This is a genomic window from Proteus sp. G2673 (assembly GCF_009915125.1).
GTDB classification, from domain to species: Bacteria; Pseudomonadota; Gammaproteobacteria; order Enterobacterales; family Enterobacteriaceae; genus Proteus; species Proteus penneri.
This window is the reverse complement of the sequence record NZ_JAABLT010000018.1, coordinates 57672-115342: the sequence shown is the minus strand read 5'-3', so window position 1 is coordinate 115342 and position 57671 is coordinate 57672. Positions and strand designations below refer to the sequence as shown.

At 38.9% G+C, this 57671-nt stretch carries 51 protein-coding genes and 3 tRNA genes (1 of these 54 only partly in view); 19 read left to right on the top strand and 35 right to left on the bottom strand.

Features of this window, described 5'->3' with window-relative positions:
- The first annotated feature begins 81 nt into the window (after positions 1 to 81).
- Positions 82 to 348, top strand: a complete 267-nt coding sequence (locus tag GWI59_RS09100; protein WP_006535711.1) for a helix-turn-helix domain-containing protein — start codon at positions 82 to 84, stop codon at positions 346 to 348.
- A 104-nt stretch (positions 349 to 452) separates the two neighbouring features.
- Here the strand turns inward: GWI59_RS09100 and mdh are convergent, their stop codons facing one another.
- On the bottom strand, positions 453 to 1391 hold the full coding sequence (gene mdh / locus GWI59_RS09095; protein WP_072064560.1) for a malate dehydrogenase: 939 nt from the start codon (positions 1389 to 1391) through the stop codon (positions 453 to 455).
- 446 nt (positions 1392 to 1837) lie between these two features.
- On the opposite strand from mdh, the gene argR reads away from it, so the two are divergent.
- A complete protein-coding gene (gene argR, locus GWI59_RS09090; RefSeq protein ID WP_006535714.1) occupies positions 1838 to 2308 on the top strand; it encodes a transcriptional regulator ArgR in 471 nt (156 codons plus the stop codon).
- 57 nt (positions 2309 to 2365) lie between these two features.
- Here argR and mpl read toward each other — a convergent pair whose 3' ends face one another.
- Positions 2366 to 3745, bottom strand: a complete 1380-nt coding sequence (gene mpl / locus GWI59_RS09085; protein WP_072064561.1) for a UDP-N-acetylmuramate:L-alanyl-gamma-D-glutamyl-meso-diaminopimelate ligase — start codon at positions 3743 to 3745, stop codon at positions 2366 to 2368.
- Between the two features lie 164 nt (positions 3746 to 3909).
- On the opposite strand from mpl, the gene fbp reads away from it, so the two are divergent.
- Complete coding sequence (fbp, locus tag GWI59_RS09080) at positions 3910 to 4917, top strand: class 1 fructose-bisphosphatase (protein WP_006535716.1); 1008 nt, start codon at positions 3910 to 3912, stop codon at positions 4915 to 4917.
- A gap of 211 nt (positions 4918 to 5128) precedes the next feature.
- A complete protein-coding gene (gene ppa / locus GWI59_RS09075; protein WP_006535717.1) occupies positions 5129 to 5656 on the top strand; it encodes an inorganic diphosphatase in 528 nt (175 codons plus the stop codon).
- Between the two features lie 93 nt (positions 5657 to 5749).
- On the opposite strand, the gene GWI59_RS09070 is transcribed toward ppa, so the two are convergent.
- The 6 genes from GWI59_RS09070 to tamA all read right to left on the bottom strand — a co-directional run bounded on the left by GWI59_RS09070 (position 5750) and on the right by tamA (position 14815).
- Positions 5750 to 6928, bottom strand: a complete 1179-nt coding sequence (locus GWI59_RS09070) for an MFS transporter (protein ID WP_161706676.1) — start codon at positions 6926 to 6928, stop codon at positions 5750 to 5752.
- Positions 6929 to 6936: 8 nt separating this feature from the next.
- The gene (locus tag GWI59_RS09065) at positions 6937 to 8229 is read right to left on the bottom strand and encodes a dTDP-4-dehydrorhamnose 3,5-epimerase family protein (RefSeq protein WP_161669365.1); all 1293 of its coding nucleotides are present in this window, start codon (positions 8227 to 8229) and stop codon (positions 6937 to 6939) included.
- 48 nt (positions 8230 to 8277) lie between these two features.
- Positions 8278 to 8541, bottom strand: a complete 264-nt coding sequence (locus GWI59_RS09060; protein WP_109399665.1) for an XRE family transcriptional regulator — start codon at positions 8539 to 8541, stop codon at positions 8278 to 8280.
- A gap of 357 nt (positions 8542 to 8898) precedes the next feature.
- Entirely contained in the window at positions 8899 to 9246 is a 348-nt protein-coding gene (locus tag GWI59_RS09055; protein ID WP_072064565.1) for a gamma-glutamylcyclotransferase family protein, read from the bottom strand.
- Positions 9247 to 9251: 5 nt separating this feature from the next.
- Positions 9252 to 13076 carry an autotransporter assembly complex protein TamB gene (gene tamB / locus GWI59_RS09050; RefSeq protein WP_202608834.1) on the bottom strand — a complete coding sequence of 1275 codons (3825 nt, stop codon included), beginning with the start codon at positions 13074 to 13076 and terminating at the stop codon, positions 9252 to 9254.
- Positions 13073 to 14815: an autotransporter assembly complex protein TamA gene (tamA, locus tag GWI59_RS09045; protein ID WP_109399666.1), complete on the bottom strand. Its 1743-nt coding sequence runs from the start codon at positions 14813 to 14815 to the stop codon at positions 13073 to 13075. Before tamA ends, tamB begins: the two co-directional genes overlap by 4 nt.
- Positions 14816 to 14953: 138 nt before the next feature.
- Between tamA and msrA the strand changes: the two genes are divergently transcribed.
- A complete protein-coding gene (gene msrA, locus GWI59_RS09040) occupies positions 14954 to 15580 on the top strand; it encodes a peptide-methionine (S)-S-oxide reductase MsrA (RefSeq protein WP_202608833.1) in 627 nt (208 codons plus the stop codon).
- A gap of 150 nt (positions 15581 to 15730) precedes the next feature.
- Complete coding sequence (locus GWI59_RS09035; protein ID WP_072064569.1) at positions 15731 to 17116, top strand: hemolysin family protein; 1386 nt, start codon at positions 15731 to 15733, stop codon at positions 17114 to 17116.
- Positions 17117 to 17195: 79 nt separating this feature from the next.
- Here GWI59_RS09035 and GWI59_RS09030 read toward each other — a convergent pair whose 3' ends face one another.
- Entirely contained in the window at positions 17196 to 17402 is a 207-nt protein-coding gene (locus GWI59_RS09030; RefSeq protein WP_006535730.1) for a DUF1107 domain-containing protein, read from the bottom strand.
- A 282-nt stretch (positions 17403 to 17684) separates the two neighbouring features.
- Here GWI59_RS09030 and GWI59_RS09025 point away from each other — a divergent pair, with 282 nt between their 5' ends.
- Complete coding sequence (locus GWI59_RS09025; protein WP_161669366.1) at positions 17685 to 18245, top strand: YtfJ family protein; 561 nt, start codon at positions 17685 to 17687, stop codon at positions 18243 to 18245.
- A 53-nt stretch (positions 18246 to 18298) separates the two neighbouring features.
- Here GWI59_RS09025 and cysQ read toward each other — a convergent pair whose 3' ends face one another.
- On the bottom strand, positions 18299 to 19039 hold the full coding sequence (cysQ, locus tag GWI59_RS09020) for a 3'(2'),5'-bisphosphate nucleotidase CysQ (protein ID WP_006535732.1): 741 nt from the start codon (positions 19037 to 19039) through the stop codon (positions 18299 to 18301).
- A 142-nt stretch (positions 19040 to 19181) separates the two neighbouring features.
- The gene (locus GWI59_RS09015; protein ID WP_006535733.1) at positions 19182 to 19802 is read right to left on the bottom strand and encodes a peptidylprolyl isomerase; all 621 of its coding nucleotides are present in this window, start codon (positions 19800 to 19802) and stop codon (positions 19182 to 19184) included.
- 274 nt (positions 19803 to 20076) lie between these two features.
- On the opposite strand from GWI59_RS09015, the gene GWI59_RS09010 reads away from it, so the two are divergent.
- Entirely contained in the window at positions 20077 to 21525 is a 1449-nt protein-coding gene (locus GWI59_RS09010; protein WP_161670986.1) for an NAD-dependent succinate-semialdehyde dehydrogenase, read from the top strand.
- Between the two features lie 138 nt (positions 21526 to 21663).
- On the opposite strand, the gene zinT is transcribed toward GWI59_RS09010, so the two are convergent.
- The 3 genes from zinT to GWI59_RS08995 are packed head-to-tail and all read right to left on the bottom strand — an operon-like array spanning position 21664 to position 22700.
- Complete coding sequence (zinT, locus tag GWI59_RS09005) at positions 21664 to 22311, bottom strand: metal-binding protein ZinT (protein ID WP_072064573.1); 648 nt, start codon at positions 22309 to 22311, stop codon at positions 21664 to 21666.
- A gap of 4 nt (positions 22312 to 22315) precedes the next feature.
- On the bottom strand, positions 22316 to 22441 hold the full coding sequence (gene ykgO / locus GWI59_RS09000; protein WP_006535739.1) for a type B 50S ribosomal protein L36: 126 nt from the start codon (positions 22439 to 22441) through the stop codon (positions 22316 to 22318).
- A gap of 10 nt (positions 22442 to 22451) precedes the next feature.
- Entirely contained in the window at positions 22452 to 22700 is a 249-nt protein-coding gene (locus tag GWI59_RS08995; protein ID WP_072064574.1) for a type B 50S ribosomal protein L31, read from the bottom strand.
- A 235-nt stretch (positions 22701 to 22935) separates the two neighbouring features.
- Between GWI59_RS08995 and GWI59_RS08990 the strand changes: the two genes are divergently transcribed.
- Both GWI59_RS08990 and GWI59_RS08985 read left to right on the top strand, forming a co-directional pair.
- The gene (locus GWI59_RS08990) at positions 22936 to 24630 is read left to right on the top strand and encodes a hypothetical protein (RefSeq protein WP_161724504.1); all 1695 of its coding nucleotides are present in this window, start codon (positions 22936 to 22938) and stop codon (positions 24628 to 24630) included.
- Positions 24631 to 24683: 53 nt separating this feature from the next.
- Positions 24684 to 25346, top strand: coding sequence for a LysM-like peptidoglycan-binding domain-containing protein (locus GWI59_RS08985; RefSeq protein WP_161724502.1), 663 nt, complete (start codon positions 24684 to 24686; stop codon positions 25344 to 25346).
- Between the two features lie 82 nt (positions 25347 to 25428).
- Here the strand turns inward: GWI59_RS08985 and rplI are convergent, their stop codons facing one another.
- The 17 genes from rplI to tsaE all read right to left on the bottom strand — a co-directional run bounded on the left by rplI (position 25429) and on the right by tsaE (position 41920).
- Positions 25429 to 25878, bottom strand: coding sequence for a 50S ribosomal protein L9 (gene rplI, locus GWI59_RS08980; protein WP_023583606.1), 450 nt, complete (start codon positions 25876 to 25878; stop codon positions 25429 to 25431).
- Between the two features lie 40 nt (positions 25879 to 25918).
- Complete coding sequence (rpsR, locus tag GWI59_RS08975; protein ID WP_000135199.1) at positions 25919 to 26146, bottom strand: 30S ribosomal protein S18; 228 nt, start codon at positions 26144 to 26146, stop codon at positions 25919 to 25921.
- 4 nt (positions 26147 to 26150) lie between these two features.
- On the bottom strand, positions 26151 to 26471 hold the full coding sequence (priB, locus tag GWI59_RS08970) for a primosomal replication protein N (RefSeq protein ID WP_006535746.1): 321 nt from the start codon (positions 26469 to 26471) through the stop codon (positions 26151 to 26153).
- An 8-nt stretch (positions 26472 to 26479) separates the two neighbouring features.
- Complete coding sequence (gene rpsF / locus GWI59_RS08965) at positions 26480 to 26878, bottom strand: 30S ribosomal protein S6 (protein WP_006535747.1); 399 nt, start codon at positions 26876 to 26878, stop codon at positions 26480 to 26482.
- 162 nt (positions 26879 to 27040) lie between these two features.
- Complete coding sequence (rlmB, locus tag GWI59_RS08960; RefSeq protein ID WP_006535748.1) at positions 27041 to 27784, bottom strand: 23S rRNA (guanosine(2251)-2'-O)-methyltransferase RlmB; 744 nt, start codon at positions 27782 to 27784, stop codon at positions 27041 to 27043.
- An 89-nt stretch (positions 27785 to 27873) separates the two neighbouring features.
- A complete protein-coding gene (gene rnr, locus GWI59_RS08955) occupies positions 27874 to 30363 on the bottom strand; it encodes a ribonuclease R (RefSeq protein WP_115065035.1) in 2490 nt (829 codons plus the stop codon).
- Between the two features lie 39 nt (positions 30364 to 30402).
- On the bottom strand, positions 30403 to 30831 hold the full coding sequence (gene nsrR / locus GWI59_RS08950) for a nitric oxide-sensing transcriptional repressor NsrR (RefSeq protein WP_036914714.1): 429 nt from the start codon (positions 30829 to 30831) through the stop codon (positions 30403 to 30405).
- 427 nt (positions 30832 to 31258) lie between these two features.
- Positions 31259 to 32557 (bottom strand): adenylosuccinate synthase, encoded by a 1299-nt coding sequence (locus tag GWI59_RS08945; RefSeq protein WP_006535751.1) that lies wholly within the window; start codon positions 32555 to 32557, stop codon positions 31259 to 31261.
- 102 nt (positions 32558 to 32659) lie between these two features.
- Positions 32660 to 32830: a hypothetical protein gene (locus GWI59_RS17410; protein ID WP_164525857.1), complete on the bottom strand. Its 171-nt coding sequence runs from the start codon at positions 32828 to 32830 to the stop codon at positions 32660 to 32662.
- Between the two features lie 185 nt (positions 32831 to 33015).
- A complete protein-coding gene (gene hflC / locus GWI59_RS08940; protein WP_006535753.1) occupies positions 33016 to 34020 on the bottom strand; it encodes a protease modulator HflC in 1005 nt (334 codons plus the stop codon).
- 2 nt (positions 34021 to 34022) lie between these two features.
- Positions 34023 to 35300, bottom strand: a complete 1278-nt coding sequence (hflK, locus tag GWI59_RS08935) for an FtsH protease activity modulator HflK (protein ID WP_072064579.1) — start codon at positions 35298 to 35300, stop codon at positions 34023 to 34025.
- A gap of 92 nt (positions 35301 to 35392) precedes the next feature.
- Complete coding sequence (gene hflX / locus GWI59_RS08930; protein ID WP_072064580.1) at positions 35393 to 36676, bottom strand: ribosome rescue GTPase HflX; 1284 nt, start codon at positions 36674 to 36676, stop codon at positions 35393 to 35395.
- A 94-nt stretch (positions 36677 to 36770) separates the two neighbouring features.
- Positions 36771 to 37058: an RNA chaperone Hfq gene (gene hfq / locus GWI59_RS08925; protein ID WP_006535760.1), complete on the bottom strand. Its 288-nt coding sequence runs from the start codon at positions 37056 to 37058 to the stop codon at positions 36771 to 36773.
- A 109-nt stretch (positions 37059 to 37167) separates the two neighbouring features.
- Entirely contained in the window at positions 37168 to 38109 is a 942-nt protein-coding gene (miaA, locus tag GWI59_RS08920; RefSeq protein ID WP_072064581.1) for a tRNA (adenosine(37)-N6)-dimethylallyltransferase MiaA, read from the bottom strand.
- Positions 38078 to 40090, bottom strand: coding sequence for a DNA mismatch repair endonuclease MutL (mutL, locus tag GWI59_RS08915; RefSeq protein WP_161670983.1), 2013 nt, complete (start codon positions 40088 to 40090; stop codon positions 38078 to 38080). The genes miaA and mutL overlap by 32 nt, the downstream gene beginning before the upstream one ends.
- Before the next feature lie 23 nt (positions 40091 to 40113).
- On the bottom strand, positions 40114 to 41439 hold the full coding sequence (locus GWI59_RS08910) for an N-acetylmuramoyl-L-alanine amidase (protein ID WP_072064582.1): 1326 nt from the start codon (positions 41437 to 41439) through the stop codon (positions 40114 to 40116).
- A 13-nt stretch (positions 41440 to 41452) separates the two neighbouring features.
- Positions 41453 to 41920 carry a tRNA (adenosine(37)-N6)-threonylcarbamoyltransferase complex ATPase subunit type 1 TsaE gene (gene tsaE / locus GWI59_RS08905; protein ID WP_072064583.1) on the bottom strand — a complete coding sequence of 156 codons (468 nt, stop codon included), beginning with the start codon at positions 41918 to 41920 and terminating at the stop codon, positions 41453 to 41455.
- A gap of 228 nt (positions 41921 to 42148) precedes the next feature.
- Here tsaE and queG point away from each other — a divergent pair, with 228 nt between their 5' ends.
- Positions 42149 to 43303: a tRNA epoxyqueuosine(34) reductase QueG gene (queG, locus tag GWI59_RS08900; RefSeq protein WP_109847962.1), complete on the top strand. Its 1155-nt coding sequence runs from the start codon at positions 42149 to 42151 to the stop codon at positions 43301 to 43303.
- 716 nt (positions 43304 to 44019) lie between these two features.
- Here the strand turns inward: queG and GWI59_RS08895 are convergent.
- The 4 genes from GWI59_RS08895 to orn all read right to left on the bottom strand — a co-directional run bounded on the left by GWI59_RS08895 (position 44020) and on the right by orn (position 45030).
- Positions 44020 to 44095: transfer RNA gene (locus GWI59_RS08895), tRNA-Gly, on the bottom strand.
- A gap of 35 nt (positions 44096 to 44130) precedes the next feature.
- Positions 44131 to 44206, bottom strand: a tRNA-Gly gene (locus tag GWI59_RS08890).
- Between the two features lie 36 nt (positions 44207 to 44242).
- A tRNA-Gly gene (locus GWI59_RS08885) sits at positions 44243 to 44318 on the bottom strand.
- A gap of 166 nt (positions 44319 to 44484) precedes the next feature.
- Positions 44485 to 45030, bottom strand: coding sequence for an oligoribonuclease (gene orn / locus GWI59_RS08880; protein WP_006535770.1), 546 nt, complete (start codon positions 45028 to 45030; stop codon positions 44485 to 44487).
- A gap of 115 nt (positions 45031 to 45145) precedes the next feature.
- Here orn and rsgA point away from each other — a divergent pair, with 115 nt between their 5' ends.
- The 8 genes from rsgA to GWI59_RS08840 form a co-directional block, all read left to right on the top strand.
- On the top strand, positions 45146 to 46204 hold the full coding sequence (rsgA, locus tag GWI59_RS08875; protein ID WP_072064585.1) for a small ribosomal subunit biogenesis GTPase RsgA: 1059 nt from the start codon (positions 45146 to 45148) through the stop codon (positions 46202 to 46204).
- A gap of 87 nt (positions 46205 to 46291) precedes the next feature.
- Entirely contained in the window at positions 46292 to 47188 is an 897-nt protein-coding gene (gene asd, locus GWI59_RS08870) for an archaetidylserine decarboxylase (RefSeq protein WP_072064586.1), read from the top strand.
- Between the two features lie 22 nt (positions 47189 to 47210).
- Positions 47211 to 50546: a miniconductance mechanosensitive channel MscM gene (mscM, locus tag GWI59_RS08865; RefSeq protein WP_072064587.1), complete on the top strand. Its 3336-nt coding sequence runs from the start codon at positions 47211 to 47213 to the stop codon at positions 50544 to 50546.
- A gap of 1315 nt (positions 50547 to 51861) precedes the next feature.
- Entirely contained in the window at positions 51862 to 52737 is an 876-nt protein-coding gene (locus tag GWI59_RS08860) for a LysR family transcriptional regulator (protein ID WP_161724498.1), read from the top strand.
- A 204-nt stretch (positions 52738 to 52941) separates the two neighbouring features.
- Positions 52942 to 53463: a fimbrial protein gene (locus GWI59_RS08855; RefSeq protein ID WP_161724495.1), complete on the top strand. Its 522-nt coding sequence runs from the start codon at positions 52942 to 52944 to the stop codon at positions 53461 to 53463.
- 58 nt (positions 53464 to 53521) lie between these two features.
- Positions 53522 to 54181, top strand: a complete 660-nt coding sequence (locus GWI59_RS08850) for a fimbrial biogenesis chaperone (RefSeq protein WP_109399680.1) — start codon at positions 53522 to 53524, stop codon at positions 54179 to 54181.
- A 12-nt stretch (positions 54182 to 54193) separates the two neighbouring features.
- Positions 54194 to 56719 (top strand): fimbria/pilus outer membrane usher protein, encoded by a 2526-nt coding sequence (locus GWI59_RS08845; RefSeq protein WP_161724492.1) that lies wholly within the window; start codon positions 54194 to 54196, stop codon positions 56717 to 56719.
- 9 nt (positions 56720 to 56728) lie between these two features.
- On the top strand, positions 56729 to 57671 hold the 5' portion of the coding sequence (locus tag GWI59_RS08840) for a fimbrial protein (RefSeq protein ID WP_161706900.1). Its footprint extends 80 nt past the window's final position; 943 of the gene's 1023 nt are visible here — the first part of the coding sequence; its start codon is at positions 56729 to 56731; its stop codon lies off the right edge, out of view.

The window sequence follows — 57671 nt, the reverse complement described above, 5'->3', positions numbered from 1 at the left end:
TTAAATGCTTTAGGACATTTCTAATAAACTGTTATTTATACCACTAACACAGCAATCAATTTTATAGAAAAAGGATTAAAAATGATTTCAAGGAAATCTGATTGGCATCCTGCCGATATTATTGCCGCACTTAGAAAACGAGGAACAACACTTGCTGCCATCTCTCGCAAAGCTGGGTTAAGCTCTTCAACTCTCGCTAATGCACTGTCACGACCTTGGCCTAAAGGAGAGAAAATCATTGCAGATTATCTTGGTGTAGCTCCTAGTGAAATTTGGCCTAGCCGTTATTTCCATCCCGAAACAGGAGAATTACTTGAACGAAAGATTCGTATCAAAACTAATAATTAACTAATAATTACAGGCATTATAATTAATAAAAAAAACCGCTGATATAGTATCAGCGGTTTTTATTTAAATTTGCATTATTTTTATAGCAAAAAATAAGTATTTCTTTATTTATTAATAAATTCTTCACCAAGAATTATATCTTTTTTCAATACATCTAACATACCATTTAGAGATTGCTTTTCAAAATCACTCAATTTGCCAATAGATAAATATTCCTCTACACCGTTTTTACCTAAAAGAATAGGTTGTGCAAAGAAACGGGCATATTCTCCGTCGCCTTCTGTATAAGTACATTCAATAATATTTTTCTCGCCATTTAAAGCGCGAATTAATGAAAGACCAAAACGTGCGGCTGCTTGCCCCATAGATAATGTTGCAGATCCGCCACCCGCTTTTGCCTCAACAACCTCAGTACCTGCGTTTTGAATACGTTTAGTCAACGCTGCAACTTCATCATCGCTAAATGAAACGCCGTCAACTTGAGAAAGTAGAGGAAGAATAGTCACACCAGAGTGTCCACCAATCACAGGAACGTTGGTTTTTTGTGGATCTTTACCTTTTAGTTCTGCAACAAAGGTATTGGCGCGAATAATGTCGAGTGTAGTGATACCGAAAAGACGTTTCTTATCGTAAACGCCTGCTTTCTTAAGCACTTCTGCTGCGATAGCAACGGTTGTATTCACTGGGTTAGTAATGATACCAATAAGTGCTTTCGGGCAATTTTCTGCAACCTTTTCAATTAGGTTACGCACAATACCAGCGTTAACATTGAAAAGATCTGAACGATCCATGCCTGGTTTACGAGCAACGCCCGCAGAAATCAGAACAACATCAGCGCCTTTTAGCGCAGGGGAAGGATCTTCACCCGCAAAACCTTTTACAGTAACTTGAGTCGGGATATGGCTTAAGTCAGCTGCAACACCCGGTGTGACGGGAGCGATATCATATAAAGAGAGTTCACTACCAGCTGGAAGCTGATTTTTAAGAAGAAGCGCCAGTGCCTGACCAATACCGCCTGCTGCACCGAGAACTGCTACTTTCATTCTGATACTCCTTAGTTTACGAGATAGTGGAACGCCTTCGAGATACTCACTATTACGCAATTCACCTTTAAAAAACAATTATTTAACAGCAATATTGCATAATAAGGCATTTTCAGTGAAAAATAATACTTTGGTTATTCTAAACAAATTGCTTATCTGTTAATGAGATAGCGGACACTCTTTTGATAAATAATTTCAATAAATATGATAAAGTGTTAAGTACACCATCATCCTTATGATAATCATTTAAGCTTATCATTTAATTAACAAATATTTTACTTCACTTAAATTATCACATTCACACGCTGTAAATAAAATTTTTTTGCAATACATTCTAATTTACAATTTTGAGGAGGCCATCACTCACCTTCTTTCGTCTTATGTTGCATAAAAATTCACTTCTCTGCATAATACACAGGTTATTGATAACTCACTAAAGGTGAACTATGCGCGTTCCTTCTAAGCAAGAAGACTTGGTTAAAGCGTTTAAAGCCCTGCTGAAAGAAGAAAAATTCAGTTCACAAGGCGAGATTGTGACAGCATTACAAGAGGCTGGATTTGATAATATTAATCAGTCCAAAATCTCTCGCATGCTAACAAAATTTGGTGCAGTAAGAACCCGTAATGCCAAAATGGAAATGGTGTATTGCCTTCCTACTGAGCTTGGTGTACCAACAGCAAGTAGCCCATTAAAAAATCTGGTACTCGATATCGATCATAACCATTCTGTTGTAGTAATAAGAACGAGTCCGGGTGCGGCACAACTTATTGCACGTTTACTAGATTCATTAGGTAAAGCAGAAGGGATCCTTGGCAGTATTGCGGGTGATGACACTATTTTTTCAACACCAGCACCAGGATTTTCCACAGAAGAATTACGAGACGCTATTCTGAATCTGTTTGATCAGGAATTATAATTCGTCTCTATACCGCTTCAAAAAGTAAGCCACTGAATTTTCAGTGGCTTCTTATTTCTAATACGGATTATCAAGATCTTTAGGCTGTGCTAATTTTGCAAGTAGTTTTTCATGAATACCACCAAAGCCGCCATTACTCATAATCAAAATATGATCGCCCGCTTGTGCTTCTTTCGCAATCATATCCACTAATGTATCAAGATCGGTACTCCAACGAGCTGGCTGTACGCAATGCTCTGCAATATCACTCACTAACCATTGAATATTCGGTGGCTGGAATAAAAAGACTTCGTCAGCACGACCTAATGCTGGAGCGATATCATCCTTACTAATGCCCATTTTCATGGTATTTGAACGAGGCTCTAACACCGCAATAATACGAGCCGTTCCACCGACTTTACTACGTAACGCTTCAAGTGTTGCCAAAATCGCTGTGGGATGATGTGCAAAATCATCATAAACACTGACTTGGTTAACCTCACCACGTAGCTCTAAGCGACGACGCGCATTAATAAACTTATTCAATGCTTCACAAGCATCAGCAGGTAAAACACCAACGTGGTGCGCTGCAACAATCGCCATTAAGCCATTTTGCATGTTGTGTTCACCCGAAAGCCCCCAACACACCTCTCCGACTCGCTCATCTTTGTGAAATACTTCAAAATGACTACTGTCATTACTGAGTTTTTTGGCTTGCCAATCCCCAGTTTCTCCCGTGAACTCTTGTTCACTCCAACATCCCATGCCAATAGTCTGTTTTAAATTCATATCATTGTCAGGCATGATGATTTTCCCTGAGCCAGGGACAATACGAACTAAATGATGGAATTGTTTTTGAATTGCAGCTAAATCATCAAAAATATCGGCGTGATCGAACTCAAGGTTATTTAAAATCAGCGTGCGTGGAGAATAATGAACAAATTTAGAGCGTTTATCAAAGAAAGCACTGTCATACTCATCTGCTTCAATCACAAAGAAGGGGCTTTCGCCTAACTGTGCTGACACTTGGAAATTACCCGGTACGCCACCAATTAAAAAACCGGGTTTATAACCACAATCTTCTAAAACCCAAGCCAACATACCTGCTGTTGTAGTTTTACCATGAGTTCCTGCAACCGCTAATACCCAACGTTCAGGTAGAATATAATCATGTAGCCATTGAGGGCCTGAAGTATAAGGCAGACCTTTTTCAAGTACAGCTTCAACACAAGGATTTCCTCGTGTCATCGCATTACCAATAATCACCATGTCAGGAGCAGGTTCTAATTGTTTAGGGTCATACCCCTCAATCAATTCAATTCCCTGATTTTCTAATAAAGTACTCATGGGTGGATAGACATTAGCATCAGAGCCTGTAACTTTATGTCCCTTCGCTCGAGCTAAAATGGCAAGACTTCCCATAAAGGTGCCACAAATACCAAGAATATGAATGTGCATGAATTTCTGTCCAATAGCATGAAGTTGGTCACTATTCTAACGATCAAAAAGCAGATAAGAAACGGATTAACCTTTGAATCATCCAATTCTTTGGCTAAACTTGCCACCACCAAGGAGTTTTTCCTCCTTTTTTACTTTACCCACTCACATTCAGGACCTGCGTCATGAAAACATTAGGCGAATTTATCGTCGAGAAACAACAAGATTTTCCCCATGCAACTGGTGAACTTACGGCATTACTTTCAGCAATTAAGCTTGGGGCTAAAATTATTCACCGTGATATCAACAAAGCAGGGTTAGTCGATATTCTTGGTACTAACGGTGTTTCTAATGTTCAAGGTGAAGCCCAGATGAAACTGGATCTTTACGCGAATGAGAAGCTCAAGGCTGCATTAAAAGCACGTGGTGAAGTTGCGGGTATCGGATCAGAAGAAGAAGATGATATTGTTATCTTTGAAGGTGATCGTGCTGAAAATGCTAAGTATGTCGTGTTAATGGATCCATTAGATGGTTCTTCGAATATTGATGTAAACGTTTCCGTCGGTACTATTTTCTCTATTTACCACCGTATTACACCTATTGGCCAATCAGTGACCTTAGATGACTTCTTACAACCAGGTCATCGTCAAGTAGCTGCTGGCTATGTCGTTTATGGCTCATCAACCATGTTAGTTTATACAACAGGTTGTGGTGTTCATGCCTTTACTTATGATCCTTCTTTAGGTGTATTCTGTTTATCTCATGAAAGTGTACAATTTCCACCAACAGGAAATATGTACTCAATCAACGAAGGTAATTACATCAAATTCCCATTAGGTGTAAAAAAATACATTAAATATTGCCAAGAACAAGATGCTGCAACAAATCGCCCTTATACCACACGTTATATTGGTTCTTTAGTTGCTGATTTTCATCGCAACTTACTGAAAGGGGGGATTTATATTTACCCAAGTACGGCAAGCCACCCTACTGGTAAATTACGTTTGCTGTATGAATGCAATCCAATGGCGTTCTTAGCTGAACAGGCTGGCGGTAAAGCAAGTAACGGTAAAGAACGTATTCTTGATATCGAACCCAAAGAACTTCACCAACGTATGCCTTTCTTTGTAGGGACTAAATCGATGGTTGAACAAGCTGAAAGCTTTATGGCGCAATATCCTGACGAAGAATAATTCATTGGCTTAGTCGCCATCGCCATATCGCCATATAGATAAACCGGGCTTCTCTTTCGTCCGGTTTTTTCATCTTTAGAAATAGAGTCTCTTTTTATTTACTGCTCATTTTTGCATCATAACGCAACAGGTTTGGCAAAAAACGGGTATTGTTAAAAACTTTTCGCTATACTACAGGCCACGTAAAATTATTTTTTATAGGAAATTTTTTATGAGCCTGAATCATGTTCCTGCTGGTAAAGAACTACCAGAAGATATCTATGTTGTTATTGAAATTCCAGCAAACGCTGATCCTATCAAATACGAAGTGGATAAAGAAAGTGGCGCACTGTTTGTTGACCGTTTTATGTCAACTGCAATGTTCTACCCATGCAACTACGGTTACATTAACAACACGTTATCTTTAGATGGTGATCCAGTAGACGTTCTGGTTCCAACTCCATATCCATTACAACCAGGTTCAGTTATTCGTTGCCGTCCTGTTGGCGTACTGAAAATGACTGACGAATCAGGTGAAGACGCGAAACTGGTTGCAGTTCCACACACAAAACTGAGCAAAGAATACGATCACATTAAAGATGTGAACGATTTGCCTGAACTGTTAAAAGCACAGATCAAACATTTCTTTGAGCACTATAAAGATTTAGAAACTGGCAAATGGGTTAAGGTTGACGGTTGGGAAGGCGTAGAAGCAGCTAAAGCTGAAATTCTGTCTTCTTTCGAACGCGCTAAAAAATAAATCTGTGTAATAAGAATTAGCTTGATAAACAATCTGTTGATTGCTTAACAAAAATAAGCCCACATCAATAAATGTGGGCTTATTTTATGAATATCAATTTTGATTATTTAACCGCATAATAAGCATTATGCCACTCATCAAGGTGATCGCCATGGCGATTATCATCAATGTATAGACTGTCGAAACATTCCCTGTGGAGAAAAAGAGTACCCCCCCAATAATAGGCAATATCAATTGATTAAATAAAATAATTAGTGAGGAAATACTGGCTAATTGTGTTACAGGAATAATTTCTATTCTTAACATCCGTAAGATATTCCCTGAAAAAACCTTACCGATAATGGATAAGGCATAAAAGATAACAAAAATAGTGATATCTTTTTGAAAAATAATTAGTAAAGAAGAACTTATTGTGATGATGAAAATCGATAGAGACATTAATAACTTTCGATTTAAATAGTGGGTTAAATAACCATATAAGTAGGTTCCTATTACACCACAGATCCCCGCAGATATATCAATAAAGCCATAGTATTTAATGGGTAAGCTCATCGATTGATCAATTAATGCAGTACCACTCGACTCAATTAATCCGTCAAACATATTATTGCCGATAGCAATAAAAATAGAAAAAATCAAAATAGGAGACGTGAAAATAATCACCATTCTTTTAGTCACTCGTAATGCCTTTGTTAGGCTATTTAGTTGAGTGGTGGATTGGTTCTCTTTTGGCTCTAGATAAAAGAATAAAAAAAATAGTGCATTAATGGAATAGAATAGACAAGGAATAATAAGTAAATAATGGTAACCATAATCAATAAATAACATACCAATTAATGGACCGATGATCATGCCAAAAAAATCCATTCTAGACATTATATTAATATGATGTTCTTTATGGCGACTCATTAATGCAATAATTTTTTCATATGAAATCAGTGTCTGTGAATTACCAATAGAAATTAAGCTTCCTACTAATCCAAAACTAATTGCAATAACTAAATCAGAGGAAAAACCTGAAGTTAATAAAAATAAACAACCAATAATTTTACTACTATCGGAAATAATAGAAATAGGGCGAACACCTAAGGCATCAATATATTGACCAATAAGTGGTATTAAAAAAATGCGTGGTAACCACCATAAGGCGTATGTCAATCCTGTATACTCAATACTTGTTGTTAATTGATAAACAATAACAGGTGTTAAAAAAACCATTAAACCATCAGCACTTAACACCAGAAAAAGCATATAAAAAAAGACAACACGCATAATAGAAGTTACACCTTTTCTTTAATTAATACTTTAATAGGCTGGTTATTTTCATCATAAACAATAATCGATTTTGGGGTATGATGAGTGGGCTTATGTTTCATTAATTCTTGTTGTTTAGAAACAAGGAATTGATAATAGCTTAAATCTGCTGGTATTTTATTAACACGATAAGATTGATAATTTTTATTAGTGATCTCCCAGTCGATAACATCATGTCCCGGAATATATTCTTTTTCTTTGTCTAAATAAATAATCGGCCGATTAACAGTAATAATATTCGCCATATTAAATAAAGCATGGGCAACACCACAGGGGATCACTAATTCAATATTTGGGGCAGGATTGAAAACAATTTCATCTTCATAAAAAAGCGTGGGTGAATTTTCACGCATATCCACTAACTTAACGGTAATTTCATGAGATATATCTCCTAAAAAAGTTAAATGATCTTCTTGCCCTAAATGTAATCCATAAGAGTCAAAATCATAATCCTCATGACCATGCTCAACCAGATACATAGGAGATTGTCCCGTTAATGGGACAATACCACTCTCTTTGCCAGTATGTAGGGTAGCCATTTCGCGAAATTCCACACCTAAAATAGTCGATGTAGGTAATTGTTGTTTTTGAGTATCTACCATTTTCTCTCGAAACCGTAAATTAATCTCATCACCATTATCTAAGCGGATTTTGCGAGTTTCAGAGTGTAGGAATCGATGTTGACTTAACCACTGTTGTTGTATCTCGGCAATCCGATGATAGACCAGTGCAGAAGCTTCTTCTGTCATTGGTTCATAGCCTTCAATCTCATTAATATCGATATTTTCAGGAAGGTTTATCACATCATTATTAGGTGACCAATTTAGTGTTTCACTTGCGAATTGCTCGATAGTGGGTAAAAAAAGAGAGTAGCTATTTAAGGTAAAAACATTCTCTAGATAAGAAAAAGTATGAGCGACCCCTGGGGGAATAATTAGTGTTCTTGCTGATGATGGTGTTATCTCAAAACTTAATTCTGATTTAAATGTTGGTGAGTTTTTACGACAATCAATAAATTTAGCCAATATCTTTTGTTTCTCATCACCTAAAAAAGTTAATGTATCTTGTTGACCAAGATGAATGCCGTACTGCCCATATTTAAATTCACTTTTACCATGGTAAACAATATTAATAGGATAGGTTGTTGCGAAAGGAATAACATAAGAATGCTGTTTTCCATTATTTATTCGCCAGCGAGCAATCCAGTATAATCCTACAATATTAATATTTTTATTGAGTTCATTAATATCCTTATTCACGACTATCTCCTATGCAGTTAAAAAAGCAGCCTTATGGCTGCTTTTTTATTAAATACTGACAATTTCGATATCATAACCAAGTAGCTTTGCACTTTTTTTCAATTCATCTAAATTAGTTGTATTTAATTTTAAATACTTATCATCTGCAGGTGCATTTTTAATACCGGCAAGATAGGCTAGTTTATCTAATGCATCTGTTGTTACAGTTTTTGTTTGTAATATCAAATCAGTAAAACGATGATTTACTATATTGTATTTTAAATCTTTTGGTGGATTATTATAAAGTTGAGTAATATCATTTAATTTATCCATAAAATTACCTTATTTTACTATATTAATAATAGGATAATTATCTCTTTCCCTCTCAAACAAGACTGTTTTAACATTAAATTTATTTTGTTGTCAATCAGGTCTACTATTAATAATTTTCATATCATTATAGATAAATTTTAAATAAATAATTACCGACTTAAATTTAAAACAATATAAATAAATATATTAGAATATATGACTACCTCTACTATAAATAGTAAAGTAATAATAAAAATTAAAGTTTATGATTAATTTTATAGAAAATAATAGTTTCACTAAAAATAAAAAAGCGCGATATAAATATCGCGCTTTTTTATCATTACTAAGTCATCTATCGTAATAGCTAAAATTTGCTTATTACTCTTCTTCGTGGCGCTTTAACCAGTCACCACTTTTTATTTCACGTAAACCATCCACAGGCTTTTGATAAAGGTAGATCCAAGCACTGCCATAAGGCGTTGATATCAGTTGTCGCTTGTAATCCTGATCATTCTTTTTCAATTCATCAAGCTCTGTCAAGATAGAGGGCGTTATCCGATAAACTTCACACTCTATCTCTCCTTCACCTTCAATAACCGCAGGGTAAAACCCTAAATCATAGAGTTTATATCCCACTAATTTATGCTCACCCAAAAGCTGTGCATAGGTCATCCAGTGATGATTGCCTTGGTTTCGCCGTAAACTACCATAAACAATAATTCGCATATAATTTAAAACTCAAATTGATAAAGCAGATCTATTGCCTGATTCATACCAGACACTGCTTGTAAATACAACCTGGGCATCAAGCGATAACGTAAGGTTAACGTCGCTAGCGAATCAAATATACCCACTCCATACTTCACTTGTAGATCGTTCGTTATCTTACCACTGACCACAACTTGTGAGCTATCCCCCACACCTTGTGTATCAAGCGCTAAATCCGAAACACCAAAGGTTTCACCTATGCGCCCTACAAGCTGACCACTCTGACCAACGCCTAATCCTATCAGCATTGCTGTCATTTGTGATGAATCAGCATCACCACTACTTAGACCTTCGCCTCTTAACAAGTAAGATAATGCTTCTTGTTGTGTTTTAGCCGGCTCAGAGAAAATTTCCACTTTAGGCTGGTCAGCAAGCCCTGTTACTCGAACCCCCGCAATGACATTATCTGCGGTATTATCTGGGTTACGAATAGCCTCGATATTTAAGTAAGGTTGATCAACAGGTCCAGAGAACAAGATTTGTCCCTTACGTACTTGTAAGTCTTGTCCATAGGCTTTGAATTCCCCTCTTGGAATATCAACTTGCCCATTTAAACCTAGCCCTTGTTTATTCTGATTGACTTTAAGTGTTCCCGTCAATCGGGCTCTAAGTCCAAATGCGTCCAGCGTCACATCATCACCAATATTAATCGCTAAATTGCTTTGAATTGGAATCGATGTCTCTTTTGGTGCTATAGGTTGCAGGTTTTTATCTAGCATGACTTCATCAGAAGATGCCGATACCGCTGATTCCGGTAATTCTTGAACCACAATACGAGCCCAAGGGATATCAATACGACCATCTAGTTTCAGTAAATGAGGGTTAGCCTCAAACACTAAATCAGGATTAACATCAATACGCACCATTGGAGGCAATGACACTCGTAGCTTATTACCATTAGCAGCGACCACTGCGCGCCATTCATCTAACTTACGCCAATCTGCATTCCCAGTAAGATTTAAATAACCTTCTGGCGTTTCAATTCTGCCACCTAAATCCGATGTTGCTCCATTGAATCGAACATCAACATTACCTTTCGTAATATCAAATGGGATCCAATGTCCAACCACTTTTAATTGATTAATTCCAAATTGACCAAATAACAGTGGCGATTGAGCACTTCCTCCTAAACGTAATTGAGCGCCAATATTCCCTTGAGCAATTTCACCTTTACCTAAGAACGGTTTGATTAAATCTAATGTCAGATTATCAATATCAACCGTACCTGATAGTTGGCGATTTTTCTCAAGATCGGCAACATGTACATTACCTTTAAAGTCACCATTACCCGCAATACTAATCAGCCATTGCAATGTTGCTTTACCATTATTCATACCCGCATTTAAGGTAATAGCATCAAAATCAATAGGTAAAATTGTTCCTTCAATATTTTGTTTTACCGCAACACCTTGCCCTTTTAGATTGACAGATGCTTTCGGTAATCCGCCTTTTGAGTTCCATGTTGCAGTGGCGTCCCCTGTAAATAGGCCTTGAACAGAAGTTTCAGGTGGTAAGAATGGCTTTATCATTGCTAAGTCAAAACGTGTTAGCGTAATTGCAACAGTTCCACTTTCACCCACGGTTATCGCTTTAGGAACACAAACTTGCGCATTTGGGTTCACCCAGCAATGAGAGCCAATAGTGATCTCTTGCTTTTCTGCCAACAAATTCAGCGCCATGGCTTTATTTAAACGCCATTCACCCACAGGCGTATCAAAAGCTGTATTATTTAGCGTTCCTTTCCACTGTTGTTTCTCTTTATCAAATGATCCAGCTAATGTCAGCCCACCAGAAACAGGCTCGCCATCCATTTTCAACGTGAGTTTATGCTGTTTTTCTGTACCAGCAGCATTCAACGTTAAATTACGAATAACTAAATCGGCTTGTTTTAACTGACGAGCAGTAATAGCTAACTTACCACCAATTTCTTTGTCCGATTGAACATCACCTTTGATAGTGATGGATTCAACACTGACTTGATCTTGCCATTTAATACCATGAGCATTGATATCAGCGATAATCTTAGGTTTGTTCATATCACCGCGGATATTCACTTTCCCTTTAATAACGCCCGCAAACCCAGGAACAAAACCATTTAAACCAGGAGCATTAATATTGGCATCTAATGCCCACTTATCACCTAAATGCCCTTCAATATCGAGGTTATTTTTACCAAGAATGAGTTTTAGTTGAGGGATATTCCATTGCCCAGAATCGTTACCATACGCATTCCCCCTTGCCTTAATTAAATTATTTTTGAAATTACCATCTAAGGTGATTTCAGGAACACGTAATTGCCAACTTCCACCATACAGACTTCCCGTTGTAGCGATACGCCCATCTAATTTAGCGGGTATATCAGGATACTGTTTTGCGGTATTAATTCCCGAAATAGTGAGCAACGCATTCCAGCTAATTGCCTTACTCCAATCAGCGACACCAGTAATATCGGCATGACCTTGCAAAGCGGCTAAACGTAAACGCGTTAGCTCTATTTTCTCTTCATTCCCTTTCGCATCCAGCATTAATTTTGCTGGCGGGATCTCCTGACCTTCAATATCAGAGCGTAATGAAAGATCATAGTTATCGGTCTGACCATTCAAGCGTAATCGAGTGTCATTAAGTTGATACTGTACATCACCAGTTAATGGCCAACGTACTTTTTGACTCTCTAGCGTCAGTTTTAAAGGAAGATGAGGCTTAGCCAATTCGGCTTGAGCATCAAGGGTTGCTGTAACCGTTCCTGTTAAAGAAAGGGCGAGTTTAAGTTCTTCGAGTAACGCACCTTGCAAAGAAAGTGTGGCTTTTTGATCTTTAAAATCTTCAAGCCCCACAACATCACGAATGGTTGCGTTGATATCTAAATTAACAGGCCATTGTTTATCAAGCGTGATCCCCCCATTTAAACTGACCTCACCTTCTGGTGCATCAACACGTAATTTAGTGAGATTAACTTGCTCGCCTTGGGTATTTGCCTCAAAAGATAATTGATTGATGGTAACTGGGGTATCCCCACTTACTTGTAATTGCTTACCTTCAATACCTTCAATATTGATATCTACAGGGATAATAATTTCCGGTAATTCAGCTAATAATGGCTTAGCAAAAATCGTTTTAATTGTGTCTGCTAATGCTTGTTCTTTTTCTTCCGGTGTTTTAGGTTCAGCTTTAGGTTTTGCAGTTGCGACTTCTTTTACATCTTGGGCAACCGCTTCAACACTACCTTCTTCTGGCGTTTTGGGTAACGCCACCAGCAAATCATTAATGACGGTTGGATTTAATGTAACTTGGCGACCTTCCCACTGCGCACCGGTTTTAAACTCATCCAACGAGATTGCCATATCGTCAATCTTCACATGCGTATTTTCTAATGAGAGCGAGTTTAAATAGATAGGTAACGGAGCATTGAGCTCAGTTAAAGGTTCTGATGGTGGGGTTTCTTCAGAGGGTGGGAAAGCACTAGTATCAACATTAACAACCACATCGCGTGTCGCCAATGTATCAATGCAAACTTGTTTATCCGTCAGGCACGCTAAACGTAATCCTAATGATAACTCACCTACATTCACATCAACTCCGGGCATTTGATATTCAACACCCGTTAAATGCAGATCTTTCCAGCCACCATTAACATCTTTGATAACTAAACCTGGAACCCAGCGAGTTGCACTATTAATGGCAAAATGCAAACCCGATTGTGTTCCTAAGATCCAAGCTACAGCACCCAATGTAAGCAAAATAATGATAAGGAGTGTTAACGCAATCCATTTCAACCACTTTTTTATCATAACTCTGCTCCTAACCCGATATAAAACTGGAGTCTACGTTTATCCACGTCACTCACAGGTAATGCTAAATCAAATTTAATTGGCCCCACTGGGGATGCCCAACGAACACCTGCACCCGCACCTGTTTTAAAATCACTACGAGTAAAATCATTAACGGCTTCGCCACTATCAATAAAGACAGCACTCCACCAATTACCCGTGACGTTATATTGATATTCAACCGATCCAACGAGCATCCTTGATGCCCCTGTTAAATTACCTTTACTATCTTCTGGTGAAATACTTTGGTATTTAAAGCCTCGAACACTTCTATCACCACCAGCAAAGAAACGTAACTCAGGTGGTACTTGCTCAAACGCATTGGTTTCAATCCAACCAAAATTACCTCTTACCACAAAACGATGTCCTTCCCATGGTGTACGGATCCAAACCTGTTGAGCTTGGAATGCAGCAAACTCAACATCAGAACCCCATATTTTATTGGAGTAGTCTAATGAGTAACGTTGGCTGTCTCCCCAATAAGGCATCATTCCACCGCGTTGACGTACACGGCTGGCTGTAACACCAGGATAAAGCAACATGGTGGTATTTGTGACTTCACCTTGGGTAAAGTGGCTGAGACTCCAACGTGTATTCACACTGTATTGCCAGCCTGTCGACATATCCCAGTTACGAGACACATTTAGTGTTGTGGTATCAGAACGAGTATCATTTAAATCGGTACGTTTAAAACCACCTTGAACACCATAGTACTGCTCTAATGGATTGACCTTCAGTGGAATTTTATAGTTGGCACCAATAGATTGTTCAGGCTGAGAAACACTGATATTAGAGGTTAAACTATGGCCTCGTGAGTTCATCCAAGGCTTATCCCACTGCATATTAAGGCGAGGGCCAACATCTGTAGCATAACCACCACCAAGCTCAACATAGTTACGAGAGCGAGGTGTTACAACTGCACTCATCGGTAACAAATAAGAGCCTTCTGCACGCGCTTTAGCAATATCGGGCGTCACAACTGCAGAGTTAAACCACCCCGTTGCGGCTAAACGGCGATTAAATTCAGCCAGATCTTCTGATGCATAATATTGTCCCTCTTTAAAAGGAACGATATTTTGTAGGTAGTCTTCACGAATTTGAGATCCTGTATAATTCACTTTTCCAAAACGATAGCGTTCCCCACTATCGAAAACAAAATCCCAATATGAGGCATGATTATCTAAAGAAACGCCTAACTGGCTTTTATCCATTTCAGCATCAAAATAACCTCGACGAATAGCAAGTCCTGTTAATGAACCTTTGAGCTTTTCATAAGCTGCATGATTTAACACACTATCAAGAGGAGGCGTATTTTCTTTAATAACTTTTGCATATTGCTCATCGGTTTTAGCGCCACCTTCGAGAACAATATCGACCCCTTTTAATAAAATAGGAATACCCGGTTCAACTTTAGCGGTTAATACTGATCGTGCAGGCGGTGTATTTTCTTGATAGGAGAATGTTATTGTTGGCTGATAATAGCCTAAAGGGCGAAGTCCTTCTTTAATTGCCTTTTCAACACGCGCGCGAAAACGCCCGTCAGGTGCAACTTCTTCTGTTGTAATGTTCGATAATTGGACTCGTGCATTTTTTTCGAGCTGCCCTTCTAAACCTTCTACTTTTAAACGCAAATTTGCCCCATAGGCAACAGGCGCGATAAAAGACAAACAGAGAACGTAGATAACGGAGTATCTCGGCACGTTTTCTCCTCAATATTATTTAATCCATGTGATGAATTGACGACAAACTATCTTAAGCTTTATTGTAGATTTAGTTTATAACAATATTAAATCTTTACCATAGTAAAGCGTTTACAAATATACAAATTGGAGTCTACCTTGCAACATAAACCTTACCAACCAGAGAATGCCTTAAGGGGTACTTCGACACCATTAGAAATATCTGCTAATCATGCAGTAAATGGGCATTCTATTAATGATATTCCAGCTAATATGGATATTGCTTATTTTGCGATGGGCTGTTTTTGGGGGGTTGAACGTCTATTTTGGCAACAACAGGGCGTTTACTCAACAAGTGCGGGTTATAGCGGTGGTGTAACAGAAAATCCTACCTACCAACAAGTTTGCCAAGGTTTAACGGGTCATAGTGAAGTGGTGAGAGTTGTTTTTGACCCCGCAATAATTAGCTACCAACAACTTCTGGCTCTTTTTTGGGAAAATCATAATCCATCACAAGGTATGCGCCAAGGTAATGATATTGGTAGCCAATATCGCTCGGCAATTTACACAGTTAATGCAGAGCAATATGCGCAAGCTATTGAGTCCAAAAAACGTTATCAACAAGCGATGAATGCCCAAGGCGCAACAACGGAAATTACGACAGAAATACAACCGGCGGGTCCTTTTTATTTTGCTGAAGATTACCACCAGCAATATTTATACAAAAAACCACAAGGTTACTGTGGATTAGGCGGGATAGGTATCTGTTTTCCACCCGAAAAGTAACACTAGCAGAAAATAGCAGGGCGATGATATAATTTCGCCCTCTTATCTGTCTTTGTGAATAATTTCATCACAATATATTGATTTATCTTCTATTTTTAACACTCTAGTATTACCCTTTGGATTAAATACTCGGGGTGATGTGAGCCTTATATGCTTAATAGTTTACTCATTGTGCTTTTGCTTTGTGCTATCAGCGCCTTTTTTTCGCTGTCTGAAATCTCTCTTGCTGCTTCTCGTCGAATTAAACTCAAACAACTTGTTGATGAAGGCAATATTAACGCTGCCCGCGTCTTAAAAATGCAAGAAATGCCAGGCATGTTTTTTACTGTCGTTCAAATAGGATTAAATGCTGTTGCCATTTTAGCGGGTATCGTTGGTGAGTCTGCATTCTCCCCTTCACTAAAAAGTTTCTACCTACAATTTTTTGAAGAGCCTCTCGCCCAACAGCTTGGATCTATCTGTTCTTTTATTATTGTCACATCAATGTTTATTTTGCTGGCTGACTTAACCCCAAAACGTATTGGTATGATTAAGCCTGAAGCTATCGCATTAAGAATTGTGAATCCAATGCGTTTCTGCCTTGCTTTCTTCCGCCCTTTGGTGTGGTTATTTAATGGTATGGCAGATCTCATCTTCAAGTTATTTAAAATCCCAATGGTCAGAAATGAAGACATCACTTCTGATGATATTTTTGCCATTGTAGAAGCCGGTGCTGTTGCTGGGGTTTTACGTAAACAAGAGCATGAGTTGATTGAAAATGTCTTTGAATTAGAATCTCGTACTGTACCATCCGCAATGACACCACGAGAAGATGTAGTCTATTTTGATCGTGAAGAGACTGAAAATGATATCAAAGAAAAAATTGCTACTCAGCCCCACTCTAAATTTTTAGTTTGTGAAGGGGATATTGACCATATTATTGGTTATGTAGATTCTAAAGAGCTTCTTAATCGCGTTATTAACGGACAAAGCCTAAATCTCAATGAAGGTGTTCATATTCGTAAAGCGCTGATTATTCCTGACACATTAACGCTTTCAGATATGTTGGAAAGCTTTAAAACATCCGGTGAAGACTTTGCCATTATCCTTAATGAATACGCCATGGTAATGGGCGTTATTACACTAAATGACGTGATGACAACCTTAATGGGTGATTTGATTGGACCCGGACAAGAAGAACAAATTGTGAGCCGTGATGAGCATTCATGGTTAGTTGAAGGCGGTACGCCAATTGATGATGTGATGCGTGTACTTGATATCGACGATTTCCCTGATTCAAGTAACTACGAAACAATCGCTGGTTTTATGATGTATCGTTTACGTAAAATTCCTAAACGTACTGATTATGTGAAGTTTTCAGGATATAAGTTTGAGGTTGTCGATATTGATAATTACAAAATAGATCAATTGCTTGTAACAAAAATTGATGATATCCCTCCTGTTAAACCTGTTTTACAAGAACATGTTCCTGTTACACAGACGACTACAACAGAAGTAGATACTCAAAAAAATGAGAATGATAAAGTAGCTAATTGATTAGTAACTCTTTGTAATTAATAACTGAGTCTTATCTAAATTATTAGAACAAAAGACTCAGTTATCTATCAGATAAAAGTTAGCCCATTTCTGCTTTCAGTAAAACGACCTGCTGGTTCACTTCACTCATGACATTAAAATGTAGCTTATCTCTTATTTTTGGTAATAAAATTTTACCGTAATCGAATTCAAATGCACCCATTCCTTTGATATAAAACCGTCCACGAAATAACGTCTTAACGTAGAGAGCAATTTTTTCAGGGTTATAGCGATTGAAGATTTTCATCTTTCAGTTGTCTCCCATGCTCGTTGTTGAGTTTAATAAGTCATAAAGACTTATCTTTATATATCAAATTTAAAGACCTAATTATAAGTACTAGGTTCCACTTATTTAGTTTTCTTATCTATTTTTACATTTATTGACAGTAAAGAATATAAATAAAGATAGCATGCGCATTATTTTACCCACTCAATGTTAAATAAATGTATCAGTGATGAGGTATTATTCTTCACTAGCTTCTATGCTTAGATAGAATCTAACGTCGATTTCAATAATAGGACAATGGCTATGCACAAAATAACCTTAGCTGCTCTTTTACTTAGTACATCCACATGGGCATTCGCACATAACATCACCGAAAATACAATCCTTCCCGCTGTTACAATCAATGATAAAGGTGAGCTACTTTATGACACAACCAAAGATAAGTTTAGCTACCAAAATTGGAATAGTGGTCTGCTCAGTGGAAAAGTGCGTACTGTTCAACATATAGCAGGACGTAGCAAAGCGAAAGAGATGAATGCGCCGTTTATTGAAGCGGTAAAACTAGCTAAATTCCCACATGCCAGTTATCAAACTACAACGATTATTAATACTGACGATGCTGTATTTGGCACAGGCCCATTCGTTCGTGGCAGCGTTGAAGACAGTAAAAAAGAATTTCCTTGGTCACAATTTATTGTTGATGCCGATGGCGCAGCATTAAAAGGCTGGGGATTAGAAAAAGAGAGTTCAGCGATTATTGTTTTAGATAAACAAGGCAAAGTCCGTTTCGTCAAAGAAGGCGTATTAAGCGGCGCGGAAATTACGTCTGCTATCAACCTCATCAACGACTTAATTAAAGAATAATTTCTGAATCAGAGCCCTTCTAAAACAAAGGGCTCCAATTTCATAAAGCGGTACTAAAAGATAGAGACTCGAAATCCCGGATTTATTAGCGACTCTTTTGGCGAGTAATCTAACGTTACCCCTTTCCAATCCGTAACATGGGCGCCAGCTGCAATCGCAATAGCATGGCCTGCTGCAGTATCCCATGTATGCGTAGGTCCAAAGCGAGGATAAAGCTGTGCTTTACCTTCAGCGACTAAACAAAACTTCAAAGATGAACCAACGGCGACCGTTTGATGTTCACCTAGCTGTGATAAATATTCTTTTAATTCATCATCTTGATGAGAACGACTAATCACGATCACGGGTGGCTCAGCACGACTTGCATGAATGGGTAATCGCTGACCACACTCCTCTTTCCACGCTTTTTTATTGGCAGCCGCATATAACACATTTTGCACTGGTGCATAGACGACCCCTAAAACCGGAATACCCTTTTCGATTAAAGCGATATTTACCGTAAATTCACCATTTTTACTGATAAATTCTTTAGTGCCATCTAATGGATCAATTAGCCAATAGCGATCCCAATGACGGCGAACTTCCCATTCAGGTGGATCTTCTTCAGATAATTGAGGTATATCAGGAGCAATAGAAGCAAGTCCTTGTTTGATAATTTGGTGAGCGGCTAAATCTGCTTCTGTAACAGGTGAATTATCACTTTTTTCCTGTACTTGGATAGGCTCTGATTGCTGGTAAATTTGCATTATCGCCATACCTGCTTGGCGGGCTAATTTGCTGACTTGTTCTAACATAATGCACCTCGCTTATTTCTATAAGTAGATAACATCTCTTATAAAAATCAATTATCCTACTGTCTATTCATTTTAGTCCAGAGACAAAAATAGCCGGCAAAACCGGCTATTTTTTTACTCTGATTTACAGCAGAATAAGAAATTATAAAATTTCTAATAATTCTACTTCAAATACTAATGTTGCGAATGGAGGAATAGCCGCCCCAGCTCCACGTTCGCCATAAGCTAATTGGTAAGGAATATATAATTCCCATTTTGAACCAACTGGCATTAATGTTAATGCTTCAATCCAGCCAGCGATAACACCATTTACTGGGAATTCAGCTGGTTGCCCACGTTGAACTGAGCTATCAAACACAGTACCATCAATTAAACGACCCGTGTAATGAACACGAACATGATCAGTACGCGCAGGGATTGCACCTTCACCGGCTGTCAGCACTTTGTACTGTAAGCCCGATTCTGTAACTTGAACACCTTCATTTTTCACATTTTCTTCTAAGAAGACTTTACCAGCATCAGCCAGCTCTGCTTGGCGTTCTTGACGCACAGCTTCCGCACGCTCGTGCATAGTACGTAAGGCATTGTGTAATGTTTCAACAGGTACAGAAGGTGCATTACCTTCTAATGCATCGGTCAAGCCAGCTAACAGTGCTGCGGGCTCTAATCCTTGAAGACCTGATTCAGTCAGTTGTTGACCGACTTGCAGACCAATACCGTAACTTGCCTGTGATTCGATAGAATCAAATGATGGTTTTGACATGAAAAATACCTGTTTTTTATGAAAGTTAGATCCAAGAATAACAGTGGTAAGGTACAGCGTAAACCTTCAGCCTTAAGTAATGGGGATTATTCGTTAAAAACCTAAATAATTGACTCTATTTATCCTGTCTTTAGTACTTTTTTAGTGTGATTTGTCATACTTATTTTCACAACATCGCAACACAGGCATATACTTATACGTAGGCATAAAACTGCCTAGCTCTGTTAATCCAGAGCTAAATATCAATATACAGAGATGTTCAGAGAGGTATTAAGTGAAAATAACTGCAAATCCCTATTTCCGCGAACAAGGCTATATTGATGGTCTGTGGTGTAATGCTAAAAACAACGAAACTGTTGATGTTATCGATCCTGCCACGGGTACTTTACTGGGTACCGTACCCAATATGGCAACACAAGAAGCAATAATGGCTGTTGATGCTGCACAAAAAGCCTTACCAAAATGGCGTGCACTGACAGCACATCAGCGCGGAGCATTGTTGCAAAATTGGTTTAAATTAATTATTGAAAACAAAAGAAAACTTGCTGAATTAATGACATTCGAGCAAGGCAAACCCGTTGCTGAAGCTGAAGGTGAAATTACTTATGCGGCTTCTTTTATTGAGTGGTTTGCTGAACAAGGTAAAAGAACCAACGGTGAAATCATTCCTTCACCTTCTGCGGATAAACGTTTGATGGTGATCAAACAAGGTATCGGCGTTTGTGCCGCCATCACGCCTTGGAATTTTCCGGCGGCGATGATCACCCGTAAAGCCGCGCCTGCATTAGCTGCGGGTTGTACAATGGTGATTAAACCTGCCAATGAAACACCTTATACTGCACTAGCTTTAGCTGAATTAGCGGCTCAAGCGGGTATCCCCGCCGGTGTTATTAATATTGTCACAGGTGATGCGATTAAAATTGGCGAAGTCTTTACCTCTGATAACCGTGTTCGCAAATTAAGTTTTACAGGCTCTACGGGGGTTGGACGTTTATTAATGCGCCAGTGCTCGGATAGCGTAAAAAAAGTCTCTTTAGAGTTAGGTGGTAATGCACCCTTTATCGTGTTTAACGATGCTGATATTGATAAAGCGGTTGAAGGTGCTATGGGGGCAAAATTCCGTAATGCAGGACAAACTTGTGTTTGCGCTAACCGTTTTTATATTCATAAAGATGTTTATCAACAATTTAGCGAGCGCTTTGTTGATGCGGTTAAAAAACTTAAAGTGGGAAATGGTTTTGAAGAAGGTGTCTCTATTGGACCTCTGATTAACCGCAAAGCCGTTGAGAAATCACAATCATTACTTGCTGACACACTAAAACGCGGTGCAACACTGCTTTGTGGTGGAGAAAGTGATAACGCAGGTGAAAACTTTTTCCAGCCTACTGTTGTTGGTAATGTACCTACTGATAGCCATATTCTTGAAGAAGAAATATTTGGCCCTGTCGCACCTTTAGTGATTTTTGAACATGAAGATGAAGTGGTACATTTAGCCAATAACACCATTTATGGCTTAGCTGCTTATTTTTATAGTGAAAATCCACAGCGTATTTGGCGCGTTGCTGAAAATTTAGAATATGGCATGGTGGGGATTAACACGGGGTTAATTTCTAATGAAGTTGCACCATTTGGTGGTATCAAACAATCAGGTTTAGGTCGTGAAGGCTCTGAGCACGGGATTGAAGACTATATGGAAATGAAGTACCTCTGCCAAGGGTTATAATCTTTAACGCTATTTATAAAAGTAAGTCAGCATGGATGCTACTGCTTTTTCCTTTTTTATCATTATTTTTAAAGAAAAATACCCTCGATAATAACCAAGGGTATAAGATGTCAGCCCAATATTCTTATCAATAAGTTATCAGTGATAAAGCATTTCGTGAACAATATCATCTGCTTTCATTGAATAAGGGTAATATGTTGGCCAGTTACTTAGCTCTTTAAGTAATTCATCTTGCGATGTATTGCCCATATATAAATGGAAGTGCCCCGCTTTCTCTGGTGCAATAATGTGGTCGCTAAATTGAATAAATTTGGGCGCTTGGCTTTTGGCATCATCACAGCGAAAAAGATAACGTACTCCTTTTTTACCAGACTCATAATGTAGAATACGATAACCATCATAGTGATATTCACAGCTATCTACGTTCTCACCACGATGGAACTCAATAATATTGTTTTCAATACCAATCATATCCACATCCGTTTTATAGCCTTGTGTATAGTAAGCGCGGTACTCCTCAACCGTTTTATCCTTTTTGGTTTCTGCTTTTTTCTGTAAAACCTCATCTAATTCGCCACTGAGAAGATAAGGCTCTACAGATTGCCATACACCTTCCCAATCACTGAGTTGGCGATCAAGCACATCCTTATCCTCAAAAATACCATTAGCAGCATCTCGTTGTGATTGTGTTTGTACTTTTTCATGATGATGCCCATGAGCCAAAACAGACATCGCACTACTCAATAGTCCCATAATCAAAACACAAGAAAGTATCGGTCTTTGCATGATGTTACCCCTGAACTGCTTTAAAACGTGGATTTGACTTACAAATCACATAAAGACGACCACGGCGACGCACAACCTTACAATCTGGATGACGTTGTTTAGCACTTTTTAATGAGCTTAATACCTGCATTATCTCTTCCTTACTTAATAAATTGACCAAAACGTTTATTAAAACGTGCCACATTACCTTCTTGAGAATGTGTCTTTTGTTTACCGGTATAAAATGGGTGTGATTGAGAGGAAACATCTAATGTCACATAAGGGTATATTTGCCCTTCATACTCTATTGTTTTTTCCGTTTGGATGGTTGAACCCACTTTAAAATAAGCATCTGCACTAGTGTCATGAAAAATCACTGTTCGATATTGAGGGTGAATACCTAGTTTCATAATAAACCCCATTTGTTTGTTATGTTATATTGTAACAAATTAGAATTGTGCTAATGTAGCGCTTTTTTATTTTATTGACCAGTTTTTTTTGATTTGTTTTTCTATTTCAAGAAAGAAAGTATGCTTTTGAGAGGGATTTTTTAAGTGATATAAATGGATTTTTTGGCTTTTTTTATCCAGTTTTCCTATTTTCCGCTAAAGTTATACTAAGATGGAAAAACAAATAGGATTTATTATGACTCATTGGCGCGATAAGCTTTTCAGTAAGTCACTTCTGTCTATTGATCGTCATATAGACTTTCCTAATGTTTTTCCTACTTCTACCCCTTCGCTTTTTTCACTATTAACTCCTTATGAAATAGGCGATGTGCCTTTACCTGATGAATTAAATCTATTGTCAGAAAGTCACTTAAAAGAAAAATCAAATAATGAATCTATTCCTTTCAGTTGGTCAGCAGGTGCTCGCGAAGGCATTATTCTGCATCAACGGATAGGTCGCGCGATCGAACAGCAACCTTCACAACAATCATGTGAGGAATTTGTCCTCTCACTCTATAACGCAATCAAACATGTTGTGCTTTTACCCGATAAAGATCATATCACTTCTTTTTATGCAATAGCCTGTCAGGATAAACTCGCCCCGATAACTTATCTATCCCAATTGATCGACCAAATAGAACAAGATGAAGTACTGGTTAAAAATGAGATCTATTTTCAGTTGATCTTATGGATCTTAAAACTGAGCCCTGATAAAAATCCCGTTAAAATCGCTTTAGGATTGTTAAGATCATTTCATGATAATACTTCTCAACATTTGCTTTTATTGTTTGCTCTTCATCCTGAATTTACACTTTATGCTATCCGCTCACTAAAACAGCGTCTTTCTTGCGAAGAGTTTGAGCCTTTTTTATATTCCCTTGGTCAGCGAACCAAAGGCTGGGGACGTATTCAATTTATTGAATATCTGCCAACAGCACTTTCGGTAAATAACCGTTATTGGTTACTCACTGAAGGCTATAAAAATAATGTAATGACAGAATATGTCGCCTATGACTGTGTAACGAAAGGCAAACTATTAGAGATGCTTCATACGCATCCTTTGGATAACACACTGCTACTAGGTTGTAGTGATTTATTGCGTGCATTAATTAATGGTGGCCCAGCAAAAGATATTTATGATTACATTGAGGGTGTCCACGTTTGCAAAGCGTTTATTTCACAAGTCGATGCACTGCCACCGAAAGAGCTAAAATTGCTTCATTGTGTTTGTGAAATCGCTGATTTTGTACAGAATAGTGGTGAAGATTGGTTATTACTCGAAACATTAGGATGGGATGACCACGTCCAACAGCAAATTATGTCTGTTTCACAAAATATTATTCAAAAACCAGAGTGGTCAACACTCATTATTGAAGCATTACAACATCCCTCCCGCTCAAAAAATTACCAAGCAAGTTTGGTAGCAAAATCTCTTCGTCTTGATATTTGGGAATTGCTTTTTTCACCGCAAAAAGATAATCCCAATGCTGATTGGTGGCATCAGTTAATGCAAACAGATGCTTCTCATAAAATAGAAAGAGTAGTCAAACTTGCAGAACAACAAATTGCATTAACAGCATTAGATAGCACAGATGATCCATTAATAACTATCTACTCTGAATATCAGTCTCATCATGCCGTTGAATATATTATGCAAGATCTTGGTGGTTTTCCCGGTATCGGCTGGTCACTCATCAAACGGCAGTTACATAGCCCAATATTGCGTGATAGAAATATGGCACTGAATGTTCTTTCAACATGGTCTGACACATTATTACCTCATGATCTTTATGGTGAATTAACACAAGCCTTAACCATAGAAACCGATAAAAATGCTTATCAACGTATGAAGCTATTTTTAGTTAACCATCAAGGAAATGAAGAATATTAATGGTTAGAGCGAATAGATAATTCTGAAAAGAATTCAGGGAGCAGGTTAGGATCATGGTTCGTGCTAGTATGGCTACAAGGAATAAAAAAGATGTTACAGAAATTCATAATACTGATTCACAGATCAATAATGAGGTGAATATGGGCAAATTCCCTGGCTTACATCGTCGAGCAATACTCGTTATTGCTATTGCTTTATTGGTCGTGTTTTTTTGGCCAACAAGTGAGAATAATGGTGAGCCGCCTCAACCGTCATCATCGACGCATGATCTTCCTGTACCAATAGCGCCTACCAATGATCCGGTGTATCAAGCACCGATCCCTCAAGCACAAGATAGCTTAAATGCCGATCCAGAGGTTTCTCCATCAATAGATAACCCAACGGAAAATGATCCCGAGGGAACGGTTGCTCAAACGACGCCACCACAAGACACTCAATCAACACCAGCGCAAAAAACATGGCAAACCTACACTATCAAAGAAGGACAAACCTTAGCGCAACTTTTTAGAGACAATCAACTTCCTGTCAATGATGCATTTTCTATGGCGAAATCAGAAGACCAACAAAAATCATTAAGCCAATTGCGCTCAGGGCAAACTATTCGTTTACAGCGCAATCCGCAAGGTGATGTTAGCATGCTAGAAGTGACAAATAGCGCCGGTACTGTTATCACTTACACTCGTTTAAGTGATGGAAGTTATTACCGTACACCATAGTAGAAGAGCATTTATTCTCCCCAAAAAAAACGCCAGCTAAGCTGGCGTTTTTCTTTATCAACATTAACTGTTTAATCAGAGATTATTCAGCAACGATGATAACATTCAGTTCAGCGAATACGTCACTGTGAACTTGGAAGTGAACTTCGTGGTCACCAGTAGTACGCAGAACGCCATTTGGCAGGCGAACTTCGCTCTTACACATTTCAACGCCAGCTGCAGTTACTGCATCAGCGATGTCACGAGTACCGATTGAACCAAACAGTTTACCTTCGTCACCCGCTTTAGAGCTGATAGTGACAGAACCCAGTGCATTGATCTTCGCTGCACGAGCTTCAGCTGCTGCTAAAGTTTCAGCTAATTTAGCTTCTAACTCAGCACGACGCGCTTCGAAAAACTCGATGTTTTTCTTAGTCGCAGAAACAGCTTTACCCTGTGGGATTAAATAGTTACGAGCATAGCCCGATTTTACGTTAACCTGATCACCCAGGCTACCTAGATTCGCTACTTTATCAAGCAGAATAATTTGCATTACCTTATCCTCTACAAGTCATTAATGGACTATATACCTATTACTGATGACGATCAGTATAAGGTAATAAAGACAGGTAGCGTGCGCGCTTGATAGCACGAGCCAGCTGACGCTGGTATTTTGCACGAGTACCGGTGATACGACTTGGTACAATTTTACCACTTTCAGTGATATAGTTTTTCAGCGTAGCGATATCTTTATAATCGATCTCTTGTACGCCTTCTGCTGTGAAACGGCAGAACTTACGACGACGGAAATAACGTGCCATATGGCTAGTCTCCAGAATCTATCAATTCAATCTGCTCGGCATGAAGCACCAATTTAAATAATCCATTTCGCGCCTGATGGCTACTAATGAATCCTGAAACGGTGATTTGGCTGCCGACCGTTATACTGTGAGTAACTGCTTGTAACGCTTTCCCGCTAGCAATAATGGGCATTCGGCACCATGATTGTCTTTTTAATCCCGCCTCTTCTTGTATTGAACGATGTTCAATAACAAATTGACAGTGCGGGATCCCAGCGGGGCTAACTTTTCGTATTAATGCTTTGCACACTGTGCCAGTTAGCACCAAATGATTATTAGCCGTCACAGCACTAATTACTCTTCAGAATCCTCTGCTACATCATCAACTTCTTCTTCACCATCTAGGTCATCAGCGATATCACGACGGCGTTCGTCTTTTGCTTTAACCATTGGAGAAGCTTCAGTTACTGCGTGTTTAGTACGCATAATCATGTTGCGGAGAACGGCATCGTTGAAACGGAAAGTAGTTTCCAGTTCATCAATCACTTCCTGCGGAGCTTCAACGTTCATCAGAACGTAGTGTGCTTTGTGCAGTTTGTTGATTGGATAAGCTAATTGACGACGACCCCAGTCTTCTAGACGGTGGATCTGACCATTTGCATTAGTGATAGCGGTTTTATAACGCTCGATCATGCCCGGAACTTGTTCGCTCTGGTCAGGATGAACCATAAAAACGATTTCGTAATGACGCATTTGATATTGCTCCTTACGGATTTATCAGCCTCCTGTCAGGGTCAGTCACCACCCATGGAGGCAAGGAACTTGTTTAGTTGTGACTGAAAAAATTGACGCGTAACTATACCCCCGCGGTCAATAAAACTCAAGGGAGTATAGAGAATAAAATAAACTAAACGATTATTTCACAATAATACGCTGGCGCATCGCTTCAAATAAACAAACACCAGTTGCGACAGAAACGTTGAGCGAAGACACCGTACCCGCCATTGGAATACTGATCAGTTCATCACAATGCTCACGTGTTAAACGACGCATACCTTCACCTTCAGCACCCATCACTAATGCCATTGGGCCAGTAAGTTTGCTTTGATATAAAGTATGATCTGCTTCGCCTGCTGTGCCGACAATCCAAACATTCTCTTCTTGCAGGAAACGTAATGTACGAGCAAGGTTAGTCACTTTAATTAAAGGAACGCTTTCTGCTGCACCACAAGCCACTTTTTTCGCTGTTGCATTTAATTGTGCAGAACGATCTTTAGGTACGATAACAGCGTGTACACCCGCAGCATCTGCGCTACGCAAACAAGCCCCTAAATTATGGGGATCAGTAACACCGTCTAGCACTAATAAGAAAGGTGTACCGACTTTAGCTAATAAGTCAGGTAAATCTTGTTCTTGATACTGACGACCTGGTTTCACTTTTGCAATAATACCTTGGTGAACAGCACCCTCTGTTTGGCTATCTAACCACTGACGATTAGCCACTTGAACTAAAATCCCCTGGGCTTCTAATTCATGAATAACGGGAGTTAAACGGCGGTCTTCACGCCCTTTTAATACATAAACTTCTTTAAAACGTGCAGGATCACGCTCAAGCAATGCTTTTACTGCGTGAATACCATAAATAATTTCTTCGCTCATAGCGGTACTTACTCATTAAAAAATAAAAGGCACAAAACAGATAAAAGGCGGAGTCTCCGCCTTTTAAAAAAGAACTAGAAGAACAAATCTTATGCTTTATCGCGTTTGGCAGCGCGCTTAGCTTTAAGCTTTGCTTCTATCTTTTTGGTTTGTGATGATGCTTTCTTGCGTTTACTGCTTGCTTTATCTTTAGCAACTTGGTCTTTTACAGCGCTGTCTTTGTTTGCATTACTTTTAGCTGATTTTCCTTTTTTAAAGGCGCTATCTGGCTCAAAGTTTTTATCTTTACTTGCATCACGACGTCGAGACTTACTAGAACTTGCGTTTCTCTTGTCTTTTTCACCCTTTAACCCGCGAACGCGTGCTGTTTTACCCGGGTTACGCGCGGTACGTGTTGTTGAAATTAAGGAGAAATCGATAGTACGTTCATCCATACTGACTGCTTCAACTTTAACTTCAACTTCATCACCAAGGCGATAGACTTGTCCTGAGGACTCACCAATTAAACGCTGCCCCACATTATCATATTGATAGTAATCATTATTTAATGTAGAAACATGTACCAAACCATCAATAAACAGATCATTTAAACGAACAAAGAAACCAAAGCCCGTTACGCTGGTGATTATACCGGTAAATTGTTGACCAATTTGATCCAGCATAAAGTCACATTTCAGCCAATCAGCCACATCTCTTGTTGCTTCATCAGCACGGCGTTCAGTTAAAGAACAGTGCTCGCCTAATTGCAACATGGTGTCCATATCACTATGGTAGCCACCTGTTGGGGTCCAACGCTGTGAGCCATGGCCTTCTTGTTTGGCAATTTGATATTTAATTGCACGGTGCAAAGCTAGGTCAGGATAACGACGAATTGGTGAGGTAAAGTGCGCATAAGATTTTAATGCTAAACCAAAGTGCCCACGGTTTTCAGGATCGTAAATCGCCTGCTTCATTGAGCGCAAAATCATGGTTTGTAGCATTTCACGATCAGGTCTGTCTTCAACCTCTTTCATGACTCGCGCATAATCTGCTGGCTCTGGCGTTAAGCCCCCTGGCAACGTTAAACCTAATTCATTAAAGACTGAACGTAAATTCAGTACGCTTTCTTCTTTCGGTTTATCATGAATACGATAAAGTGCAGGTTCTTCATTCTTCTCAACAAAACGAGCTGCAGCAATATTCGCTAAGATCATGCACTCTTCAATTAATTTGTGTGCATCGTTACGAACAACAGGCTCGATACGTTCAATACGACGCTCTGCATTGAAGATAAATTTCGCTTCTTCAGATTCAAACCCTATCGCACCACGTTGCTCACGCGCTTTATCAAGCGCTTGGTATAACTCATATAGATGTTCAATATCTTTAACGATAGGCTTATAGTGCGCACGTAGTTCTTCATCACCTTGAATAATTTTCCACACTTTGGTGTAGGTCATTCGAGCATGAGAACTCATCACTGCTTCATAAAATCTATAAGAAGAAAGGCGCCCTTGCTCAGAAACCGTCATCTCGCAGACCATACACAAACGGTCAACTTGTGGGTTTAATGAACATAATCCATTAGACAGAACTTCTGGCAACATCGGTACGACTTGAGAAGGGAAATAAACAGAGTTTCCTCGACTACGCGCTTCTGCATCTAATGCCGTCTGTGGACGCACATAGTAGCTAACATCAGCAATTGCAACCCATAAACGCCAGCCGCCACCCTTTTTACGTTGACAATAAACAGCGTCATCGAAATCTCGTGCATCTTCACCATCAATTGTGATTAAAGGCAAACCACGTAAATCAACACGGCCTTCTTTGGCAGATTCAGGCACTTCCTCTTTTAAATCAGCGACTTCTTTTGTGACTTTTGCAGGCCAAGTGTAAGGAATTTCATGGGTACGTAATGCGATCTCGACGGCAATACCCGTTCCCATCGTCTCACCTAAAATTTCGACAATACGACCTACGGCTTGAGTTCGTCGCGTTGGTCTTGTAGTGACTTCAACCACCACCACATTACCCATACGTGCACCCATGATATCTTCTTTAGGAATAAGAATATCAAAGCTTAAACGGCTATCATCAGGTACAACAAATCCCATACCTGACTCAATAAAATAGCGACCTACAATTTGATTATTTCGTGGTTCAATCACGCGAACAACACGACCTTCACGGCGCCCTTTTCTATCCATACCTAAAGGTTGAGCAAGGATAACATCGCCATGCATGGTTTTTTTCATTTCATCTTGTGAAAGGTAAAGATCATCTTTTTGACCTTCTGCACGTAAAAAACCATAACCATCACGGTGACCAATTACCTTTCCTTTCCATAAATCAAGGCGTTCAGGTAACGCGTAGCACTGGCGACGGGTAAAAACTAATTGACCATCACGCTCCATCGCTCTTAAACGACGACGTAATGCTTCTAAGTCTTCTTCACCTGAAATTTTTAACGCCTGTGCTAAATCTTCACGGCTCATGGGTGCCGTGCGTTTTTTCATTTCTTCTAAAATATATTCGCGACTAGCAATTGGAGAGGCGTATTTTTCTGCTTCTCTATCCTGAAAAGGATCTTTTGACATTATGACCTCCAAGCTATCAGATTTGATGAAATAGTAGACTCAAACATCTTCTAATAACAATTTATATAAGGAGCTATTATTTTCAACTAGCTCAGCGAGTGTGTGACGGTCTAACTCTTTCAAAAACTGCTCAATTGCCTGATTCAAGACCAGTTTTAGTCGACACGCAGGGGTAATGTGGCAAAACTCAGCACTACAGTTTACTAATGAAAGTGGCTCTAAAGCACGAACAACCTCACCCACAATGATGTCTGTTGCAGGCTTACCTAAACGGATCCCACCATTTTTACCACGAATAGCCTCAACAAAACCTAAGTGGCTAAGTTGATTAATAATTTTCACCATATGGTTACGCGAGACACCATAGACTTGTGTCACTTCCGTGATACTCGTCATTTTGCCTTCTGGCAATGAAGCCATATATATCAATGCCCGCAATCCATAATCTGTAAAACTGGTTAATTGCACAATGACCTCTGAAAAGTGGTTTTCCCTATTAAAGTCGTTAAGGGATAAGTAATTAGTAATGAGAATATCATTTTATTAAGCAATATTATGTTTAATTTTTGGACATTTAGCAAAGATATGCTCAAAAGTGAGTTATTTCCATCTCTCACTTGACTACTAACAAAATAATAGCGACATCATAGGCAAAGAAAAAGCGATACTGTCGATTTTCAACAGATCGCTTTTCTATTTCTTGCATTACAACAATAACATTGTCTTATTGTTTTTACGCATTACGGATAAAACAGAAGCAAAACCGAGTGTAAAGCTGTCTTATCTTATATGTGTAACGCGTATTTTTATCTCAATTTAACCAACAAACAGATACGAAAAAATCGCCCCTGTCATTTTCAGGGACGATTTTCACATCAAACGAATTTAATGCAGATTATGCATCAAATGGATGACGGAGAATGATGGTTTCTGAACGGTCTGGACCAGTAGAAACGATATCAACAGGAACACCTGTTAACTCTTCTACACGTTTGATGTAGTTCAGCGCCGCTTGTGGCAGTTGAGCGTGATCTTTCACACCAAAAGTACTTTCATTCCAACCTGGCATTGATTCATAGATAGGCTCGATACCTTCCCATTCATCAGCAGCTAAAGGTGTTGTATCAATGACTTCACCGTTTGGTAAGCGATAACCCACACACAGTTTCACTTCTTTCAAACCATCTAACACATCCAGTTTCGTCATGCAAAAACCAGACAGTGAGTTGATTTGAACAGCGCGACGAATAGCGACGATATCTAACCAACCAGTACGACGGCTACGACCCGTGGTTGCACCAAACTCTTGGCCTTTCTCACGTAAGAAGTCACCCACTTCATCAAACAATTCAGTTGGGAATGGACCTGCACCTACACGAGTAGAGTAAGCTTTGATGATCCCTAATACGTAACCAACATAACGAGGGCCTAAACCTGAACCTGTTGCTACACCACCTGCGGTTGTGTTTGAAGAGGTTACATACGGATAAGTACCGTGGTCGATGTCTAATAAAGTACCTTGTGCACCTTCAAACATCACTAACTCACCGTTTTGTGTTGCTTTGTACAGTAAGTCAGAAACATCAACAACCATACCTGTCAGAATATCAGCGATTGCCATGATATCGTCTAAGGTTTTTTGGTAATCAACAGGTTCAACTTTGTAGTAGTTAACCAGTTGGAAGTTATGGTATTCGATGATTTCTTTGAGTTTTTGTGCAAACGCTTTTTTATCAAACAGATCGCCAACACGTAAACCGCGACGAGCAACTTTATCTTCGTAAGCCGGACCGATACCACGGCCTGTTGTACCGATAGCTTTCTCACCACGCGCTTTCTCACGCGCATTATCTAATGCGATATGATAAGGAAGGATTAATGGGCAAGCTTCAGACAGAAGTAAACGAGAGCGAACAGGAATGCCACGATCTTCAAGTTGGGTCATTTCCTTCATCAGCGCTTCCGGTGATAACACGACACCGTTTGCTATGATGCTAACAACATTTTCACGGAGAATGCCTGATGGGATCAAATGAAGAACGGTTTTTTCACCGTCGATGACTAGAGTGTGGCCTGCGTTATGGCCACCTTGGTAGCGAACAACATACTTAGCGCGTTCTGTCAGCAAATCGACTATCTTGCCTTTGCCTTCGTCACCCCACTGGGTGCCCAATACGACAACGTTATTACTCATTTCAAAATACACTCGGTTGCTTAAAAAAGGATTCTACCATCTCAAATCAAGAGTTACAGTAGATTTTATCTAATTATGTCATCCCCGCTTTTAAGCAATAGATTATCTTGCCATTGTCAATATTTTTGCCCGAAAAATCCGCACCACAAACATATTGTGACTTTCATCAACAGTTTTGATCGCAAAAATAGGAAGCAGAGTGACATAAAAGTGAAAATGGCGAAGAAGACGCTTCGGAATTGCCGAAGGTTTATCTTGAAATGCAATTTTCACTTTATACTATCCCAGCTAAAACCATTTTGGAAACCATTAAGCATAAATTTTCATCTTTTTATGCACAATTATTTATTTCTTAGCTTGATTATTAGCATTAACTTATTAATATCCAAAAAAAATCCCCCACTTTTTAAAGATGGAGGATTTTATAATTTACTCAAACGGTTTAATACGTTTGGAAATTACTCTTCAATCGCTCGCGCTTTTGTTGGTGCTTTCATATAGCGTAAGAAATCGCTATCTGGGCTTAATACCATGACGTCATTGCCATCTTGGTTAAAGCTTTTCTCATAAGCACGTAAGCTACGAATAAAGGCATAGAAGTCTGGATCTTGGCTGAATGCATCAGCAAACAGTTTAGTTGCTTGGGCATCACCTTCACCGCGAAGACGTAAAGATTCACGCTCAGACTCAGCAAGTGTCTCTGTTACGGTTTTATCCGCAGCAGCACGAATTTTCACAGCTTGCTCTTGACCTTGTGAACGGTGACGACGAGCAACAGCTTCACGTTCTGCACGCATACGCTGATAAATCGCCTCAGAAACTTCCATAGGTAAGTTGATTTGCTTGATACGAACGTCAATCACTTCAATACCTAATGCCGCCATACTGTTCATATTGATAGCGGGAGCTTGACCTTTAGTTTCTTCAGCTACCTTCTTCGCTGCAATAGCAATAGCATCATCAGCAGCACTTGTATCACGAGAAGGTGTACCTTCATTCAGTGCATTACGAACATCAATGGTTAAACGACCACGAGAATCTGTAATAATTTGGTTTACGCTCATACGACCAATTTCTGAACGTAAACGGTCACTAAATTTGCGACGCAGCAAAGTTTCAGCTTGCGTTGTATTACCACCACCTGTTGCCAGATAGTAAGTACTGAAGTCACTGATACGCCATTTCAGATAAGAGTCAACTAATAAGTCTTTATTCTCACCGGATAAGAAGCGGTCTTGCTGGATATTCATAGTTTGAATACGCGCATCCAGTTTTTTCACATTCTCAATAAATGGAATTTTAAAGTGAAGACCTGGCTCATAAACAACCGGTTTATTTTCAGCATCACGTACCACTTTCGCAAAGCGTAAAATAATGCCACGCTCATACTGTTGAACGACAAATACAGAAGAGTACAACAACGCTAAAATAATAACTGCAACAACAGCGATAACTTTACGCATGATTATTGTCCTCCTTGATTATTGCCGTAAGGCTGACCATAACCGCCATTATTACTACTACCATATCCACCATTACCATAAGTCGTTGTTGCTGGTTTTTGTGTCGGTGTTGGATTTACAGTTGGAGCGGGTGTGTTGATACGAGCCGGCGCCTCAGGGGTTTTTGATACACCCGTATGAGATGGCTGACGTAGCATTTGCTCTAAAGGTAGCACTAACATGCTGTTGCCTTTATCATTAGCGATGACTTTACGTGTTTTGGATAGCACTTTTTCCATCGTTTCAATGTAAAGACGCTCGCGAGTAATTTCAGGAGCAGCACGATATTCAGGTAAGATTTTAGCAAAACTTGCTACCTCACCTTCTGCTTTCATCACCACACTGGTTTTATAAGCCGTCGCTTCTTCAATCATACGTTGTGCGTTACCTTTTGCTAACGGTAACACTTCATTTTTATAAGCTTCAGCTTGACGAATTGTTTTTTGTTCTTCTTCACGAGCCGCAATTACGTCATCAAATGCTGCTTTTACCGCTTCTGGTGGGCGCGCAACTTGGAAGTTGACGTCCACAATCGAGATACCCATGTTATAAGGGCGGATAGTCTCTTCTAATTCTTGACGTGTTTGGTCACGAATTTCTGAACGGTTTGAAGTCAGAATTTTTTCCATTTCTGAACGCCCAATAACACCACGTACAGCACTGTCAGTTGCCTGACCTAAGCTGTTAATTGGTGTTGTTAGGTTAAACAGGAATGTTTCTGGATCAGAGACAACATACTGCACGTTTATCTCAACTTGAACCATGTTTTCATCTGACGTTAACATCATGCCACCCGTAGTTAAATCACGGATAGTTTTTACGTTAACAGGCTGAACTTCATCAATAAAAGTCGGTTTCCAGTTCAGACCGGGTTCAACGATTTGGTAAAATTTACCAAAACGAGTCACTACGCCTTGCTCTGCCTCTTTGATGGTATAAAAACCACTTGCAGCCCAAACTACGACAACCGCACCTAATGCAAGAGAAATCAAAAGATTTCCAGCATTACCACGAGGCCCGCCATTTTGCCCAGAAGAGGAGTTCCCACCTTTTTTACCACCGAAACCACCAAGTTTTTCACTCAGTTTACGGAACATATCATCGAGATCTGATGCTCCACGATTCCGACCTCCTTGATTGCCGTTGGAGTTACCGTTACCATCGCCATTATTATTGCCGCTGTTTCGGTTACCCCACGGGTCGCGGTCTTGTCCGTTGTTACCGGGCTGATTCCACGCCATGTTCTAGCTCCATTATTATGATTAGATTTATCAGGCTTAAGAGCCGATTTCGTCGCCAGCTCTCAGTTAATGTTCATTTTTATGGCCGAATATCAGACCACGTAATCCAATAAATTGGGTTCCTGCTTGCAAAGGCGGCGCCAGTCTATCATAGGCATACGTATGATTAGTCCAACTTTACCGTCTTTTTCAATCCATTCACGTTCTATTGACTGTAATTGATAAAAGCGGCTACGCAAGCGCCCTGTATCTTCTGGCGGTAAACGTAATTCAAAGTGTGCGATCTCACCTGAAAGACGTTCTGTCAACGCCTGATACAACAGAGGAATACCTTCGCCTGTTTGTGCCGAAACCCAAACCCTAACGGGTAAGTTTTCTTCATTTCGATCAATTCTTGGAGTGAAGTCTTCAAGAAGATCAATTTTGTTCATAACATGCAGTGTTGGTATCTCTTGAGCATCAATCTCTTCTAATACACTTTCAACGGCATGAATATTTTCCTCAAAACGACTATCTGCTGCATCAATAACATGAAGAAGTAAGGTTGCTTCTCGTGTTTCTTGTAAAGTGGCTTTAAAAGCAGCAACAAGATCATGAGGTAAGTGTCGAATAAATCCAACAGTATCGGCTAATACAACCGTTCCCACATCCTCAACTTGAATACGTCTTAATGTAGGATCTAATGTTGCAAACAACTGATCTGCTGCATATACATCAGAGCAGGTGATATGATTAAATAAACTCGATTTCCCCGCATTCGTGTAACCAACAAGGGATAATGTTGGAATATCAGCTTTACTCCGCGCTTGTCGTCCTTGTTCACGCTGACGCTCAACTCTACCCAATCGCATTAGAATTTGACTAATTTTACCTCGGAGTAAGCGGCGGTCTGTTTCTAGCTGAGTTTCGCCTGGTCCTCGTAACCCAATCCCCCCTTTTTGTCTTTCAAGGTGAGTCCACCCTCTGACTAAACGGGTTGACAAGTGACGTAACTGGGCGAGTTCTACCTGTAGTTTTCCTTCATGGGTTCTTGCTCTTTGAGCAAAAATATCAAGGATAACTCCCGTGCGATCAACCACTCGGCATTCACAAAGTCTTTCCAGATTTCGCTCTTGTGCAGGTGTCAGTGCATGATTAAATAAAACAACATCTGCACCACTTGCTTTTACAGCCTCGGCAATTTCTTCTGCCTTACCTTCACCCACATAATATTTGGGATGAGGTGCTTTACGATTTCCTGTAATAATCTGAACTGGCTTAACACCCGCAGATGTCACCAAAGATTCAAATTCTTGCAAATCATCAACGTTCTTTTCTTGAGAAAAGAAGACGTGCACTAAAACGGCTAATTCGCCACCTTCATAACGATCAAACAAAGGCGAAACCTCTTGGACTTTATAAAAACAGGAAAAAACATAGGTAAAGTCTCCCTACCTATGTTTTTCTTATATCAAGAATAATATTGGATTATTATTCTGCAACATCATCCTGCTGAGCAGCACCACTATTGTAGCCTGTACCAGTTTGGTTCGTGCCTGTATTGCTATGATGAGAAACAGGACGCGAAGGTACCACGGTAGAGATAGCATGTTTATATACCATCTGACTGACTGTGTTTTTCAGCAAAATAACAAATTGGTCAAAAGATTCGATCTGACCCTGCAATTTAATGCCGTTTACCAAATAGATAGAAACGGGAACCCTTTCACGACGTAATGCGTTCAAGAAAGGATCTTGCAAAGATTGCCCCTTAGCCATTCTATGTTTTCCTTATTTTGTTGTTTTATATTAGAACCCAATTGGTTCGAAAAATGAACTACTCAAAAATTGCGCTTTGGCAACTATCAATTTTACACAAACCTACCATCTATGCACTAACTACCTGCAAAACAGTGTCAAGAGATTGTTTTGGATCTTCACTGTCAAGCCAGTGAATGTTATTCCAACCCCTTAACCAGGTGATTTGTCGCTTCGCTAATTGCCGGGTCGCGCAGATCCCTCGATAAACCATCTCATCATAATCTATTTCGCCTGATAAATATGACCACATCTGGCGATAACCGACACAACGTACAGAAGGTAGATCTTCATGCAAATCGCCCCGTTCATACAATGATTTTACTTCATCTTCAAATCCACACGTTAACATCTGTTTAAAACGAGCTTCAATGCGTTGGTGAAGAACATTTCTGTCTTTCGGAGCAATCGCAAATTGATAAACATCATAGGGCAAAGACTCGCCTGATATTTTTGTCAATTCCGTCATTGTCTTACCTGAAATCAGGTAAACTTCTAACGCACGAGAAAGCCGTTGAGGATCATTAGGATGGATCCGTTGCGCTGCAACAGGATCAACTAACGCTAACTCTTTATGTATTGCCTCCCACCCTTGCTCTGCTGCTTTTTTTTCTATTTCAGCACGAACATCCGAATTGGCACTAGGTAAAGGCGATAGACCTTCAAGTAACGCTTTAAAATATAGCATAGTCCCACCCACTAATAGTGGAATTCGTCCAACTGCAGTAATTTCTTCCATTGCATTTAATGCATCTCGTCGAAAATCTGCAGCAGAATAGGGAAATGCGGGGTCTAGAATATCAATTAATCGATGTGGAGCAAGCGATTGCTCATTCGCATCTGGCTTTGCTGTACCAATATCCATACCACGATAGATAAGAGCTGAATCCACGCTAATAATATCTACAGGCAGTTTCTGTCTCAGTGCAATTGCTAATGCTGTTTTACCTGACGCTGTAGGTCCCATTAGAAAAATTGCTTTAGGTTTTATTTGCGTGTTCACTTCGCTCATTATTTAATGCCACTACCACCGGTTGTAAATCAATTAATTGTAATAAGTTTTTTGCTGGCTGTCTGACATATTGAGGACAGAGTCTTTCAATATCAGCCAATAGTCCTACTGCTTGAGCTTGCGACCATTGCGTCTGCTCTGCCCCTAATTGTTTTGCAAACCACTGTCCAAGTTGTTGCTCGGTACAAGATTGCTCTGCTGACAAATAAGCGAATAATGCTGTCAGTAACACGGGTAAATTTTGCTGACGCAAAGGTAACGACACTGCATGTATTGTTGCTTTACCGTGAGAAATTTCGATAACGATCCCGAAATGACTGATTAGCGACTGAAACTGATTGAATACACTAATCTCCTCTTTACTCAACGCCAACTTTAAAGGCACTAGCAAAGGTTGTGGCTTCAATGTTTCATCTTTAGGCAGTAATTGCGCACATTTTAACAGAAAATTAGCTTCTTCCAATGATAACAGCCCAAGACCTTGTGAAGATTCTATTAACGCATATTTGTGCTGATAAATTGCCAATACTCGCCCAAAAGTATAATCAGTTTGTCCATCTTTCGCATTGACGGAACGAGGCATCACCGAAATAGTATCTTCTTCGATATTATTAGTTGTATGAACGATTTCACCTAAATTCAATGGGGCACGCTCAGGAAATAGGGGTATTTTTTCTTTATCTTTTGATGTTGATACACTTTCTTGCATCATTTTTTGATAAAGCGCACCTTGTGTCCGCTGATAACTTTCACCAAACTGATGGCGACCTCCAAATTGAGAGGCTTGCTTTTGATGTGAGTTACTGTTGTGCTCTCGTTCACTGTATTGGTGTGATGATGATCGATTTGACGGAGTTTGAGCTATTGGTGCTTGATAAGGCTGAGAAAATACGTTTTCACCTGCAACTTGACGATTTTCAGGGAAGTTTAACGCTGTTTCGTGTTCTTCTTCATCATCTGAAGCTAATGATAAAGGTTCTTGGGTTGCTTGTCGTAAAACACTCAACACACCTTGATAGATAAAATCATGAACCAAGCGAGATTCATGAAAGCGAACTTCATGTTTAGCGGGATGGACATTAACATCGACTTGGTGAGGATCAACACTTAAATACAAAATGTAAGAAGGTTGCTGTTCTCCTTGCAAATAACCTTCGTAAGCTTGGCGAATAGCATGATTAATTAATCTATCACGCATCATTCGTCCATTCACATAGCAATACTGAATTTCACTACTTTGCACTGGTGATAAAGGATGTTCTACCCAACCTTTTATTGCTAAATCACCATGTTCCCACGATAACTGCATTGATTGATTGACAAAATTATTACCACAAATCGCACTCAAACGGCGATTTTGCTGACTTTCATCTTTTACTGCACGGTATTGCCGAACACGTTTGCCGTTATGAGTAAGATTGATAGTGACATCAAAACGCGATAACGCAATTCTACGAATCACTTCATCAATATGTGCAAATTCTGTTTTTTCAGTCCGTAAAAATTTACGTCTTGCTGGCGTGTTATAAAACAGATCAAGAACTTCAACCGTACTTCCCACAGGATGAGCGGCAGGTTTAATGGTGACTGCCATATCTCTGCCTTCTGCGTAAGCTTGCCATGCTTCTTCTTGATCTTGAGTACGCGATGTCAGGATCAAACGGGAAACAGAACTAATGCTCGCTAATGCTTCTCCACGAAACCCCATACTCATTATGGCTTCAAGATCGTCAAGAGTTGATATTTTGCTAGTTGCATGGCGAGCAAGTGCTAACTTCAAATCATCACGATTGATACCGCATCCATTATCACGAATACGAATTAGCTTAGCGCCACCTTTATCGATATCAATATCAATCGAGGTCGCGCCTGCGTCTAAACTATTTTCCAGCAGCTCTTTAACAACAGAGGCTGGTCTTTCAACAACTTCCCCTGCGGCAATTTGGTTTGCAAGCTGAGGAGGTAATAAATTTATCGCCATTACCTTTATTCCATTCTACTCAATCAATTAGGCGCGTTTTGTAAAGGGTGAGCCAGAAAATAATTTCTTAAACCTGCGTGAATAGATGCCGCGAGTTTTTCTTGATAAGCATTAGAAATCAGTAACTGCTCTTCTGACGCGTGGCTGATAAAACCTGTTTCAACTAAAATTGAAGGGATATCTGGTGAGCGTAAAACCCCTAAGCTGGCATGTTCTGGTGTTTTCTTATGTAATGAACCCACTTTTCTTAGCTCAGACAATACAGCAACGGCGACGTCATAACCCACTCGCTGTGAATTACCAAACTGCAAATCGAGCACCGTTTGACTTAAATAAGGATCAGCACCTTCTGATAAAGCATCACCAGCACCGCCTAACAATTCTGATTGTTTTTCACTTTGTTCAAGCCACTTACCTAATTCGCTGTTTGCTCGACGATTAGAAAGCACCCACACAGAAGCGCCTCTTGCACTACGATTTGGTGCTGAGTCAGCATGAATAGACACTAACATATTCGCACTTTGTTTACGGGCAACTTCAGAGCGCCCCGCAACTGAGATAAAATAATCACCACTGCGTGTTAGAACAGGTTTAAACATAGGATCATTACGTAATCGAGCTTCCAACTTTCTTGCTACACTTAATGTCACGTCTTTTTCACGATTACCTTTCTGACCAATCGCCCCCGGATCTTGCCCACCATGTCCTGCATCTATCGCAATAATAATTTGGCGAGAGCCCGCTTGTGGTTTTGATGGAGTGGTGCGAGGTTTCACAATAGGAGCAACTGGAGCAACCTCTGCTTTAGGTGTCATGGTTAAAGGCGCCATTTCTCTATTTGTATTTGAGGCTGATGCCGTCATTGTTGTCGGTGATAACGCAACAACAGTGACTGTTGATTGTGCATTGCTATTTTGTCGACTATTCATAGCCTTGATAGTAAGCACTAACTTATATCCACCACCTACATTCACTAAACTCTCCGTCACCACAACGGGCTGAGCAAGTTCTACAACCATACTTTGGTATTGGCTATCTTTTGATTGCGTTGAGCGGATTTTATGAGCTAACTGCCCATTACCTAGTATTGCCGGTAATCCCGTGATTTTTGTGCTCTGTTTAAAATCCATCACCAAACGGTCAGGACTTTTTAATGAATAATATCGATAACTCGGCTTCCCATCACTAAACGTAAATGTGAGAATTGTTGCTGAAATGCTGTTTTCTGCTTTCACTTCTGTCACAGTAGCGGCTTGTGCTGTTTGCACAAAAAATAAAGACAAAACAACCAACAGAAAGGCAACAACATAGCGCTGACTTTGACTCACAATAGTAATGAGACTCGACATAATCAATATTCCTTTATGCAGACTGAATACGGGATAAAACAGTATTCCCTCTTTGTGAAAGGGCAACAAAACGCGCTTTTCGACCTTCATCTTCATAACTTAGATGAAGTTCTAAATCCGCGTTAGGTAAAAAGCCTTCGCCTTGCGATGGCCATTCAATAAGGCATAACGCATCTTGCTCAAAATAATCACGTATCCCCATAAACTCCAACTCTTCAGCAGAAGCTAAACGATAAAGATCAAAATGATAAACCGGATTTGGCGACAGCATATAAGGCTCAACTAATGTATACGTTGGGCTTTTTACATGTCCTTGATGACCCAGCGCTTGTAAAAAGCCGCGGCTAAAGGTTGTTTTTCCAGCACCAAGATCGCCATATAAATAAATGATCAATCCGTGATGCTCCGTTGCCATTGCAACAGTACGCCCGAGTTCAACTGTTGCCGCTTCATCTTCTAATGTAACAACCCATTCTTTCATATTTATATAATCTATTGTTAAGTTATAACAGCTTAATAAAGTGAGATCGTTGGAGAATATCAAATACTAAGCTTTATATGTTTTCTTAAGGCAAATAGTTATCGAAATCACTATCAAATAACCATACCATAAATCTATTTATTGCGAGGATTTTTCCTACTGCCTCACTATGATACACTGCGCGCTCTTAGGACTCACCTCTTACCTATTTATTGATTTGGTTTATTCATGTCATCACTTGATCTTAATCTTCTCGCTCAAAACATAAAATTATGGGGCTCTGAGCTAGGTTTTCAACAAACAGGAATATGTGATACTGACTTATCACTTGAAGAACCTCGCCTGCAAGCGTGGTTAGATAAGCAATATCATGGTGAAATGGCATGGATGGAAAAATATGGAATGACACGAGCCAGACCTCACGAATTGGTTCCGGGTACATTACGTGTTATCAGTGTCAGAATGAATTACCTCCCTACAGATGCGGCTTTTGCACGCACCTTAAATAATCCAGAACAAGGCTATATCAGCCGTTATGCGCTTGGTAGGGATTATCACAAAGTATTAAGACAGCGTCTTAAAAAACTCGGCGAAAGAATTTCACAATATTGTCAGCAATTTGAATATCAAGGGATAGTCAACTTTCGTCCTTTCGTTGATTCAGCACCGATTATGGAGCGCCCATTAGCCGTTAAGGCTGGGCTTGGTTGGGTTGGTAAACACTCACTTGTGATTAACAATCAAGCAGGCTCTTGGTTTTTCCTTGGTGAACTACTGATTGATTTGCCATTACCTACTGATAGTCCTGTTGAAGAACAATGTGGTAAATGTGTCGCCTGTATGACAACCTGTCCGACAGGTGCCATTGTTGAACCTTATACCATTGATGCTCGCCGTTGTATTTCTTATCTCACCATCGAGCTCGATGGTGCTATTCCTGAAGAATTTCGCCCTCTAATGGGTAATCGTATTTATGGTTGTGACGATTGCCAGCTTATCTGTCCTTGGAATCGTTTTTCATCACTGACTGACGAAGACGATTTCTCCCCAAGAAGAGCGCTTCATACCCCAGAATTACTCGATCTGTTTCAATGGAGTGAGGATAAATTTCTGCGTATCACCGAAGGTTCCCCGATCCGTCGTATTGGCTATTTACGTTGGCTTAGAAATATTAGCGTGGCGTTAGGAAATGCACCTTATCAAGATAAAATTATACTTGCCCTGCAAGAACGCTTTGGATTGAGTGATGTGTTAGATGAACATTTAAACTGGGCGATTGCACAACAGACAGCGAAGAGAAATGAAAAAGAAGTAAAAATACAGACTTCACAACAAAAACGCTTAGTAAGGGCGATAACTAAAGGCTTACCTCGTGATGCTTAATTTTTAACAGATTAAACACATTACGAGTAACCATTAATTTCCTCTGTGAATAAAATAAAAATCCCTTGTCTATCAACATGAACAAAAAATTCAAGCGAACTAAGACCCAAAATTTAAAAAAATAAAATAAACTTAGTTATCAATTAGATATAAAATCCAATCAATTTATTGAAGAGAATAATATCCTTATCACTTAAGGATACGTACTTGTGGATAACTCTGTGCAGTAAAAAAATAAATAGTGCTTAGATGCGGTTATTATTAGCATCTCACTGTGGATAAATCGATTTGGAAAGATTTTAAGAATAGTAGAATATATATCACATTTTTTTAAAGAAAAGCCTGAGAAACCCTTTTCTTTTTCTAAAATACTATTCAATGCATGTTTAACAGAATAAAGGCCTAAAACCTAAAAAATGATCTTGCCTCTGATTTCCCCTCTAAATGAGGAAAGGCGCACATTCTAGTGCTGTCAAATTAGAAATGCAAGCAAAGATCAAAGATAGATCACAAAAAAATAGCTTGATCTTACATGTAGTAATGACATTTTCTTTTTTGAACAAATATTCCGCACGCTCTTTTTACGCGTATTAAGTTACATCCCTCAATCTGCACCCTAAAACAGTGTAGTCGATATTAAAAAATGTGAGAGAAAAAACTTAAAATTTCTTTACGGGGATTAAAAATGAGATTTGGTAAGACAGAAGAGAAAAACTTGGAGCGGGAAACGAGACTCGAACTCGCGACCCCAACCTTGGCAAGGTTGTGCTCTACCAACTGAGCTATTCCCGCATTTGGTAAGTTTTGACAATCACTAGTAAAATATTTGGAGCGGGAAACGAGACTCGAACTCGCGACCCCAACCTTGGCAAGGTTGTGCTCTACCAACTGAGCTATTCCCGCGTCGCATAACACCACTAATAACTGTCTAAGAAAGATTGGAGCGGGAAACGAGACTCGAACTCGCGACCCCAACCTTGGCAAGGTTGTGCTCTACCAACTGAGCTATTCCCGCGTCTTTCTTACACCCGTACAAATAAAATTCTTCATCGGTACGGGAAGCGCATTATACGAGAAAAATGCTTAACCGCAAGCCCTTATCAACAAAAAAATACGTTTTTTTGATTACATGCCGATAAAATCATCATAGTGATGTAATATCAATCATGAATGCACGCTTTTTACTCTTTAATAAAGGTTTTACGATAATAAGCAAGCTCTGCAATGGATTCACGAATATCATCCAATGCCTGATGAGTATTCTTTTTCTCAAAACCTTCTAAAATTTCAGGTTTCCAGCGACGTGCTAATTCTTTTAATGTGCTCACATCAAGATAACGGTAGTGAAAATATTGCTCTAGTTCTGGCATATAACGATATAGAAAACGTCTATCTTGCCCCACACTATTACCGCAGATAGGTGATACGCCTTTCGGTACCCATTTTTCTAGGAATTCAATAGTCGCTTTTTGTGCTGAATTATCATCATATGAACTGGCTTTTACGCGCTCAACTAAGCCGCTACCTGTGTGGGTACGTGTATTCCATTCATCCATTAAGCTTAATTGTTCATCAGATTGATGTACTGCAATTACTGGGCCTTCGGCTAAAATATTAAGTTGAGGATCTGTCACGATAGTGGCAATTTCTATGATACGGTCACATTCAGGATCAAGACCTGTCATTTCCAGATCTATCCAGATCAGATTGTTCTCGCTTTTTGACATAATATATCCTAGCTGTTTCTAAGTGTGAGACATGATATTTTAGCGTTTATCATAGCGCGTTTACTCAATAAGCACGATAGAAGAACATCTAACCGAATAATACAAGTGAGGATCGGTGACAAAACGTAAATTATCTAAAGGCCAGCAACGCCGAGTACAAGAAAATCATAAAAAGCGTTTGCAGAGCAAAGAGAAAAAAAACCACGTTGAATTAGACGATACGCAATTAGGCGAAGCAACCGAAGGGCTAGTGATCAGCCGTTTTGGTCAACATGCAGATATCGAAGCAGCTGACGGCACAATTACACGATGCAATATTCGACGCACAATTTCATCACTGGTAACGGGTGATAAAGTTGTTTGGCGCCCTGCGCTACAAACACAAGAAAATGTCCGCGTAAATGGCATTGTAGAAGCCGTACACGAACGAACTTCAGTGCTTACTCGTCCTGACTATTATGATGGTATTAAGCCTATTGCCGCTAATATTGATCAAATTATTATCGTTTCGGCTATTTTGCCTGAACTTTCGTTAAATATTATCGACCGTTACCTTGTAGCATGTGAAACGTTAAATGTTGAGCCTCTAATTGTTCTCAATAAAATCGATATGCTAGATGAAGAAAGCCGTAAGACCGTTAGTGAATGGATGCAAACTTATAAAAATATTGGTTATCGTGTCCTTGAAGTCTCTAGCTATACCAAAGAAGGATTAGAAGCACTGACTCAAGAGCTTATTGGACGCATCTCTATTTTTGCAGGGCAATCTGGTGTTGGTAAATCGAGTTTACTTAACACGCTGTTACCACCAATGGAAGAAAGCATTGTTGTTAATCAAGTTTCTGATAACTCTGGTTTAGGTCAACATACCACAACAGCATCACGCCTTTACCATTTCCCACAAGGTGGCGATGTAATTGACTCTCCGGGTGTGCGTGAATTTGGTTTATGGCACTTAACGCCAGAACAAGTAACAAAAGGTTTTGTTGAATTCAGGCCGTATCTTGGTGGTTGTAAATTCCGCGATTGTAAGCACTTAGACGATCCGGGTTGCTTAATAAGTGAAGCGGTGAGAAACAACGAAATTGCAGAAACGCGATTTGAAAATTACCATCGAATTTTAGAAAGTATGAGTCAGGTGAAAGTTCGTAAGAACATTAATTTAGACTCTTAACAATTGATTCACTGACAACCCTATTAAGGGTGAGTACAATAGACCCCTTTTGTCTATTTTTATCGTTTAATCCCAGAGGTTGCCATTTTGGACAAGCTAAAAATTAAACTACAGTATTTATTGCCTAAATTATGGCTAACACAGTTAGCTGGCTGGTTCGCAAATAAAAAAGCGGGCGCTATCACCCAGTTTGTTATCAAGGCTTTTGCAAAAGCTTATAAAGTTGATATGAATGAAGCGAAAGATAGCCAGTTTCAAGCTTATTCCACTTTCAATGACTTTTTTATTCGCGCCTTAAAAGACGGTGCTCGCCCTATTATTGAAGGTAATGACAAACTTGCATTACCGGCTGATGGTGCAGTAAGCCAACTTGGTCCAATTCAAGATGATCAAATCTTGCAAGCCAAAGGACATCACTACACCCTTGAAGCATTACTTGCTGGTAATTTTATGTTGGCAGATAAGTTCCGTAATGGTCAGTTTATTACGACATATCTTTCACCTCGTGATTACCACCGAGTTCATATGCCTTGCGATGGTTTATTAAAAGAGATGATTTATGTTCCAGGTGATCTCTTCTCTGTTAATCCATTAACGGCGGCTAATGTCCCTAACTTATTTGCACGTAATGAACGTATTATTTGTCTCTTTGAAACACAATTTGGCCCAATGATACAAATTTTGGTTGGTGCAACAATTGTCGGTAGTATTGAAACGGTTTGGTGTGGCATGGTCACGCCACCTCGCGAAGGTATTATTAAACGTTGGACATATCCTCAAGCAGATAAAGCAGGAGCGATATTCTTGAAAAAAGGTGAAGAGATGGGTCGATTCAAGTTAGGCTCAACAGTCATCAATCTTTTCCCAGAAAATACCGTTCAATTGAATAAAGATCTTATGAATGGCTCCGTTACATTAATGGGAGAACAATTGGGTTCCATCATTAATGTCGCTGGTAATGACAACAATGCCATCAGTGAATAACACGTAATTCGGAGTAACCTTTGTGCGCCTGATAATCAGTCTTTTCTTCTCGCTTTTTTTGACATTTTCATTCAGTACATCCGCAATATCAGCAGATGTAGAAAAATTGCGTCAAGATATAAAACAACTTGAAGGAAGTACCAATCCTCAAGATATTGAGACAGTTCAGGCGCTACAAGGCACTATCAATTGGATTAATGATGGTGAAAAAGCGCAAGCAAATGCAGATAATTATCAAAAAGCTATTGATGATTATCCAGAGATCACGAAAGAACTCAGAACCAAGCTTCTTGAAGAAAGCCACTCAGTTCCAACTATCCCAGAAAAAATTAGCATTCCTGATTTAGAACAGAAAATTATTCAAGTCAGTAGCCAATTAATGGAGCAAGCAAGGCTTCAACAACAAGAGCAAGACAAAAGCCGAGAAATTAGTGAATCGTTAAACTTATTACCCCAACAGCTTTCTGAAGCACGCCGTTTACTCAGTGACGCGACAGCAAGACTCGCGGCTGTTAGTGCGTCAACAACACCGTTAACAGAAGCACAAAATAAGCTCACACAAGCGGAAGTTACCGCACGTAAAGCCATGGTTAATGAGCTTGAAATGGCACAACTTTCAGCTAATAACCGCCAAGAAATCGCTCGCCTTCGCTTAGAATTGTTTAAGAAACGCTATCAGCGCCTTGATGTACAACTACAACAATTACGCAGCTTATTAAATATAAAGCGCCAAGAAGTCGCTGATCTCGCATTAGAGAAAACAGAGATGTTAGCGGAGAAAGGTGGTGAGCTTCCTGAGTTTCTGACAAAACAGATCCAAACTAACCGTGAACTCTCTCAAATCTTGAATAAACAAACACAGGAAATGAGCGAACTGTCAGAAAAACAGCGCATTACTACACAACAGACACAACAAGTTCGTCAAACACTCACCACGATCCGAGAACAAGCACAGTGGTTAAGTGGCTCGACAGCATTAGGTGAAGCATTAAGAACACAGCTTTCCCGCTTACCCGAAATGCCTCGTTCACAAGAGCTTGATAGAGATATCATTCAATTACGTGTTGAACGTTTACGTTATGAGGATATGCTGGAAAACTTAAGTAAAATCCAGCCGCCAGAAACGGCTGATGGTTCTAAATTACCTGAAGCTCAGCAATATATTTTTGATTCTCTTATCCAGGCACGTCATGAATTATTGAATTCGTTGCTATCTGGTTATGACTCTCAAATTCTTGAATTAACAAAACTAAAAGTTGCGACAACACAATTAGCCGATGCTTTAAAAGAAACAAAAGACGCGACAAACCGTTATATGTTCTGGGTTGCTGATATGAGCCCAATCAAATTTAATTATCCAGTTCTATTAGTTAAAGATATCACTCGACTGCTTTCATTAGATACCTTTTCACAATTAGGTCATGCTGCTATCAGCATGCTTAAAAATCAGGATACGTTCCTATTCTTATTTGTCACTTTATCCATTGTGGGCTTTAGCCTGCGCACTCGAAAACATTACAACGCATTCCTTGAAAGAGTCAGCAACCGTATAGGTAAAGTCACTCAAGATCATTTTTCACTGACGATACGCACCGTTTTTTGGTCTATTTTAATTGCACTTCCGCTACCGCTGTTATGGTCTGCGGTCGGTTATGGCTTACAAAGTGTTGAATGGCGTTATCCAATGGCCGGCGCGATTGGCTATGGTGTAACAGCAGCCGCTCCCGTGTTGTGGCTATTTATGATCAGTGCAACCTTCGCACGGCATAACGGCCTGTTTATTGCTCAATTTAAATGGAAAGAGAGCCGTGTTAAAAAAGCAATGCGCTTTTACCAACTCTCTATTTTTGTCATCGTTCCGCTGATGATGTCATTAATTACCTTTGAATATTATAGCGATAGAGAATTTGCACCGACGGTCGGTCGCTTCTGTTTCTTACTACTCTGTATCGCCCTAAGCTTTATTACGTCTAGCCTTAAAAAAGCTCACGTTCCGCTTTATCTTGATAAACATGGATCTGGCGATAACCTGATCAACACCATTTTATGGTGGTTCTTACTGGTTGCGCCTGTTATTGCAGGTTTAGCCGCCGTCTTAGGTTACCTTTCTACCTCGATTGTCTTGCTCGGTCGTTTAGAAATGTCTGTCGCCATTTGGTTTGCTCTACTGATTATCTACCATATTATTCAGCGATGGATGCTTATTCAGCGCAGAAAATTAGCCTTTGAACGTGCTAAACAAAAGCGTGCAGAAATTCTGGCACAGCGCGCAAAAGGTGAAGATGAAAATACGATTGTCGGAAGCAGTGGTGAAAGCACAGTAGGACTTGAAATTGAAGCTCAAGAAATAGATCTTGATGCGATCAGTGCGCAATCTATTGGTTTAGTTCGTTCTATTCTGACTATGATTGCATTAGTCTCAATGATCTTATTGTGGTCTGAATTAAACACAGCGTTCTCTTTCGTCGACAATATCCGACTTTGGGATGTCACCTCATCGGTGAATGGTGTTAACACAGTGCAACCTATCACCATGGGCTCTATTTTAGTGGCGATCCTTGTCATTATTATTACAACCCAATTAGTTCGAAATCTCCCTGCTTTACTTGAGTTGGCTATTTTACAGCATCTTGATTTAACGCCCGGTACAGGTTACGCCATTACCACCATGACCAAATACACCATCACCTTAATTGGTAGTATCGTGGGTTTCTCTTTATTAGGGATTGAATGGTCAAAATTACAGTGGCTAGTGGCAGCAATGGGGGTCGGATTAGGTTTTGGTTTACAAGAAATTTTTGCCAACATCATTTCAGGTTTGATGATCTTATTTGAAAAACCAATTCGTATTGGCGATACCGTTACCATTCGTAATTTGACCGGAAATATCTCTAAGATCAACACGCGAGCAACTACGTTAACCGACTGGGATAGAAAAGAAATTATCGTACCGAACAAGGCCTTTATTACAGAGCAATTTATTAACTGGTCACTATCAGATTCAATTACGCGTATCGTAATGACAATCCCAGCACCTGCAGACTGCAACAGTGAGCAAGTGACCAATGTGTTATTAGAAGCCTCAAAACGTTCTACGATGATTTTAGAAAACCCTGCGCCTGAGGTTTATCTGGTCGATTTACAGCAAGGTATTCAAATTTTCGAACTACGTGTTTATGCAGCAGAGATGGGACACAGAATGCCAGCAAGACACGAGATCCATCAAAATATTCTCTTAGCCTTTGCAGAACACGGTATTCCATTACCGTTCCCACCATTCCAAGCAAGAGTGGATATGATGGGTAATACAATTCGCAGCTCAATGCGCGCAACACCAAGAGAAGTCGGTGGATTATAAGTTCGGCTTCAATTAATTTGATAAAAAGCCATTATCTTATAGAAAAATTACGAAAGATAATGGCTTTACTCCTTTCTTTCTCATTTTTTCAACCTCTTTTATGACGCTTTCTTCACCCTATACTGTGTATCTATTTCTCTTATAGCTCATTGATTGTATAAAATTAATCCGCTTTTTCTTTTTAGTCTCTTCTTTCTAAAAAAAGAAAATTATTTTTTGATTTTTTGTTTAATAAAATTGATAAGTAATAACTCAAAGAAACTATCTATCACTCGATGGTAATATGAAGATAATAAAGTGAGCATCATAAAGAGAGTGTTACTTTCTCTGGTGAATATTATTAATACAGTATATTTTTCTAACCAAACACCAATTCAGCCAGGTGATAAAACGCCATTTTGGATACGGCATTTAATTTATCTCAAGGTGAAATGTATTTTATCTCACCTTTATTATTTTACTGCCTCATTAACGACACTGAGCGCTTAACTAAAACCAACCTCCAGTTATTGACCTAAATCATATTTTTACGTTTTTACACTTAATTTAACTCCCTCAACGAGTAGAAATTGCTTTTTGTTAGCTTTTAACTTTTAAATTATTATCTTTAGCTGATCAGTTTGCCTACCTAAGTTAAATAAATTAAGCCATTTATAGCTAACAAAACTTAGCGTCTGCATTTAAAATACCAGCAGCTTTACATATTAAAATATCTCTGCATCCCCATATTTAACACTGAGCACAGTCTAATTTGGATTATCACATAGTATTTGTTATCAGAAGTGATCTTCTTTTTCTTTCTTTAATCATTTTAAGCTAAATATAGAAATATTTAATCTTTTAAGTTTTAATACTAAAAAAGAATAAGAATAAATTAAAAACAAAAAGTAAAACAATTAAAAATAATAAATTTAAGAAAATTAAAAAACAAAGAAACAAAAAATACCAATTAATTTAAAATCGTAAATTAATATAATTAAAATTATAAATGAATAAAAAACAGAACAAATAAAAATATAGATATAAAATCTCATTAACTATTATAAATAATACTTTTAATTATATTAAAAAAAGAATAAAAATGTTCCACATCTTATTTATAAAATCATATTATAAAATAATAAAAAATAAAAAATAATAAATATCTCTTCTAAAATTTTTTCTATTGATTGAAAAATAACATTACAGCTTATAATGTTAATATTTTTTAAACTTGATTTAAAAATGAGTATTCTTACCTATTAACAATGCTAAGATATATTGCTAGCTTCATTTTTAATGAGTATTAAATAAACAATAATAAGAAGGTTCCATTATGGAAAAATCCCGAACGACTCTCGATCAGTGGATTACCTTACAAGCCGTCGTTGACTACGGTGGCTTTGCTCAGGCCGCAGATGCATTACATAGAACACAATCATCAATTAGCTATACTATCAATAAATTAGAGCAAACTTTAGGAGTTGAAATCCTCTCTTTAGAAAAAAGACGTGCAGTACTCACTCACGAAGGTAAATTGTTACTTGAACTCTCTAGAGAAATAACTGAAAAAGCAATCTCATTAGAAAAAAAAGCTAAAAATTTAATGTTTAACAACAAGTTAAAGATAAACATAGTCATCGATCCTTTATATATTTCAGCTCTTTTCTGGAATAAAATTTCCCAATTTATTAAAGAAAATAAACACTATGATATTAATATTCATAAAACAGCACTCAGTAAATCAGATATTTTAGCGCAAAAAGATCAAGATTTGGTAATAACACATTATAATGTGAAATCACTACAACCCATTGATTTAGAAAGTATTAAAACAGTATTAGTCACACATCCGAAGAGTGTTTTACAACATCTTCAACATGATGAGTTATCTAAGGAGTTACAAAGACATACCTATATTTCTCTACTCGCTGATGGCTCAAATGCCGATCATAATAACCAAGTTATTCAAGTGGGCTCTGTGGAAACAGCAATAAACTTTGTCAAGCAAGGTCTGGGTTATTCTCGGCTTCCCCTGACCGTTGTTCAGGAAGAGTTGAATAAAAATACGATAAAACAATTAAATATACATAGTGAAGATAAAGAATATAAATTCTACCTTTATTTGAATAGAAATTCATTTTCAACAGAAGATATAAAAAGCTTATTATCCTTAATAAACAATCCACATCAAAATTTAATTATTGATTAATTAAACGTTATTTTTAATTTTAAAAACGAACATTAAACAATTTGATATAAAGACAAAAAAACTCATGTAAATCTTTATTAACTTAAATTTTTTGTGATGTTATATTTTATTGGCATATTCCCTATGCGAATAAACTAATACTTAAATCTATACTTATAAATAAATTAAAAAGTAACAATAACTACTTTTTATATAGGACCGCTCATGAGCAAATTAAATAAATCTCTCTATTTATTAGGGATGAGTCTCTCTCTACTTTCTGCACCTGCTGCTTTTGCATCGGGCACAATTAACTTTACCGGAGAAATAACAGATCAAGCCTGTACAGTGGATAGTTCTTCTAAAAATCTAACTGTAAATTTAGGAAAAGTATCATCAAAAAGTTTAGCAACAAAAGGGGAAGTTGCTGGCCTTAAAGATTTCACAATCAAACTGATTGATTGCCCTGTCAATACCACTGTCTCTGTCCGTTTTGGCGGGACTCGTGATGCCATTGATAGCGATATTTTAGCCATTGATCAAGTTTCAGGTGGTGCGACAAATGTGGGTATCGCTCTCTTTGAAAAAGATGCCGTATCTCAAATAAACCTATATGACGATTCGAAAGAAGTCGAAATCAATGGAACTGAAATTAACTTAGATTATGTTGCACGCTACAAAGCAACAGCACAAGCAACACCAGGGCCAGCTAACGGATCAGCCGTTTATAGCATCCAATATAAATAATAAAAACGAGGGTAATACTTATTACCCTCTTATTTCCCTTAATCTTGTGGCGCCATTTATGAAAAAGAATATTTTTCTAACTCTATTTTTATTATTTTCTCTCATAACGGTAAGCCATGCTGCTGGAATAAGTGTGGGGGGAACTCGGTTTGTTTATAACGATAATGCTCGTGAAATAAGCATTCCTATTCTAAATACCGATAAAGAAAAACCTTATCTTATCCAAAGTTGGGTCTCTGCTTTTCAAGGTACAGAAAAAACGCCTTTTATTGCAACACCCCCGCTTTTTCGTATCGAACCTGATGGCACAGGAACTGCACGTATTTCCTATACTGGTGAACCGTTAAATTCAAATACTGAAGTCGTCTATTGGCTGAATATAAAATCAATTCCACCTGTTGAAAAAAGTCCTGAAAATCAATTACAACTAGTGATTAACTCTCAATTTAAACTCTTTTTACGCTCTCATGATATTGAGCCACTTAATTTTAATAACGTTGAGTTATCCAAACAAAGCCAAGGGTTGGTGCTTAATAACAAAACACCTTATCACCTCACGATTAAACATATTTTTATTGATGATAAACGCTACCCTTACGACCCTTTAATCAACCCTCATCAAGAAGTAGTGTTACTTAAAGAGAGTCCTATTTCCCAGAAAGTCACTGTGCAGTTTATTAATGACTACGGTGCAACTGTAGATAAAGTATTAAATTAAGAGTATAGAGTTATGACTTTATCCATCATCGCGTTATCTACAAAACGATTATCGGTATTTCCTGCTGATAATCTCTATCGCCACTGTGTACTAGCTATGGCAATAGCCTCTATTTTATTTCCTTATCAGGTGATTGCTGAAGAGCAATTTAACCCTGATGCACTCAACTTAGGAATAGAAAATCAAGTCGCAGATATTAATAGCCTTGATTATTTTTCTTATGCGGGAGGACAGCTTCCTGGTGTCTACTCTGTTGATATTTATCTCAATAATAAATTAATCGATAATCGCCAAGTCCGTTTTATTTTCGATGAAGAAAAAAAGGTACTGACACCTGAACTCACCAAACAAGATTTATTAAATTGGGGAGTAAAAGAGTCTGTGACTTCGCAATTTAACCAGCAAGCGAGTACATCAACAGTTACCGATATTGCTAGCATTATTCCGAATGCAAAATATGAGTATGATTTTTCACGAGCACGTTTGTCGTTTTCTATACCACAAATTGCTTTATACAATTATGGGCAAGGCTATATTCCACCAGCACAGTGGAACGATGGCATAAATGCCGCCTTTGTAAATTACACTTATCGTCAAAATCAATATTGGTATCGTGACCAAAACAACAGTAACTCTATTTTCTTAGGATTACGAAGTGGTGTTAATGTTGGCGCTTGGCGTTTACGTAACCACAGTAACTACAATAAAAATAGTGATAACTCATCTCAATGGAATAGCTTGCAGACTTATGTTGAGCGAGATATTCGTCGTTTAAAAAGTCGTTTAACTCTCGGTGAAACGGCTTCTGATAACGATGTATTGGAGAGCATTCCTTATCGTGGTATTAAATTAGCTTCAGATGAAAGCATGTTGCCACAAAGCCAACGTGGATTTGCTCCTATCGTCAGAGGTATCGCGCAAAGTAATGCTGTTGTCACCATTCGACAAAATAACAGCATCATTTATCAGACCTCCGTTCCACCGGGTGAGTTTGCTATTTCAGATTTATATCCCACTTCTTACAGCGGTGATTTACAAGTTACGATTGAAGAAGCCGACGGAACAACCCGTACTTTTTCACAACCTTTTTCTGCTGTTCCCATGATGCAACGCGCGGGTAGCTTAAAATACAGTGTAGATATTGGTAAATATTATGCAGATACGGCTGCGAGGAAACCTAATTTCTTTCAAACCTCAGCTATTTATGGACTTCCTTACAATCTTTCCATTTATGGTGGCACATTAATCTCTGCTGATTATCAAGCTTATGCGTTAGGTACAGGAGTTAATCTTGGCTATTTAGGTGCCGTTTCTGCGGATATAACTCACGCGAGAACAACCTTAATAAATAACGATGAAGCCCAAGGGCAATCTTATCGTGTTCAATATTCTAAATATTTACCTGATACTAAAACGGGTTTTTCACTGGCTTCTTATCGCTATTCAACAAAAGATTATTACGATTTCTCGGCAGCTAATGAACGTTTTTCTCATCTTTATCGTAAGAAAAAACAGTTCCAGTTATCCGTATCACAATCTTTAGGAGATATGGGTTATCTCTCATTAAATGGTTATCAACAATATTATTGGTATCAAGACAGAGTCGATCGCAATATGAATGTGAGTTTTAACTCAAATTATCGAGCTTTAAGTTATAGCGTCTCTTATGCTTATAACAAGCGTCAAGAAAGTGGGTTAACCGATCAGATTTTATCTATTAATTTTAGTCTTCCGTTTAATGTTGCTCAGAATAACAACTGGTTAAGTTATCGCTATAACACCAGTAAACAAGGTGATTCTATTAGCTCAGTGAGTTTAAGTGGTACTCAGTTGGAAGATAACAACCTGCAATATGATATTTCACAAAACTACAATCATTCTCGTCAAGAATACAGTGGCTCTGTTAATGGCAACTACAGTGCTTCAGGGGGCGAAATCAGTGCGGGTTACAGTTACGACAAACGTTATCAATCAATGAATTGGGGGGCAACAGGTGCACTTTTGGTTCATCAAGGTGGGATCACGCCATCGCGAACCATTTACGATTCTGCCATTTTAATTAAAGCAGAAGACGTTGATAACTTAAAAGTCAGTAGCGCACAAAGCCTTTATACCAATGCTCAAGGTTATGCTGTTATTCCTAATGTTTCACGTTATGAACGGAATAAAGTGACGGTTGATCCGGCTTCTTTAACGGGGAATAACGACGTTGAATTAACATCGACAACCGTTATTCCAACTAAAGGAGCAATTGTCTTAGCCGATTTCAAAGCAAGAAAAGGCGCTCGTGTACTTGCAAACTTGCACTACAACGGAACACCACTGCCATTTGGTACTCAAGTTGAAATTTATAAAGACGATCAGGTGCTTTCAAGTGGAATTGTGGCCAATGATGGTGAGGTTTTCTTAAATGGCGTACCCGAACACAGCCAGCTACGAGCTAAATGGGGCAACAGTGCTGTTGAACAGTGCCAAACGACGTTAAATGTGGATCTTGCCTTAGAAAAAATCCAATTTTTACAACTTGAATGCAGATAGGTGATCACAATGAATAAATCTATAACTTTTGGTTGTCTGTTTGCTATTTTGTATACATCAACCACATTTGCAGAATTTAGGGCTGAATTTACCACTAAAACGGTCACCTATTCTGCTCCTATTTATGTCTCACGTTCAGCGCCGATTTTAACCGAAATCGCTACTATTCCGTTAGGAACGATGAACGCATGGACATGGTGGAACCTCTCCGGTAGTGCAGTAAGACCTGGGATTTATTTACCGGGCTCTTTAAATGCATCAAGCCCAAAAGTGAATGGCGCTTATGTCAAAGAACTTAACAGCAGTGGTGTAGGTTATACCTTACATGGCACCATTAACGGGAGTTGTAGTGGCTCTGCTTATGTCGATGGTCAGCAAAATATTGATGGTAACTACAGTAATCGCCTTATTTGCTCAACCTATGCTACCAGTGGTAATTATTCTGTTTCATTAGAAATGAAGCTTTATAAATTACGAGATAATGTAAAATCACAAACCATCCCTGCTTCATGGGTGGCAATGTTAATTATCTACAACAATGGCTTTATCACTAGTGACTATGTGGGGAAAGTAGAACCCAAAATTAACCTCTCATCATTAAATATTATCTCAAGTGGTTGTGATGTGGTGAATAACAACATTAATGTCCCACTCGGTGCAGTTCCTAAATCAAGTTTTAACGGTGTTGGCTCTGTAAGCCCCGAAAGTATTAAAAATTTTAATATCGACTTGAGTTGTGATCCTGTTTCACCAATCAAAATTCGGTTTGAGGGCGTCGCTGATGATCAACAAACTGCTGGAACCATTGGTTTAAGTAATCCAACAGACAGCAATACTGCCAAGGGTTACGGTATCCAAGTTAAATATAAAAATCAGCCTATTAAGCTAGGACAACTCATTACTGTGAGTGAAGAAAATAGCGGTGCAGGGAGTTATTCTATCCCTTTGGAGG

Excerpts from the sequence above, each read along its gene's own strand:
- ykgO (WP_006535739.1), bottom strand. The coding sequence starts at position 22,441 with ATGCAGGTATTAAGCTCATTAAAAAGTGCTAAACAACGTCATCCAGAT.
- GWI59_RS09070 (WP_161706676.1), bottom strand. The coding sequence starts at position 6,928 with ATGCGTGTTGTCTTTTTTTATATGCTTTTTCTGGTGTTAAGTGCTGAT.
- GWI59_RS09030 (WP_006535730.1), bottom strand. The coding sequence starts at position 17,402 with ATGAAAATCTTCAATCGCTATAACCCTGAAAAAATTGCTCTCTACGTT.
- GWI59_RS08855 (WP_161724495.1), top strand. The coding sequence starts at position 52,942 with ATGAGCAAATTAAATAAATCTCTCTATTTATTAGGGATGAGTCTCTCT.
- fbp (WP_006535716.1), top strand. The coding sequence starts at position 3,910 with ATGAAAACATTAGGCGAATTTATCGTCGAGAAACAACAAGATTTTCCC.
- GWI59_RS09015 (WP_006535733.1), bottom strand. The coding sequence starts at position 19,802 with ATGTCAAAACCATCATTTGATTCTATCGAATCACAGGCAAGTTACGGT.
- GWI59_RS08995 (WP_072064574.1), bottom strand. The coding sequence starts at position 22,700 with ATGAAACTAGGTATTCACCCTCAATATCGAACAGTGATTTTTCATGAC.
- GWI59_RS09055 (WP_072064565.1), bottom strand. The coding sequence starts at position 9,246 with ATGCGAATTATTGTTTATGGTAGTTTACGGCGAAACCAAGGCAATCAT.
- GWI59_RS08850 (WP_109399680.1), top strand. The coding sequence starts at position 53,522 with ATGAAAAAGAATATTTTTCTAACTCTATTTTTATTATTTTCTCTCATA.
- GWI59_RS08985 (WP_161724502.1), top strand. The coding sequence starts at position 24,684 with ATGGTTCGTGCTAGTATGGCTACAAGGAATAAAAAAGATGTTACAGAA.
- GWI59_RS08990 (WP_161724504.1), top strand. The coding sequence starts at position 22,936 with ATGACTCATTGGCGCGATAAGCTTTTCAGTAAGTCACTTCTGTCTATT.
- GWI59_RS08910 (WP_072064582.1), bottom strand. The coding sequence starts at position 41,439 with ATGTCGAGTCTCATTACTATTGTGAGTCAAAGTCAGCGCTATGTTGTT.
- GWI59_RS08860 (WP_161724498.1), top strand. The coding sequence starts at position 51,862 with ATGGAAAAATCCCGAACGACTCTCGATCAGTGGATTACCTTACAAGCC.
- rnr (WP_115065035.1), bottom strand. The coding sequence starts at position 30,363 with ATGTCAAAAGATCCTTTTCAGGATAGAGAAGCAGAAAAATACGCCTCT.
- rplI (WP_023583606.1), bottom strand. The coding sequence starts at position 25,878 with ATGCAAATTATTCTGCTTGATAAAGTAGCGAATCTAGGTAGCCTGGGT.
- tamB (WP_202608834.1), bottom strand. The coding sequence starts at position 13,076 with ATGATAAAAAAGTGGTTGAAATGGATTGCGTTAACACTCCTTATCATT.
- GWI59_RS09035 (WP_072064569.1), top strand. The coding sequence starts at position 15,731 with ATGCTTAATAGTTTACTCATTGTGCTTTTGCTTTGTGCTATCAGCGCC.
- cysQ (WP_006535732.1), bottom strand. The coding sequence starts at position 19,039 with ATGTTAGAACAAGTCAGCAAATTAGCCCGCCAAGCAGGTATGGCGATA.
- queG (WP_109847962.1), top strand. The coding sequence starts at position 42,149 with ATGTCATCACTTGATCTTAATCTTCTCGCTCAAAACATAAAATTATGG.
- orn (WP_006535770.1), bottom strand. The coding sequence starts at position 45,030 with ATGTCAAAAAGCGAGAACAATCTGATCTGGATAGATCTGGAAATGACA.
- rpsR (WP_000135199.1), bottom strand. The coding sequence starts at position 26,146 with ATGGCACGTTATTTCCGTCGTCGTAAGTTCTGCCGTTTCACAGCAGAA.
- rpsF (WP_006535747.1), bottom strand. The coding sequence starts at position 26,878 with ATGCGTCATTACGAAATCGTTTTTATGGTTCATCCTGACCAGAGCGAA.
- mdh (WP_072064560.1), bottom strand. The coding sequence starts at position 1,391 with ATGAAAGTAGCAGTTCTCGGTGCAGCAGGCGGTATTGGTCAGGCACTG.
- GWI59_RS09025 (WP_161669366.1), top strand. The coding sequence starts at position 17,685 with ATGCACAAAATAACCTTAGCTGCTCTTTTACTTAGTACATCCACATGG.
- zinT (WP_072064573.1), bottom strand. The coding sequence starts at position 22,311 with ATGCAAAGACCGATACTTTCTTGTGTTTTGATTATGGGACTATTGAGT.
- mpl (WP_072064561.1), bottom strand. The coding sequence starts at position 3,745 with ATGCACATTCATATTCTTGGTATTTGTGGCACCTTTATGGGAAGTCTT.
- GWI59_RS08845 (WP_161724492.1), top strand. The coding sequence starts at position 54,194 with ATGACTTTATCCATCATCGCGTTATCTACAAAACGATTATCGGTATTT.
- tsaE (WP_072064583.1), bottom strand. The coding sequence starts at position 41,920 with ATGAAAGAATGGGTTGTTACATTAGAAGATGAAGCGGCAACAGTTGAA.
- argR (WP_006535714.1), top strand. The coding sequence starts at position 1,838 with ATGCGCGTTCCTTCTAAGCAAGAAGACTTGGTTAAAGCGTTTAAAGCC.
- hfq (WP_006535760.1), bottom strand. The coding sequence starts at position 37,058 with ATGGCTAAGGGGCAATCTTTGCAAGATCCTTTCTTGAACGCATTACGT.
- GWI59_RS09060 (WP_109399665.1), bottom strand. The coding sequence starts at position 8,541 with ATGGATAAATTAAATGATATTACTCAACTTTATAATAATCCACCAAAA.
- hflK (WP_072064579.1), bottom strand. The coding sequence starts at position 35,300 with ATGGCGTGGAATCAGCCCGGTAACAACGGACAAGACCGCGACCCGTGG.
- mutL (WP_161670983.1), bottom strand. The coding sequence starts at position 40,090 with ATGGCGATAAATTTATTACCTCCTCAGCTTGCAAACCAAATTGCCGCA.
- GWI59_RS08945 (WP_006535751.1), bottom strand. The coding sequence starts at position 32,557 with ATGAGTAATAACGTTGTCGTATTGGGCACCCAGTGGGGTGACGAAGGC.
- hflC (WP_006535753.1), bottom strand. The coding sequence starts at position 34,020 with ATGCGTAAAGTTATCGCTGTTGTTGCAGTTATTATTTTAGCGTTGTTG.
- miaA (WP_072064581.1), bottom strand. The coding sequence starts at position 38,109 with ATGAGCGAAGTGAACACGCAAATAAAACCTAAAGCAATTTTTCTAATG.
- ppa (WP_006535717.1), top strand. The coding sequence starts at position 5,129 with ATGAGCCTGAATCATGTTCCTGCTGGTAAAGAACTACCAGAAGATATC.
- GWI59_RS09100 (WP_006535711.1), top strand. The coding sequence starts at position 82 with ATGATTTCAAGGAAATCTGATTGGCATCCTGCCGATATTATTGCCGCA.
- rlmB (WP_006535748.1), bottom strand. The coding sequence starts at position 27,784 with ATGAGCGAAGAAATTATTTATGGTATTCACGCAGTAAAAGCATTGCTT.